The sequence below is a fragment of the Streptomyces hyaluromycini genome, from assembly GCF_002217755.1.
GTDB classification, from domain to species: Bacteria; Actinomycetota; Actinomycetes; order Streptomycetales; family Streptomycetaceae; genus Streptomyces; species Streptomyces hyaluromycini.
Map to the genome: position 1 here is coordinate 379,761 of NZ_BCFL01000024.1, position 49,991 is coordinate 429,751.

A 49,991-nucleotide genomic window follows, 5' to 3' on the forward strand; every position below is an offset into this window, starting at 1 on the left:
TCCCGGTCCGGTGATGTGCACGTCGGTCCCGAGGGCGCCACCGTGCCGCTCGGCAGCCTCCGGCTGGACGTCAGCACCGAGGTACCGGCCGCCCAGGGCGCCCCGGCGTCCGCCGCGGCCTCGGTCTCCGGCTTCGTCCAGGTCGCGCCGCAGGTCGACTTCGCCTACGGCGGCGCGGGCACCGGCACCGCGCCCGGCTCCGCCTACCTCGGCGTCTTTGGCGACTGGGACTCCGGCTGGGCGGTCAGGGGGCGGGCGGCGGCCACGGCCACCCCGCTGCGCATCCCGTTCGCCAAGCTGCACGCCGACCCGGTCCTCCAGGTCGGCGTGGTCCCCGTCGTCGTCAACCTCGACCTGACCTGCTACCTCCAGGTGAGCGGCGACGGAAAGATCTCCGTCGACGTGGAGCAGAACCTGAAGGGCGACTTCAAGGCGGGCGGCACCTTCGGCGCGGCCCAGGGCTGGACGCCGGTCAGCAGCTCGACCATGACGAGCACGCCGGTGCGCACCTCGGTGACCACCGCGGGCAGCGTCAGGACCACGCTCGGCGCCGAGGCCTCCGTCGGCCTCTACGGGAGCGTCGGCGTCACCGCCGACCTGGCGCCGTACCTGCGCGGCGAGGCGACCGGCACGGTCACCGCCACCTCCGCCACCCCGGGCGCGGACGTCCAGGGCGCCTGGAACCTGTACGGCGGTGTCGACCTCTCCGGCACCCTCCGTCTCCAGCTGTCGGTCTTCGGCACACCGGTGCTGGAACGGGGCATCCCGCTGGGCGCCCTGCACCGCGAGTGGAAGCTGGCGGGCGGCAGCCTCTGACCCCGGGTCAGGCCGCGCCGCCCGGTATCCAGCCCTGGCCGCGCAGCACCGCCGAGACGTCCGGTGCCCGGTAGTGCTCGCCCTTGAGCACCTTGCCGTCGGCCCGGCGGGCCACCTGCCCGTCGGGCCCCAGCTTGCTCATGTTGGACCGGTGGATCTCGGCGAGCACCGCGTCGAGGTCGATCCCGTGCACCAGCGCGGTGCCGTACGCCACGTAGACCACGTCCGCCAGTTCGTGTGCGAGCCGGTCGAGGGGCCCGGCCACCGCGACCTCGGCGACCTCCGCGGCCTCCTCGGCGAGCAGTTCCCCCCGGTGCGCGGCCAGTTCGGGTGACACCTCGGTCGGCGTGGTGCGGGCGTCCAGGCCGAAGGCGTGGTGGAACTCCCGGACGAGGCGGGCGGGGGAGGTACCGGTCGGGGCACCGGGGACGGAACTGGTCATGCGAACGACTCTAGCCGCCGCCACTGACAGTCCGGGGCCGCCGCCCTGCCCCCCGGCCCTGGTCAGGACCGTGCCCTGCTGGCAGGATCGCGCGCATGCCCAAGGTCTTCCCCCGTATCGGCAGGCGTCGCGCGCTCCAGGGCGCGGCCGCCTGTTTCGTCGCGTCCGGCCTGCTGCTGTGGTGGCTGCTGCCGCTGGGCGAGAAGCCGCCGACCGGGACGATCACCTTCAGCACCGGGACGCTGCGCGGCGTCTACCAGGAGTACGGCGAACGGCTGCGCACCGAGCTGGCCAAGGACATGCCGGGGCTGAAGGTGAAGCTGGTGCAGAGCAACGGGTCGTACGAGAACGTGCAGCGGGTGGCGACCGGCCGGGCCGACTTCACCATCGCGGCGGCCGACGCGGTGGAGACGTACGAACTGAACGGCGGGCAGGGCGCCGGAAAGCTGCGCGGGGTGGCCCGGCTCTACGACGACTACGTCCAGCTCGTCGTGCCCAGCGACTCGGGGATCACCAGCGTCGCGCAGCTGCGGCACAAGCGGGTGGCGATAGGGCTGCCCGACTCGGGGGTCCGGCTGATCGCCACCCGGGTGCTCAGGGCCGCCGGGGTGGACCCGGCGAAGGACATCACACCGGTGTCCGAGGGCATAGACACCGGCCCGGACCAGCTGCGGCGGGACCGGATCGACGCGTTCTTCTGGTCGGGCGGGCTGCCGACCAAGGGGCTGCTGGACCTGGCCAAGAAGTTCAGCTTCACGTTCGTGCCGATCGGCGGGAGCCTCGTCACCAAGCTGCACACCGAGGGCGAGGCCGCGCTCTACTACCGGGCGACCAACATGCCGGAGTCGGCGTACCCGTCGGTGCAGCAGGGCACGGCGGTGCCCACGATCGCCGTGTCCAACGTCCTCATGACCCGCAAGGACGTGGACCCGCGTCTCACCGAATGGGTGACCCGCACGGTCATCAAGAGCCGCGACGACATCGGCAACCACGTCCACTCGGCCCAGCTGGTGGATTTGCGCACGGCAATCTACACGGACCCGCTACCGCTACAGGAAGGGGCCAGGCGGTACTATCGCTCGGTGAAGCCATGACTGTGCAGCGCCCCTGATTGCAGCGCCCCGTCAGGGGCGCGGGGAACTGCGCGACAAGCCCCCACCGGCCCGCACCCGACCCACAACCGCACCCACCCCTCCGTCACCCACTCCGCGGCACCGAAACCGTCACCCGCAACCCCCGCGGCTCACTGTGCTCGTACGACAGCGACCCCCCGCCCGTCGCCAGCAACGCCCGGGTGATCGACAGCCCCAGCCCCGACCCCTTCACGTTCTGATGCCGCCCGCTCCGCCAGAACCGGTCCCCCACCCGCGCGAGTTCCTCGTCGGTCAGTCCCGGCCCCGTGTCGGTCACCACGACCGTCGACACGTCACCGGCGGCCGTGACGGTCACGGTCACCGTGCCCCCCTCCGGTGAGAACTTCACCGCGTTGTCGATCACCGCGTCCAGCGCGCTGGACAGCGTGACCGGGTCGGCCCACCCGGTGGTCGGCGTGCAGTCCCCCGTCAGCCGGACCCCCTTCGCCGCGGCGGCCGGTGCCCACGCGGCGATCCGCTCCTCGGCCAGCCGCCCGATGTCGGTCAGCATCAGCTCCGCCTCGGCGTGCTCGGCCAGCGCCAGGTCGAGCAGGTCGTCCAGGACCTGCGCGAGCCGCTTGCCCTCGGTGCGGACCGAGGCGATCTCCTCGTTGTCCTCGGGGAGTTCGAGGGCGAGCAGTTCGATGCGCAGCAGCAGCGCGGAGAGGGGGTTGCGCAGCTGGTGGGAGGCGTCGGCGACGAAGGCCCGCTGCTGCTCCAGCACGTCCTCGACGTTGTCCGCCATCTCGTTGAACGCCCGGGCGAGCCGCCTGAGTTCCGGCGGACCGCCGGCCGCCGCGACCCGGGACTTGAGCCGGCCGCTGGCGATCGCGTGCGTGGTGGCGTCGAGGACCCGTACCGGCCGGAGCACCCACCCGGTCAGCCGGAGCGCCGCGCCGACGGCGAGCAGCATCGCCGCGCTCTCGCCGGCGCCGATGAGCAGCCACTCGCGCAGGGTGCGGGAGCGCATCGGGCCGGTGGGCGAGTCGGTGACCACCACGGCGACGACGTCTCCGTCCCTGATCACCGGCGAGGCCACGACCAGCCGGCTGCGCTGCCAGGGCCACACCTGCTCGGGGTCGTGGCTGCGGCGGCTGAGCAGGGCCTCGTCGAAGGCCTCCCGGACCTCGCCGGCCGTCGGGAGCACCCAGTCGTCGGGCGCGTTGGCCATGGAGGAGGCGTTGCGGTAGAAGACACCCGCGCGGATGCCGTAGACGCCGTAGTAGCTGGCCAGTTCGCGGCGGAGGGTCTCCAGGCGGTCGTCCGTGCGCGTGGGGCGCGCGGTGGTGGGCGTGTCGGTCACGAACTGGGCGAGGGCCGCGAACCGCGCGGTGTCGTCGATGCGGTCGACGACGACCTTCTGCTGCTGCGCGTAGGCCGTGCTGACGGCGAGTGGCACGCCGAGCGCGAGCAGCACGGCCGCCATCAGGACGATGAGCAGCGGAAGGAGACGTGTGCGCACCCGTCCCCGCTACGCGGCCGGGGCGACGAGCCGGTAGCCGACGCCGCGTACGGTCTCGATGAGCGCGGGCAGGCGCAGCTTGGCGCGCAGGGAGGCGACATGCACCTCAAGGGTGCGGCCGGTCCCCTCCCAGCTGGTGCGCCAGACCTCGCTGATGATCTGTTCCCGGCGGAAGACCACGCCGGGCCGCTGGGCGAGCAGCGCCAGCAGGTCGAACTCCTTGCGGGTGAGCTGGACGACCTTGCCGTCCACGCTGACCTGACGGGTGGGCAGTTCGATGCGGACGGGGCCGAGCAGCAGCGCGCTGTCGCCGGCCGGGCCGTCCTCGTGGTGGGTGCGCCGGCTGACGGCGTGGATCCGGGCGAGCAGTTCCCCGGTGTCGTACGGCTTCACCACGTAGTCGTCGGCGCCGAGGTTGAGGCCGTGGATGCGGGAGCGGACGTCGGAGCGGGCCGTCACCATGATCACCGGGGTGCTGGTGCGCTTGCGGATCTTGCCGCAGACCTCGTAGCCGTCCTGGTCGGGCAGGCCGAGGTCGAGGAGGACGACGTCATAGCCGTCGCTGTCGGGGACGAGGGCCCGGAGGGCCTCCTCGCCGCTGCGGGCGTGGGTGACGGAGAACCCGTGCCGGGCCAGGACCGCGGAGAGTGCGGCGGCGACGTGGTTGTCGTCCTCGACGAGCAGCAGTCTCATTCCGGCCCCCTCCGGTTCAGCGGTCGTACGGTCGTGGTTCGTCGTCGGCTTGTCTGCGGAAAACCCGCGCATTGTAGAAAACGCGCGCACGCGCGTGTGCACAGGGCAGTCACGCTGATGGACGCGGACGGCGTCAAGTGGGTTCCGCCGACGCGCGGTTTCCGTTACCCGGCCGATACGCGGACAGCCGGCGGCGCTACGACATGTGTCCGGCTGCTATCGGATCGTGATGCTCAGATCTCGCTCAGATGTGATGACGCTGGTCATCTGCGAAAACTAAATTCCTCCGCAACCGAGGAGGACGGAGCCCGAAAGCGATGACCGAAGTATCGGTGGCCAAGGAGGACTTGGCCGCGATCGACGAACTGGTCGCCCTGAAGAGCGTCAACAAGCACTTCGGCGCCCTGCACGTGCTCCAGGACATCGACCTGACGATCGCCCGCGGCGAGGTCGTCGTGGTGATCGGACCCTCCGGGTCCGGCAAGTCCACCCTGTGCCGCACCATCAACCGCCTGGAGACCATCGACTCCGGCACGATCACGATCGACGGCAGGGCGCTGCCCCAGGAGGGCAAGGAGCTGGCCCGGCTGCGCGCCGACGTCGGCATGGTCTTCCAGTCCTTCAACCTCTTCGCGCACAAGACGGTGCTCGAGAACGTGATGCTCGGGCAGGTCAAGGTCCGCAAGGCGGACAAGAAGCAGGCCGAGGAGAAGGCCCGTGCCCTGCTCGACCGGGTCGGCGTGGGCAGCCAGGCCGACAAGTACCCCGCACAGCTCTCCGGCGGCCAGCAGCAGCGTGTCGCCATCGCGCGGGCGCTGGCGATGGACCCGAAGGTGATGCTCTTCGACGAGCCGACCTCGGCCCTCGACCCCGAGATGATCAACGAGGTCCTGGAGGTCATGCAGCAGCTGGCCAGGGACGGCATGACGATGATCGTCGTCACCCATGAGATGGGCTTCGCGCGCTCGGCCGCGAACCGGGTGGTCTTCATGGCCGACGGCCGGATCGTCGAACAGGCCACGCCGGACCAGTTCTTCAGCAACCCGAGCAGCGACCGGGCCAAGGACTTCCTGTCGAAGATCCTGCACCACTGATCCGCTGATCCGCTGATCCGCACGGCGATCCGCGTCACGTCACCCGTCCCGCACGGACCTCGTCTTTCCCCACGCAAAGGATGTTCATCATGCAGCTCCGCAAGGTCACCGCCGCCTCTGCCGCCGTGCTCGCGCTCGCCCTGTCCGCCACGGCGTGCGGCAGCGGCGACAAGGACGACAGCGGTTCCTCGGGCGGCGGCAAGATCAAGGTCGGCATCAAGTTCGACCAGCCCGGCCTCGGCCTCCAGGAGCCCGACGGTTCCTTCTCGGGCTTCGACGTGGACGTGGCCACCTATGTCGCGGGACAGCTCGGTTACAAGCCGAACCAGATCGAGTTCGTGCAGACCAAGAGCGCCGACCGGGAGAACGCCCTCGCGCGCGGTGACGTGAAGTTCATCGCGGCCACCTACTCGATCACCGACGAGCGCAAGGCGAAGGTCGACTTCGCCGGCCCGTATCTGCTGGCCCACCAGGACCTGCTGGTCAAGAAGGACTCGACCATCGCCAAGGGCGCGGACCTCAACGGCAAGAAGCTGTGTTCCGTGACGGGTTCGACCTCGGCGCAGAACATCCAGCAGACGATCGCCCCGAAGGCCAACCTCAAGGAGGTCAGCACCTATTCGGAGTGCATCGCCGGCCTCCAGAGCGGCTCCGTCGACGCGGTGACCACGGACGACTCGATCCTCGCGGGCTTCGCCGCACAGGACAAGTACAAGGGCCAGTTCAAGCTCGCCGGCCTGAAGCTGAGCAACGAGAACTACGGCATCGGCGTCAAGAAGGGCGACACCGCGACCGCCGACAAGATCAACACGGCGCTGGAGAAGATGGTCAGCGACGGATCCTGGCAGAAGGCCGTCGACAAGAACTTCGGCCCGGCGAACTACAAGAACGAGCCGGCCCCGAAGATCGGCGTGATCGTCAAGTAAGGCATCAGGTAAGGCGGAACCCGCGCGTATCGCACGCAGCGGGGAATCCCGCCGACGCAGGAATCCGGCAGGTTCACCCACGGTTCCTCGGGCGCGCCGCCCGTCACCGCTTCCCCGGCGGCGGCGCGCCATGCCCTTCACGTACGCCACACACCCGGAAGCGCGGGAAATCGTGTTCGACTTTCTTCAAGGCTACGACGTCCTAGGGGCGTTCTGGACGACGGTGAAACTGGCCGTCTTCTCCGCCGTCGGCTCCCTGGTCTGGGGCACCCTGCTGGCCGCGATGCGGGTCAGCCCGGTCCCGCTGATGCGCGGATTCGGCACCGCCTACGTCAACATCGTCCGGAACATCCCCCTGACGGTCATCATCATCTTCACCTCGCTCGGTCTCGCCGACATCTTCGGCGTGACGCTCGGTGCCTCCGACTTCAAGGTGCAGGGCTTCCGCCTCGCGATACTCGGCCTGACCGCCTACACCGCGGCCTTCATCTGCGAGGCGATCCGCTCTGGCATCAACACCGTGCCCGTCGGACAGGCCGAGGCGGCCCGCGCGATCGGGCTGAACTTCTCGCAGACCCTCCGGCTGATCGTGCTGCCGCAGGCCTTCCGCGCGGTGATCGGCCCGCTGGCCAACGTCCTGATCGCGCTGACCAAGAACACCACGGTGGCGGCCGCGATCAGCGTCGCCGAGGCCGCCGCCCTGATGAAGACGATGATCGAGAACGAGGCCCAGACGCTGGCCATCGGCGCGGTCTTCGCCTTCGGCTTCGTGGTCCTGACCCTCCCGACCGGCCTGTTCCTGGGCTGGCTCGCCAAGCGCCTGGCGGTGAAGCGATGAGCTCCGTCCTGTACGACACCCCAGGGCCCCGCGCCAAGCGGCGCAACCTGCTGCTCTCCGTCGTCTTCTTCCTGCTCCTCGCCCTGCTGGCCTGGTGGGTCTGGCAGAAGCTGGACGACAAGGGCCAGCTGAAGTGGGACCTGTGGCAGCCGTTCACCACCTCGGAGGCGTGGACCACGTATCTGCTGCCGGGCCTCGGCAACACCCTCAAGGCCGCGGCCCTCGCCATGGTGATCGCCCTTCCGCTGGGCGCGGTCTTCGGCATAGCCCGGATGTCCGACCACGCCTGGGTGCGGATCTCGGCGGGCTGGGTCGTGGAGTTCTTCCGCTCGATCCCGGTCCTGCTGCTGATGCTGTTCGCCCAGGAGTTCTACGTCCGTTCCACCGACGTCGGCAGCGACGAACGGCCGCTGTACGCGGTCGTCACCGGCCTGGTGCTCTACAACGCCTCGGTGCTCGCCGAGGTGGTACGGGCCGGCGTCCTCGCGCTTCCCAAGGGGCAGACGGAGGCGGCGTACGCCATCGGGCTGCGCAAGGGGCAGACGATGACCGGCATCCTGCTGCCGCAGGCGGTCACCGTGATGCTGCCGGCCATCGTCAGCCAGCTCGTGGTGGTCGTGAAGGACACCGCGCTGGGCGGTGTGATGCTGCAGTTCACGGAGCTGCTCACGGCACGCGGCACGCTGGCCGCCAACTACGCCAACGTCATCCCCAGCTTCGTCGTCGTCGCGGTCGTCTTCATCCTGCTGAACCTCGCGCTCACCACGTTCGCGTCCTGGCTGGAGCGCCGGCTGCGGCGCAGCAAGCGGGGCACGGGCGCGGTCCTCGGCGCCGAGGACGTCCAGGACCTGAACGCGGCCGAGGTGGCCGGTGCCTTCGGCTCGGGAGCGTCCGCCTGACCCGGAGTCAACCCTCGCACCAGGTAGGGAGGCGGCGGCCGCACGGTCGCCGCCTCCGCCGCGTTCCGGCGGCCTGACGGACTCCGCGCGCCCGCCATGCTGACGTGTCCCCGGGTGCGCCGCTTGACCGGGTGGCGCCCAGTCTGTTGCATACGTTCTGTGATCGTGCACCCTGCTCCACCCACCTGTTCACCCATCTCCGCCGGGACTTGCGTACGGGCAGGGGGCGCCGCGCCGTGGACCCGGTGATCATCGTCGGAGCGGGGCCCGTCGGGCTCACGCTCGCCCTGGCACTGGCCCGCCAGGAGGTGCCGTCCGTCGTCCTGGACGAGGGCCCGGGCAAGGACGAGCCGCGCCCCGCGCGCACGGTGGTGCTCCGCGAGGACACCGCCGCCCTGGTGACGCGCCTGTCCGGCGCCCCGCTGGACGACCTGGGCGCCCGCTGGACCGGCTGGCGGTCGATGCGGCGCCGGCAGGTGATGCGCGAGGTCGTCTTCGACGACGCCGGCGAGCCGCCCCCGCTGCACATCGCACAGCACGTGCTGACCAACGCCCTGCGCGCCGCGATCGCCGACGAACCGCTGGTCAGGCTCGTCAGCGACAGCCGCCTTGACACCGTCGAACAGGAGCGCTCCGGAGTCACCGCGCACACCCGGGGCCCCAAGGCCACCTGGTGGCGCGGCAGCTACCTGGTGGGCTGCGACGGCCCCCGCTCGACCGTGCGCAAGCTCCTGGACATCCGCTTCCCGGGCCGTACGGCGGTGGAACGGCACGCGGTCGCCGCACTGCGCACGGAACTTCCGTGGCCGGGTCGGGCGTTGCTCCATCGGACACCGCCGTGGCGGATGTCCGGGCCCTCGGCCGGGGAGGTGACCGCCCGCCCCCTCCCGGACGGCGTGTGGCGCCTGGACTGGCTGCTGCCGCCCGGCAAGGACCTGGTCACGCCCGAGCTGCTCGTGACCCGGATCCGCGAGACCCTGGCGGGCTGGACGGACGGCACCACCCCGCCGTACGAGCTGCTCGACACCGGAGTCCACACCGTGCACCACCGCCTCGCCCGCCGGTGGCGGGTGGGCCGGGTGTTCGTCGCCGGGGACGCGGCGCACCTGCTCGGCGCGCTCGGGACGCACGGCCTCGACGAGGGGCTGCGGGACGTCGACAACCTCGCCTGGAAGCTGGCACCGGCCTGGCACCACGGCCCGCACGAGGCGCTCCTTGACAGCTACCAGACCGAGCGGCGCGCGGTGGTCGCCGGCCGGCTGCGCGCCGCCGACCAGGTGCTGCCGGTGCTGCGCGGCGGTGGCGGGCTGCGCGGGTTCGTGCCCGGCGCGTCCCGGGGGCACGACACGCTCCTCACGGACGGTCACCTGGGGCACGGCTCGCTCGGTGCGCCGGGGGCGTACGCCGACTCGCCCCTCGCACCCCGGCACCTGGAGCACGAGATCCCGGTCGACACCCCGCCGGGGGCACCGGTCACCGATGTCCGGGTCACCGCGGAGGACGGCACCTTCGTACAGCTCCGCTCACGGCTCGGCCGCTGCGCGCTGCTCGTCGTCCTCATCGCGCCCGGTACGGGCGTATGGGACCGCAAGCACTGGGTCTCCGCCGGGATCATGCCCCGGCTCGCGGCGGCCGTGACCGCGCTGCCGCACCCCGCCGAACTGCTGGTCGCCGAGGCCTACCCCGGCGCACCGGCGCACACCGTGCTGCTCGTGCGCCCCGACGGCCATCTGGTCACCGCTCTCAACGGGGTCCGCCCGGCCGACCTGTACGCGGCGGCCGAGGCGACGCTGGGCGGCAAGGACCAGGAGACGACCGAGCAGACGGAGCAGAGGGCGGAGGCGGAGGCGGAGGCCGGTTCCCCCGCACGGTGACCGAGCTGTCCACATTCTGACGGTGAGTTGACCGGCCCGCACCGGCGTGGTGTACTCCGCATCGTGAACGACACCACTGTGCGCCTGTGGCGGAAGGTCCATGTGGACCTGGTCCGCTATGCGGGCTGCGTGTGTCTTCCGTCCTGCTGATTTCGCATTCCTCTTCTCTCCGGGCGCCGTCTGCGCCCGCTTCTGCGAACCCTCATCAGGATCGGTGCACGTGTCTGCCTCCCTCTCTTCGTCCTCCGTTTCCCCGTCCGCCGCTGCGCCCGGCGCCACGCCCACCCAGGCGGACCTCCTCGACTTCGTCCGGCGTACGGCCGCCGACGCCGAGCTGATCGCCTCGCTCCCGCTCGACCCCGAGGGCCGCACCTGGGTACGGCTCGACGGCCCCGCCGGCAGCGAGGCCTGGCTGATCGGCTGGCCGCCCGGCTCCGGCACCGGCTGGCACGACCACGCCGAGTCGGTCGGCGCCTTCCTCACCGCCACCGGCGAGCTGAAGGAGTACTCACTGGCCACCCGTCTGCCCACCGACGGCTGGAAGACCCTGGAACTCTCCGAGGGCGTCGACCGCGAGCGCCGGCTGCCGGCCGGGAAGGGCAGGTCCTTCGGCCGCGATCACGTCCACGTGGTGCTCAACGAGTCCGCCGAGCACCACGCGGTCTCCGTCCACGCCTACTACCCGCCGCTGCCGCGGATCCGCCGCTACAGCCGCACCGGGCAGGTGCTGCGCCTGGAGCAGGTCGAGCGCCCGGAGGACTGGCAGTGAGCGGCGCGGAACCGGTGGAGCCGCGCCCGGTGGGCATCGACGAGCTGCTGGAGCGGGTGCGCGCGGGCTACCGGCGCATCGAGGCGCAGGAGGCGTACGACGCGGCGCAGGCCGACGAGGCCCTGCTCGTCGACATCCGGTACGCGGCACTGCGCGAGCGGGACGGGGTGATACCCGGTGCCCTCGTCATAGAGCGCAACGAACTGGAGTGGCGGCTGGATCCCCAGGGCAGCCACAAGACCCCCGAGGCCACCGGCCATGACCTCCAGGTGGTCGTGATCTGCAACGAGGGCTACGCCTCCAGCCTGGCCGCCGCCTCCCTGCACCAGCTGGGCCTGCACCGGGCGACGGACCTGGTCGGCGGCTTCCAGGCGTGGAAGGCGGCGGGCCTGCCGGTCACGCCCTGAGGCGAAGGCCCTGCCTGTCGCCTGTCCGGCGGTTTCGCCGTCCGTGGGCCTAGTCGTCCGTGGGGCAGTACACCGGGGCGATGTCCGCGTCGTCCTTGGTGACCAGCTTGATCCGCACCTTGGCGATCTTGTCCACCTTCTCGTCACGCAGCAGAGCGATGGTGTTCTCCACGGCCAACTGCCCCATGTCGGCAGCCGAGTTGGAGACCGTCGCGGCGAACCGCCCGTCCTTGAGGGCCGCCAGCCCCTCGTCCGTGCCGTTGACGGTGACGATCTTCACGCCCGTGGCCCCGGCCGCGTCGAACGCCTTGCGCACGCCGAAGGCCATCTCCTCGTTGGCGACGAACGCGTAGTCCAGGTCGGGATGCGCCTTGATCATGCCGGCGGCGACGCTCTTCGCCCTGGCCGCGTCGAACATGCCCGGCTGGTCGGCGACCACCTTCGCGTTGGCCGGCAGCGCCTTGGTGAAGCCGCCGACGAGCAGGTCGGAGGCGGCGCCGGGCGCCCCGGCGACCACCCCGACCCGCACCTGCCGTCCGGCCGCGGCGTCGGCGACCCACTCGGCGTCCAGCTCGCCCACCTCCTTCAGGTCCACCACGACCGCCCCGAGGATGTCGGAGGGGTCGGCGTCGACCGAGGTCAGGAAGACGGGGATGTGCGCGCTCCGGGCCTTCGCGATGTCCTTCTCCAGGGCGTCGGTGCTGACCGTCTGGATGATGATCACGCCCACCTTGCGCGCGATCATGTCCTCGATGTTGGACAGCTCCCGTGCCGCGTCCTGATGCGAGTCGACCGTGATGATCTTGGCGAAGTTGTCCTTGGCCGTCCGCACCACGGCCCGCTGCAGACAGGTGTGGAACTGGGTGGACCCTCCGTTCACGAACCCGATCACCAGCGGGCCGTCGTCGCCGCTCGCCGGGGTCGACTCGAACCCGCAGCCGCCCAGCCCCAGCCCGGCCACAAGCCCGAACACGGCCAGGGCGCTTCGGGTGCGAGCAGTTCCGGGCATGGCGGGGCCGCCTTTCGGGCGCGCGAACTCGCCGGCGCATCAGGGGAGTTGCCGACGTACGGAGGTCCCGGCGGGTGGCGGGACCGGGCGAAGCTACCGCCACCCCAAACAGAACGAACCCGCCTGCGCGCGCACGCTAAGAGTGCGCACGCCGTAGCCACCGCCGGGGACGCGGACCCGGTCCTTCGAAGGTCGGGGACTTTCAAAAAGCGTGCCGGCCCCGCTCGTCCCGGCAGACCCTCGTCGAAGCCACATCCGAATCGCGGCAAGGGTGACCATGAAGCTTCTGCTTACCGACTCCGGCGTCAGGAATGCGAGCATTCTGGCGGCGCTGGTCGACCTCCTGGGCAAACCGATCGCCGAGGCCGACGCCCTCTGCATCCCCACCGCGGGGTACGGGGGCCCGTTCGGGGATCCGGGCGGGCCATGGCGTTTCATCAGCGGGCGGTCCCCCAGTCCCATGACCGAGCTGGGGTGGAAGTCGGTGGGCGTGCTGGAGCTCACCGCGCTGCCCGGCATCGACAAGGAACGCTGGGTCTCCTGGGTCCGGGAGGCAGACGCCCTGCTGGTGAACGGCGGCGACGCGCTGTACCTGTGCCACTGGATGCGGGAGTCCGGACTGGCCGACCTCTTCCCGTCGCTGCGCGACACGGTCTATGTGGGGCTCAGTGCCGGGAGCATGGTGCTGACTCCCCGCATCGGGGAGCACTTCGTCGGCTGGAAGCCGCCCACCGGTGACGACAGCACGCTGGGAGTCGTCGATTTCTCCGTCTTCCCCCACCTCGACAGCCCGGACTGCCCGGAGAACACCATGGCCGAGGCGGAACGGTGGGCCGCCGGGACAAGGGGTCCGGCGTACGCCATCGACGCTCAGACCGCCATCAAGGTGACCGACGGCGACGTCGAGGTCGTCTCCGAGGGCCACTGGAAGCTGTTCAACCCGGCATCATGAACGCCGACGATCTCGCCGTCCTCGAACTCGAGCCACTGCCCCACACGCTCCGAGGCTGTCGCCCCGTCAGAAGCCCCCGTCCTCCAGGAACTCCGTGTCCTCGCCCTCCTCCTCCAGGGCTCGCCGGACGACCCGGAGGGCCATGCCCTCGGCGTACCCCTTGCGGGCGAGCATGCCGGCGAGACGGCGGATGCGCTTGTCGCGGTCGAGGCCCCGGGTGGAGCGGAGCTTGCGGGCGACGAGTTCGCGGGCCGTGTCCTCCTCCTGCTCGGAGTCGAGCTGGGCGACGGCCTCGTCGATGAGCGCCGGCTCGACGCCCTTGGTGCGCAGTTCCTGGACGAGTGCGCGCCGGGCCAGTCCCCGGCCGTGGTGCCGGGACTCCACCCAGGCGTCCGCGAACGCGCTGTCGTTGATCAGTCCGACCTCCTCGAACCGCGACAGCACCTCCTCGGCGACGTGTTCCGGGATCTCCCGCTTGTGCAGGGCGTCCGCGAGCTGTTTCCGGGTGCGCGGGGTCCCGGTGAGCAGGCGCAGACAGATCGCCCGCGCCCGCTCAGCCGGGTCCGCTGGAGGTTCCCCCCGCTCGGCCCTCGACGAGGAGGAGGAACCCCCGTCCTCACCGGACGGCTCTCCGAAGCCACGCCGACGGCGCGTCCCGGGCTTCCGCGAGCCACGGCCGGGTGACCCGTGCCCGCGGGGGCCGCCCGGGCCGTCGTACGAACCGTCGTCGTACGAACCGCCGTCCCGGTACGTGCCGCCCTCGTCTGTGCCGCCCCCGTAGTTGCCACCGCCCGTGCCGTAGGCCTCGTCGCCGTCCCCTGCGGAGCCCGGGTCGCCCCCGGTGCCCCTCCCCCGTGGGGCACCGGGGGACGTGTACTCGTGGTCGGCCCAGTCGGTTCGTCGTGTCACGGCGTCAGCTCTTGGCGGTCGCAGCCTTGGGCTTGGTGACCTTGGCGGCGGCCGGGGCGGGCACCGTCTTCGCCGCGTCGTCCGTGGCCGCGGTGGTGACCGCCGCGTCCGCGCCCGGCTCGGCGGCGGGCTGCTCCGGACGGACGCCGACGCCCAGCTTCTCCTTGATCTTCTTCTCGATCTCGTTGGCCAGGTCGGGGTTGTCCTTGAGGAAGTTGCGCGCGTTCTCCTTGCCCTGGCCGAGCTGGTCGCCCTCGTACGTGTACCAGGCGCCGGCCTTGCGGACGAAGCCGTTCTCCACGCCCATGTCGATCAGGCCGCCCTCGCGGCTGATGCCATGGCCGTAGAGGATGTCGAACTCGGCCTGCTTGAAGGGCGGTGCGACCTTGTTCTTGACGACCTTGACCCGGGTGCGGTTGCCGACCGCCTCGGTGCCGTCCTTCAGGGTCTCGATGCGGCGGATGTCGAGTCGCACCGAGGCGTAGAACTTCAGCGCGCGGCCACCGGTCGTGGTCTCCGGGGAGCCGAACATCACGCCGATCTTCTCGCGGAGCTGGTTGATGAAGATCGCGGTGGTCTTGGACTGGTTGAGCGCGCTGGTGATCTTCCGCAGCGCCTGGCTCATCAGGCGGGCCTGGAGACCGACGTGGCTGTCGCCCATCTCGCCCTCGATCTCCGCGCGCGGCACGAGCGCGGCGACGGAGTCGATGACGATGAGGTCGAGGGCGCCGGAGCGGACCAGCATGTCCACGATCTCCAGGGCCTGCTCGCCGTTGTCCGGCTGGGAGAGGATCAGGTTGTCGATGTCGACGCCGAGCTTCTGCGCGTACTCGGGGTCGAGGGCGTGCTCCGCGTCCACGAACGCGACCTGGCCGCCCGCCTTCTGTGCGTTGGCCACGGCGTGCAGGGTCAGGGTCGTCTTGCCGGAGGACTCCGGTCCGTAGATCTCCACGACCCGGCCGCGCGGCAGGCCACCGACGCCCAGGGCGACGTCGAGCGCGGTCGACCCGGTCGAAATGACCTCGATGGGCTCCTTCGTCCGGTCGCCCATGCGCATGACCGCGCCCTTGCCGAATTGCCGTTCAATCTGTGCGAGCGCGGCGTCGAGCGCCTTCTCGCGGTCGGTTCCTGCCATGGGTTCCACCCGGTTTGCTTGAGTCGATCGCTTCACGTCAAAGACGCTAACGCCTGCCACTGACAATGCGCCCCGACGCCGGTTCGGCCTGTGGACAACTCGGGGACTTCTCCACCGAAAACGTGTCGAACTGCCGCTGGAATCCCCACCGGGAGCCTCACCGGAACCTCCATGAGAATGGATGTTCGATTTTCGTGTCAAGCGCACCACGCGGTACTCCCGCCACTTCCCCACAGGGTGCTCACCCACCGCTTGAGACACGGAGACGGGGCGCGGGGCGCACGCATGGCGCGCGAGGCAAGGACGGGCGACGCTCCGGAATCGGGCGTACGCGGCACACGGGCGGGAGCGCGCGGCGGGCCGGGGGCGGCAGCGGAACACCGGACCGCGGCGCGGGGATCCGCACCACCCGGCGGGGCGTTCACCCGATCGTGAGTTTCCGCATGCCCGCGCCCGTCGTGCCGCGATGCTCGAAGAGGCGGCCGGGGAGCGGCGCCGCCCTGTGTGCCGTGGGTGGGAGAGCGCATGACACGTGAGACGGGACGACGCGGTCTGGACGAGCAGGCCGTGCTGCTGGCGGCGGGGCTGGCCGATCTGGCGGTGAGCACGGTGGGCACCGCCTTCGGGACGTTACGGGGGCTGCTGCGGCGCTCGGACGCCGGCGCGCTGGCGGCGGAGGCCGAGCACGACCTCGCCGCGCGGGGCCGCCTGGTCCTGGACCGGTACGCGACCATGCCCCCGGCCCATCTGGAGATCCTCGCCCGGCACGCCCTCGTCCGCCGGACCGCCGGCGATGACTGACCGGTGGGATCCGAGCGCCTTCAAGAACCGCGTCGACGAGGTGCTGCGCCGGTTCGTCGCCCAGGAGGCCGACCTGTTCGCGGCGGTCGATCCGCTCCTGGGCCCGGTGGCCGAGCAGCTGGAGGCGGCGGTCACGGACGGCAAACGGCTGCGCGCGGCGTTCTGCTACTGGGGCTGGCGTGCGGTGGGCCAGCCGGACAGCGACGCGCTGGTGCGGGCGGCGGCCTCCATGGAGCTCGTGCACGCCGCCGCCGTCGTACACGACGACCTCATCGACGACAGCCCGCTGCGGCACGGGCGCCCCACCCCGCACCTCGCCCTGCGTGCTGCCGTACGGGACCGTCCGCACGCCGACGACACCGCGCGGTGGCTGGCGATGCTCGTGGGCGATCTGCTGATGTCGCTGGCCGGGCAGCTGTTCGCGACCTGCGGGCTGCCCGCCGCCTACCTCGCCCGGGCCCGTCCCCTGTGGTCGGTGCTGGCGCGGGAGCTGATCGCGGGCGAGTGCCTGGAGATCCTGCGCACCGGAGCCGGTCCGGACACCACGGCCTCGCTGAAGGTGATCCGCTACAAGACCGCCAAGTACACCGTCGAGCAGCCCCTGCTGATCGGCGGCGCCCTGGCCGGGGCCGGCGAGCGGCTGCGCGAGGGATACTCCGGGTACGGGCTGCCGCTGGGCGAGGCCTTCCAGCTGCGCGACGACCTGCTCGGCCTGTTCGGGGCGCCGGAGCACACCGGCAAGGCCAACGCCGACGACGTACGCGGCCACCGGCCCACCGCCCTGCTCGCGGAGACCTGGCGCCTCGCCCGTGACGACGACCGGGAGCGGCTGGGCGCGTTGCTCGGCAGCCGTGATCTGGACGCGGACGGCCTGGACGCGGTCCGCGAGGTGATGTGCCGGCTCGGGGCGCCCGACCGGATCGAGCACATGATCGACGCACGGGTCGCGGAAGCGCTCGGCGCCCTCCACGAACTGGACGTACCGGCCCCCGCGGCCGGGGCCCTGACCGCGCTGGCCCACTCGGCGGCGGTCCGCCTGTCCTGACAACTCCCCGGCTGTCCTGACACCCACCGGTGGCCCGGACGACACCCGCGATGACAAGGAGCCCTGCCGTGACCCACTCCGAGGCCTCGATGGACACCCTGCGGCACGCCGGTGACGAACTCGCCGACGCCACGGTCGCCGCGCTCTTCGAGCGTGGGGAGGTGGGCACGTTCAACACCCTGATGCGCCATGTCTCCACCGCCGGCGCGCCCCTGCCGGACGGGCTGCCCGACGTCGCGCGGGAGTACCTGGAGGCCACTCGGGTGCCGCCGTCCTGGGTGGACTGGGGCGAGATGGAGAAGGCCCGGCTGTTCTTCATCGACAACAACGTGCACATCTCGACCGCGCTGTCCTTCGCCTCCATGCCCGCCTGTTACGTCGTCCCGCGCGTGGCGAAGCTGCTGTCCGCCACCCACGGGCTGAGGTACCCGTCCAAGCGCATGGCGGAGACCGGTCAGTTCACCGTCTACCTCATGCAGCCCGACGCGTTCGAGGCCGGCAGCCGCTTCATCCCGGCCGCCCAGAAGGTGCGCCTGCTGCACGCCTCCATCCGGCACCACCTCAAGCGCGAGAACCGCTGGGACACCGAGGCGCTCGGCACGCCGATCTGCCAGGAGGACATGATCGGCGGGCAGATGTTCTTCTCCATGCTGGTCCTCGACAGCCTGCACCGGCTGGGCATCCATCTGTCCACGGAGGGCGCGGAGGCGTACTACTACGCGTGGCGGGTGGTGGGCGCCATGCTCGGCGTCGACCAGGAGGCCGTCCCGAAGACCCTCGACGAGGCGCGCGCCTTCCTCGATCTGTACATGGTCAGGTACATGGGCCCCTCCGAGGAGGGCGCGGTCCTGACCCGGCAGCTCATCGACCTCTACGAGGAGGTCGTCCCCGGCACCTTCTTCGATCCGGTCGTCTCGGCCCTGATCCGCCACCTGGTCGGCGACACCTGCGCCGACTGGCTGGAGGTGCCGCGCACCCCGTGGGACACCGTCGTCAAGGCCGTACCGCACCTCCTCGGCGTCCTGGAGACCATCGAGGACCGCTCCCCGCTGGGTGCCTGGGCCCTGGACCGCCTCGGCCACCTCACCACCGTCCTCGAACTGTCCTCGCTCACCCGTGGCCGTGTCATGCACTACGCCATCCCCGAACACCTCAGGAAGGACTACGGCGTCCCGGGCGCCGTACCCCGGACCCGGCGGTGGACCCCGCCGGCCGCCACGGTCTCCTGACCCGCCTGCATCCCCCTACTCCTCAAGGCGTACGGCGGGTGTCTTCGGCCGGGCGACGACCACGCGGACGGGCCCCGGGAGGCTGGGCGCATGTCCTCCTCCCTGAAGAGTCCGCCCCGAAGGCCACCGGCGAACCCCCTGAGCGGGGTGCGCCCCGCCGAGCGTCTCTGTCACACGACCGGTGCGCTCCTCGTCCTCTCCGGCCTGGTGCATCTGGTGGTGTTCGCGGTGGACGGCGGCCCCTGGTACGGCCCGGTCTCCTGGCGCAAGCCCGGCACGTTCGGGCTCTCCTTCGGGCTGACGCTGATCGCGGTCACCTGGGTCACGTCGTATCTGAGGATCGGGGAGCGGCTGCGGACCGTACTGCTCCTCGTGTTCGCCGCCGACTGTGTGGTGGAGGTCGGCGGGATCACTCTGCAGGCGTGGCGCCGGGTGCCTTCGCACCTCGACATGGAGACGCCCTTCGACACGGCGGTGTCGATGACGCTCGCGGTGGGCGGCGGGGTGCTGGTGGTGCTGCTCACCGTCTTCGCGGTGGCGTCCTTCCGGCGGCGGCCGGCCGGTCCCGTGGGCATGGCGCTCGCGGTGCGCTCCGGGTTCGCGGTCCTGCTCGTGGCGCTGGTCTCGGGGGCCGCGATGATCGCGCGCGGGGTGGTGCTCGTCCGGACCGGCCACCAGGAGGCGGCGTACGAATCGACGGCCCCGCTCAAGCCGCTGCACGGGGTGAGCCTGCACGCGGTGCTGGTCCTGCCGGCGCTGGCCTGGCTGCTGTCCCGCACCTCCTGGAGCGAGCAGGTCAGGTGGCGGACCGTGGCGGTGGCGGTGGGCTGCTACGCGGCCGCGGTGGCCGCGGCCGGGGTGTGGGCTGTGCTCACCTACCGATAGCCGCGACCGCCTCGACCATGGCGGCCGTCAGGCCGAGCTCCCCTCGGACTCCGGCTCCTCGGCCGGTCGCTGCCATATCAGCCGCCGCGCGCGTGTGAGCAGCCCCGGGGCGCCCGTGCCGCGCCGGGGGTGCCCGTGCACCCGCGGGTCGTCCGTGACGTCGTAGCGCTTCACATAGGCGCTCAGGAACGCCTGGAGCGTGGCGACCGCCGGGATGGCGATCAGCGCGCCGACCGCGCCGAGGAGCGCCGTGCCCGCGATGACCGAGCCGAAGGCGACCGCCGGGTGGATGTCCACCGACTTGGAGGTCAGCTTGGGCTGGAGCATGTAGTTCTCGAACTGCTGGTAGATCACGACGAACACCAGCACCCACACCGCGTACAGGGGGTCGACGGTGAACGCGATCAGCATCGGCAGCGCACCCGCGAGATAGGTGCCGATGGTGGGGATGAACTGCGAGACCAGCCCCACCCAGACGCCCAGCACGGGCGCGTACGGCACCCCCAGGGCCTCCAGCAGGATGTAGTGGGCGATGCCGGAGATCAGCGCCATCACACCGCGCGAGTACAGATAGCCGCCGGTCTTGTCGACGGCGATCTCCCAGGCGCGCAGCACCTCGGCCTGGCGGGCGGGCGGCAGCACGGAGCACAGGGTGCGGCGCAGCCGGGGGCCGTCGGCGGCGAAGTAGAAGGCGAACAGGGTGATCGTCAGCAGCTGGAACAGGCCGCCGAGCACCTGCCCGGAGACGTCGAGCACGCCGGCGGCGCTGTTCTGCGCGTACTTGCGCAGCCAGTCGGAGTGCAGCAGGCCCTCCTGGACGTCGACCCGTCTCACGTGGCTGTGGAAGGTCTCGTTGACCCAGTTGATGACCGAGTCCAGGTAGTCCGGGAAGTCTTCGACGATCTTGTTGATCTGTCCGGCCAGCATCGAGCCGAGCAGCGTGACGAAGCCCGCGACGGCGATCGCCAGGCCGAGGAAGACCAGGAAGGTCGCGAAGCCGCGGCGCATGCCGCGGGAGGCCATCCAGCCCACCGCGGGCTCGATGGCCAGCGCCAGGAAGAACGCGATGAGGATGTTGATCAGCAGGCCGGTGAGCTGGTGGAAGGCCCAGCTGCCCAGCTGGAAGGCGGCGACGAGGGCGAGCGCCAGCACCATGGCGCGCGGCAGCCAGCGCGGCATGCGGGCACCCGGTACCGCGGCGCCGGCGGCCGGGGATCCGGCGCGCGGCGTCGTGTCGGCCGGGGATACGTCCTGGGCGGTCCGCCCGTCGTCGTCAGTGAGTGCCACGGTGCAAGTCTCGCCCACGCCACTGACAACGCGTGGCCCGTATCGGATCTCCGTGCACGGTCAGCGCTTCTCCCCCGGAACGTTCATCACCGTGCAGACCACGTGCCACACGTCCTTGGCCGCCCAACCCGCGTCCAGCGCCCCGTGCACGGTCAGGCCGCCGAGCTCCGTCATCACATGATCGCGCGCGAAGGTGTCGGCGTACCCGGAACCGAAGTGATCCGCCATCCGCTGCCAGAAGACCGTCAACCGCATGAAACCAGTATCCCGCCCCTGAGAGTGGGCCCTGCCCGGGAGCGCTTGCCGAGACCGCTTTCCGCCCTACGGTCTTTCGCATGGCCGAAACCGGAGCTTCCCCACTCCCCCCTACGCCCCCGGCGCACCCCCCGCTCGTCCGCGCCGAACAGTTCATGTGGCTCACCGCGCGCGTGCTGGAACAGCGTCTCTTCTCGTACCACTTCCTGAACGGCGGCCCCGATCCGGTGGAGACGGCACTGGACGCCTACCGCAACGAGGACGGCGGCTACGGACACGCGCTGGAGCCCGATCTGCGCGGCCCGGCGAGCCAGCCGCTGCACACCGGGCGGGCGCTGCGGGTCCTGGACGCCATCGAGCGGTGCGGCGGGCAGCGGGCGGAGCGCGTGTGCCGCTATCTGACGGCCGCCTCCACCGCGGACGGGGCACTGCCGGCGGTCCGTCCGAGCCAGCGCGGCTATCCGGCGGCGCCGTTCGTCCCGGTCGTCGACAACCCTCCCAGCGAGCTCCTCGCCACCGGTCCGGTGGTGGGTCTGCTGCACCGCAACGAGGTCTGGCACGCGTGGCTGTTCCGGGCCACCGACTTCTGCTGGCAGGCGATCGACTACCTGGAGAAGTCGCACCCCTACGAGATCGAGGCCGCGGTCGCCTTCCTGGACACGGTGCCCGACCGCTCGCGCGCCGAGGCGACCGCCGACCGGCTCGGCCGCCTGGTGCGCGAGCAGCGCCTGGCCGCGCTGGACCCGGAGCACCTCGCCGCGTACCCGGTCGCGCCCGGCTACGCCCCGCGCGAGCACCACTTCCCGCACGACTTCGCGAAGTCCCCGGACTCGCTCGCGCGCGCGTGGTTCACCGACGAGGAGATGACCCGCTCGCTCGACTTCCTCGCCGCCGAACAGGAGGCGGACGGCGGGTGGCCCATCCGCTGGCGCCAGTGGGCACCGGCCGCCGCCCTGGAGGCCCGCCCCGTGGTGACGATCGAGGCCCTGCACACGCTCCGGGCGTACGGCCGCCTCGTGGGGTGACGGAGACCGGATGACGGAGACCGGATGACGGAGACCGGGTGCCGGAAGTCTCAACTGCGCAAGCCGGATGCCGGAAACCGGGTGACGGAAGTCTCAGCCGGTGACGGCGCGCAGTCCCGCCGTGACCAGCACGGCGACTCCGACGACGACCAGGAAGGGCGCGCGCAGCACCAGCGCCACGGCGGCCGCCCCGAGCCCCGCGGCCCGGGCGTCCAGCACGAGCGCATGCCCGTCGGCAAACGTCTGCTGGGCCGTGAGGGCCGCGAGCAGGGCCACGGGCAGCAGGGCGGCCAGCCGTCGCACCATCGGCCGCTCCAGCACACCCGCGGGCACCAGCAGTCCGGCGAGCTTGACGGCGTAGCAGCCGAGGGCGGTCGCGCCGATCGCGATCCAGAAGTTCACCGGGTCTCCTCGGGTGCCTCGTCGCGGGTACGGTCGCGGCCGGACCGGCTGCCGGAGACGAACAGGGCGGCCGGTGCCGCCAGCGCGGCCACCAGGACCGGCACCCCGGCCGGCAGCACGGGCAGCAGGCCGAGCCCCAGCAGCACCGCGAGGGCGGCGACCGCGCGATCGGTCGTGGTCTTCAGCATGGGGGCGAGCAGAGCCAGGAAAACGGCGGGTCCGGCCGCGTCCAGGCCCCAGGCGTCGGTGTTCCCGACGGCCTTGGCGCCGAGCGCGCCGAGCAGGGTGGTGAGGTTCCACAGCACGTACAGGCTGAGCCCGGTGACGGTGAAGCCGATCCGGGCGGCGCGCCGCGTCGGCTGGGCCAGCGTGACCGCGGTGGTCTCGTCGATCACCCACTGCGCGGCGAACGGCCGCACCGCGCGCGGGAGGGCGAGTACCTGCGAGAGACGCAGCCCGTAGAACGCGTTGCGCACCCCCAGGAAGAAGGCCCCGGCCGCCGCGGTCAGCGGGTTGCCGCCGGCCGCGAGCGCGCCCACCAGGGCGAACTGGGAGGCGCCGGTGAACACCAGGAGGCTGAGCGCGCAGGTCTGGAGCAGGCCGAGCCCGCTGCCGGCCGAGGTCACCCCGAAGGCGAACCCGGACAGTCCCACGGCGACCCCGACCCCGAGGGCGTCCCGGACGACGGCGGAGTCGGGCTTCGGCCCGCCTTCGTCGTGTATGTCTGCGAGTGCTGTCTGTTGTGCCACGCCCAGGACGTTACGGGCGGCCGTCCGTGGCGTCTTGTACGTTCTTGCGCTCGCGCTGGTAGGCGCCCGGCGGGACGCCGACGATCCGGGCGAAGTGCCGGTTGAGGTGCGGCTGGTCGGTGAAGCCCACCGCGACGGCCGCCTCGGCGGGCGTCGTGCCCGCGTCCAGCAGCAGCCGGGCGCGGCGCACCCGGGCGTCGGTCAGCCAGGTGTGCGGCGGCATGCCGTAGGCGTCACGGAACGCCCGCAGCAGCGCGAAGGGACTGGTGCCGAGGTCGGTGGCGAGCCGCTCCAGGGCCGGCGGCTCGGCCATCCGCTCCTCCAGCACGGCACGCGCGCGTGCGGCGAGCCGGGCACCGGCGGTGCGGACCTGCCGCTGCGGCAGCGAGCCGCCGTTCAGTCGCAGCAGCCGGGTGACCGCGACACGCAGCAGGGTGTCGGCGGCGAGTGCGTTGCCCTCGTCGGCGGCGCGCAGCACCCGGTGCACGAGGGCGACGCTGTACGGGTCGTCGAGCACCGGGCTGACGAAGCCGGGGGTGCCCCGGATCCCGGTGGTCTCGGCGGCGATCCCCGCCACGAGGCCCGGCGCCGGGTAGACCGCCCCGTACCGCCAGCCCTCGGGCACGCCGGCCCGGCCGGTGTGCGCGGTGTCGGGGTTGACGAGCGCCAGCGCCCCCGCGCCGACGGTCACGTCGGAGCCATGGTGCCGGAAGACCTCGACCCCGTCCGCGATCCCGGCGATCACGAAGTGCTCGTGGGTGTGCCGGACGAACGTCTTGCGGACGTACCGGGCGCGCAGCAGATCGACACCGGGCAACGCCTCGTACCGCCAGTGCCGCGCCCGCTCGTCCGATCCCGTCATACGACCATTGTCGACCGCTCCGGCCCCACCCGACCGCCCCCGGCCACGTCCCCCGCTCCCGCCGGCCGCCTACAACCACGTCCCGCCACTCCCACATCACACCCGGCCGCCCCCAGCCGCCACCCCGCGTCCACTTCCCGCCCGGCTACCCCGCTTCCACTCCCCGCCCGGCCACCCCGCTTCCACTCCCCGCCCGGCCACCCCGCTTCCACTCCCCGCCCGGCCACCCCGCTTCCACTCCCCACCCGGCCGCCAGGCACAGCCACCATCCCCGTCCGGCCCTCCCGAGCCGCTGCCCCCCGTCCGGCCCTCCTGAGCCACTGCCCCCGCCCAGCCCCTTCGCCCAGCCCCTGCGCGCAGCCGCCGACGGCGAATCCGCCCCACGGGGGCCACCCGCACCCGACGACGAAACCGTCATGGGTGGTGCGGGTGGGAACACAACGGCCGAAGGCGAAGCCGAGGCCTCGCGGCCCACCCACATCTCCGCAGGTCAGACCCGCTTGTCAGTGGCCGGGTGCAGGATGGACGCATGGCGAAATCCGCACACCGGGCCCTCGACGGCTTCTCCCCCGCGACCCGCGGCTGGTTCACGGGGGCGTTTTCCGCGCCCACCGCGGCCCAGGCGGGCGCGTGGCAGGCCATCGGCGCGGGCTCGGACGTGCTGGTGGTCGCCCCGACCGGCTCCGGCAAGACGCTGGCCGCCTTCCTCGCCGCCCTGGACCAGCTGGCCTCCACCCCGCCCCCGGCCGACCCGAGGAAGCGCTGCCGGGTGCTGTATGTGTCACCGCTCAAGGCCCTCGCGGTCGACGTCGAGCGGAACCTGCGCAGCCCGCTGACCGGCATCCGCCAGGAGTCCGTACGCCTCGGCCTGCCCGAGCCGGAGGTCAAGGTCGGCATCCGCTCCGGCGACACCCCGGCCGCCGAGCGCCGCGCCCTGTCCACCCGCCCGCCGGACATCCTGATCACCACCCCGGAGTCCCTGTTCCTGATGCTGACGTCGGCCACCCGCGACGCGCTGACCGGCATCGAGACGGTGATCCTGGACGAGGTGCACGCGGTCGCCGGCACCAAGCGCGGCGCGCACCTCGCGCTCTCCCTGGAGCGGCTGGACGAGCTGCTGCCGAAGCCGGCCCGCCGGATCGGCCTGTCGGCGACCGTCCGCCCGGTCGACGAGGTGGCCCGCTATCTCTCGCCGCAGCGCAAGGTGGAGATCGTCCAGCCCAGGTCCGGCAAGGAGTTCGACCTCTCCGTCGTCGTCCCGGTGGAGGACATGGGGGAACTCGGTGGCTCCCCGGCCACCGACGGCGCCGAGGGGGCGGAGAAGCCGTCGATCTGGCCGCATGTGGAGGAGCGGATCGCCGACCTGGTGCAGGCCCACCGCTCGACGATCGTGTTCGCGAACTCCCGCCGCCTGGCGGAGCGGCTGTGCAACCGGCTCAACGAGATCGCCTACGAGCGCGCGACCGGCGAGCCCCTGGACGAGCACCACTCCCCGGCCGAACTGATGGGCGGCTCGGGCGCGGCCCAGGGCGCCCCGCCGGTCCTCGCCCGCGCGCACCACGGCTCGGTCTCCAAGGAGCAGCGCGCCCTGGTCGAGGAGGACCTGAAGGCCGGCCGGCTGCCCGCCGTGGTGGCCACCTCCAGTCTCGAACTGGGCATCGACATGGGCGCGGTGGACCTGGTCGTGCAGGTCGAGTCCCCGCCGTCGGTGGCCTCCGGTCTGCAGCGCGTCGGCCGCGCGGGACACCAGGTCGGCGCGGTCTCCACCGGCGTGGTCTTCCCCAAGTACCGGGGCGACCTGGTGCAGGCGGCCGTGGTCACCGAGCGGATGCGCACCGGCTCCATCGAGTCCCTGAAGGTCCCGGCCAACCCCCTCGACGTGCTCGCCCAGCAGCTGGTCGCGATGACCTCGCTGGACACCTGGCAGGTCGACGACCTGCTCGCCACCGTCCGCCGCGCGGCCCCCTTCGCCTCGCTCCCGGAGTCGGCGTTCACCGCGGTCCTCGACATGCTCGCGGGCCGCTACCCGTCGGACGCGTTCGCGGAGCTGCGCCCGCGCGTGGTCTGGGACCGGGTCGCAGGGACCATCACCGGCCGCCCGGGCGCCCAGCGGCTCGCCGTCACCTCCGGCGGCACCATCCCCGACCGCGGCCTCTTCGGCGTCTTCCTGGCCGGCGCCGACCCCAAGAAGGGCGGCGGCCGGGTCGGCGAGCTGGACGAGGAGATGGTGTACGAGTCCCGGGTGGGCGATGTCTTCACCCTGGGCACCAGCTCCTGGCGCATCGAGGACATCACGCGCGACCGCGTCCTGGTCTCCCCCGCCCCCGGCGTCCCGGGCCGCCTGCCCTTCTGGAAGGGCGACCAGCTGGGCCGCCCGCTCGAACTGGGCCGCGCGGTCGGCGCGTTCCTGCGCGAGGTCGGTTCGCTCCCCAAGGACGACGCCCGGCTGCGCCTGCTGGCGGCGGGCCTGGACGCCTGGGCGGTGGACAACGTGCTGTCGTACCTGGACGAACAGCGCGAGGCGTGCGGCCATGTCCCGGACGACCGGACGATCGTCGTGGAGCGCTTCCGCGACGAGCTGGGCGACTGGCGGGTCGTCGTGCACTCTCCCTTCGGCGCCCAGGTGCACGCCCCCTGGGCGCTCGCCCTCGGTGCCCGGCTCTCCGAGCGGTACGGCATGGACGCCCAGGTCATGCACGCCGACGACGGCATCGTGCTGCGGCTGCCCGACGCCGACCTGATGGGCCTCGACCTGCTCGACCAGGCGCCCATGAAGGCCGGTACGGAATACGACGCCGAACAGGCCCCCGTGGGCGCGGCCGACGTCGCCTTCGACAAGGGCGAGGTCGACCAGATCGTCACCGACCAGGTCGGCGGCTCGGCCCTGTTCGCCGCCCGCTTCCGCGAATGCGCCGCCCGCGCGCTGCTGCTGCCGCGCCGCAACCCCGGCAAGCGCACCCCGCTGTGGCAGCAGCGCCAGCGCGCCGCCCAGCTGCTCCAGGTGGCGAGCGAGTTCGGTTCGTTCCCGATCGTCCTGGAGGCGGTCCGCGAGTGCCTCCAGGACGTCTTCGACGTGCCCGGCCTGGTCGAGCTGATGGGCGACCTCGAATCGCGCAAGGTCCGTCTGGTCGAGGTCACCACCCCGGAGCCGTCGCCGTTCGCCCGCTCCCTTCTCTTCGGGTACGTCGCCCAGTTCCTGTACGAGGGCGACTCCCCGCTCGCCGAGCGCCGCGCGGCCGCGCTCTCGCTGGACTCCCGGCTGCTGGCCGAGCTGCTGGGCCAGGCGGAGCTGCGCGAACTGCTCGACGCGGAGGTGCTGACCGAGCTGGAGCGCGAGCTCCAGTGGCTGGCCGAGGACCGCCGGATCAAGGATCCCGAGGGCGTGGCCGACGTGCTGCGGCTGCTCGGGCCGCTCACGGACGCCGAGTTGGCGGAGCGGGGCGCCGAGCCGCAGTGGGCCGCGGAGCTGGCGGGCGCCCGGCGGGCCATCAAGGTGCGGATCGCCGCTGCCGACCACTGGGCCGCGGTCGAGGACGCGGGCCGGCTGCGCGACGCCCTCGGTACGGCCCTGCCCGTCGGCGTCCCCGAGGCCTTCACCGAGCCGGTGAAGGACCCGCTCGGCGACCTCCTCGCGCGATACGCGCGCACCCACGGCCCGTTCACGTCGACCACCGCGGCCGCCCGCTTCGGGCTCGGGGTGGCGGTCACGGACGGCGCGTTGCAGCGGCTCGCCGCGAGCGGGCGGGTCGTACAGGGCGAGTTCCATCCTGCGGGCATCGGCCAGGAGTGGTGCGACGCGGCGGTGCTGCGCAGGCTCCGCCGCCGTTCCCTGGCCGCGCTCCGGCACGAGCTGGAGCCGGTGGCACCGGCCGCGCTCGCCCAGTTCCTGCCGCAGTGGCAGCACATCGGCAAAGGGCACGGGCTGCGCGGCGTCGACGGACTGGTGCGCGCCGTCGAGCAGTTGCAGGGCGCGTCGGTGCCGGCCTCGGCCCTGGAGAAGCTGGTCCTGCCGTCCCGCGTGGCGAACTACTCGCCCGCGATGCTCGACGAACTCACCGCGGCCGGTGAGATCGTGTGGGCCGGCGCGGGCGCCCTGCCCGGCAAGGACGGCTGGGTCTCGCTGTATCTGGCGGACGCGGCCCCCGTGCTCCTCCCGCCGCCGCACCCGCTGGAGCTGACCGCCCTCCACCAGTCCGTCCTCGACGCCCTCTCCGGGGGCTACGGCCTGTTCTTCCGTCAGATCGCCGACCAGGTCCGCGCCACCACCCACCCCGACGCCACCGATCCCCAACTGGCCGACGCCGTCTGGGACCTGGCCTGGTCCGGCCGCCTCACCAACGACACGCTGGCCCCGATGCGCTCCCTGCTGGGCTCGGGCCGTACCGCGGGTTCCACCGCCCACCGCGCCAAGCGGGCCGTACCGCGCGGCCGCTACGGCTCCCTGACGGCCGCCGCCCGCCCCGCCTCCCGTACCGGCCCGCCGACCGTGGCCGGGCGCTGGTCCCTGCTGCCGCAGCGCGAGCCGGACACCACCGTGCGCGCCCACGCCCTGGCCCGTACCCTCCTCGACCGGCACGGCGTGGTGACCCGGGGCGCGGTCGCGGCGGAGGGTGTCGAGGGCGGCTTCTCTGCGGTGTACCGGATCCTGTCGGCGTTCGAGGAGAGCGGCCAGGCGCGCCGGGGTTACGTCGTGGAGGGCCTGGGCGCGGCCCAGTTCGCGATGGACGGCGCGGTCGACCGGCTGCGCGCGGTGTCCAACGCCCGCGAGCGGGGCGAGGGCCTGCCGGGCACCGGCTTCAGCAGCACCGGCGCCGCCCCCGCGTTCACCGGCCCCAACGGCGGCCACAGCGCCGCCGCCCCCGGCGACCCCTTCGGTCCCTCGGCCCCGGTCGACCCCCTCGGCCCCTTCGACGCGGCCGAATTCCCCGACCTGGACGGCGACTTCACCTGGCCGCCCGAGCCGCCCACCGCCCCGGGCGACTACGTCTCCCCCAAGGACCTCGCCCCCGCCGACCCGTTCGCCGCCCCCGGCTACGGCGGCCCCCGAGGCGGCAGCCCCGCGAACCCCTACGGCCCGAACCCCTACACCTACGGCAACCACCACGCCCGCACCCCCGCCGCCCCCGACCCCAGAGCCGTGGTCCTCGCCGCCGCCGACCCGGCGAACGCCTACGGTGCCGCCCTGACCTGGCCCGAGCCCCCCACCGGCGCCGGGCACAAACCCGGCCGCAAGGCGGGTTCGCTGGTGGTCCTGGTCGACGGCGAGCTGACGCTCTACATGGAGCGCGGCGGCAAGACCCTGCTGGCCTGGCCCTCCGCCCCGGACATAGCCGCCACCGACGACACCCGGCTCCGCACGGCGGCCGAGGCCCTCGCGGCGGCCGCCCGCGCGGGCACCCTCGGCACGGTGACGGTGGAGCGCGTCAACGGCGCCTCGGCCCTGACCTCCCCGCTGGGCACCGTCCTGGAGGGAGCGGGCTTCATCGCGACGCCGCGCGGCCTGCGCCTACGGGCGTGAGCCCCTGTGCGAGCCTCATCTCTCGTCCCCTCGTGCCACCCTTGACCCATGCCCGAGGGTGACACGGTCTGGCAGGCCGCGAGGCGCCTGCACGACGCGCTCGCCGGCCAGGTGCTGACCCGCAGCGACTTCCGGGTGCCCAAGTACGCCACGGTCGACCTCACCGGCCGCACGGTCCTCGGCACCACCCCGCGCGGCAAGCACCTGCTCACCCGCTTCGAGGGCGGTCTCACCCTGCACACGCACCTGCGGATGGAGGGCGCGTGGAAGGTCTACGGCAGTGCCGAGCGCTGGAAGGGCGGTCCCGCGCACCAGATCCGGGCGATCCTCGGCACCGTCGACCGCACGGCCGTCGGGTACCGCCTCCAGGTCCTGGAGTTCCTGCGCACCGGCGAGGAGGAACGCGCCGTGGGCCACCTCGGCCCCGACCTGCTGGGCCCCGACTGGAACCCCGACCGCGCCCTCGCCAACCTTCTCGCGGACCCGGCCCGCCCGCTCGGCGAGGCCCTGCTCGACCAGCGCAACCTCGCCGGGATCGGCAACATCTACAAGAGCGAGCTCTGCTTCCTGATCGGCGCGACCCCCTGGCTCCCGGTCGGCGCGCTCCCCGCCGACCGCGCCGCGATCCTCCCCGGCCTCGCCCGGCGCCTCCTGGAGGCCAACCGCGACCGCCCGGTGCGCCGGACCACCGGCCTGCGTGACCACGACCTCTTCGTCTACGGCCGCGCGCCCCGCCCCTGCCTGCGCTGCCAGACCCCGATCCTCGTCGCCGACCAGGGCGACGGCTCCCGGGAGCGCCCCACCTACTGGTGCCCGGCCTGCCAGACCGGCCCGGCTCCCGGTCCGGGTTCCCGGCGCGTCCGCGAAACCCGCCCCCGCCCGAGTAATTGACGACTCGTCAGAAACGCTCGTACCGTCCCTTCATGCCCCTCAAGGCGTACGACCTCACCGGACGCACCGCATTCGTCACCGGCGCCGCCGGCGGTATCGGCCGGGCGTCCGCCGTGCTGCTCGCCGAGGCGGGCGCGACCGTGCACTGTGCCGACCGGGACGCGGACGGCCTGCACGAGACGGCGACGTTCATCAAGGACCGGGGCGGCACCGCCCGCACCCACACCCTCGACGTCACCGACCGGGCGCGGCTCGGGGAGGCCGTGCGGTCCTGCGACCGGCTGGACGTCATGGCGGCGATCGCCGGGATCATGCACCGCAGCCCGGTCCTGGAGACCCGGGACGAGGATCTCGACCGGGTCCTCGGCGTCAACTTCAAGGGTGTGCTGTACGCCTGCCAGGAGGCGGCGCGGCTGATGCTGGCGAGGCGGGCCGGGGGCAGCATCATCACCATGGCCTCCGGCGCGATCGACACCGGCGGCCCCGGCCTGCTCTGCTACGGCGCGGCCAAGGCCGCCGTGGTCCAGCTGACCAAGACGCTCGCCAACGAGGTCGGCCCACAGGGCATCCGCGTCAACGCGGTCGCCCCGGGCTGGACCCGCACCCCGATGACCGACCGCGACGACCGTGCGGAGCAGCAGCGGACGGAGGCCCGGATGGCCCGGATGTCGCCGCTGGGCCGGGTCGGCGAGGCGGCGGACGTCGCGCACGCCGTGCTCTATCTGGCGTCCGACGCCTCCTCGTTCACGACGGGCCAGATCCTGCGCCCGAACGGAGGGGTGGCGATGCCCTGGTAGTCCCCGGTGCCCGCCAGGCCGTCCGCCAGCGCGCCGGCCCCAGGGCCCCCGCCGCCCGGGCCCTCGGCACACAGTTCACCGGCAGCAGGCTCAGCCCCCACCCGCCGGCGGCCACGGTCCCTTCCAGCGCCCCGGCGCCGTCGGTGAACGCGATCCGCAGTACCGCCCACCACCACACCGCCGCGAATCCCAGGGCAACCCCCCAGCGCACTATCCGCCCCACCATGGCCGCCACCTCCAGCCGGACGCTAGAACGCCACCCGGCCCGCCGGGGAGGCGCACCGAGGGCTCACCGATGCAACGGCCGTCGACCGGCATCGGCCTCTGCTACGCGTTCTCCGCCTGGAACATCCAGTGATGTTTCTCCAGATCGGCCGTGATCCCGATGAAGATGTCCTGGGACACCGGATCGGCCTCAGCGGTCTCCGTGACCCGCTCCCGCATCCGGGTGATCACCGCGCCCAGCCCGTCCACCAGGGCCGCCACCGCGTCCGAGTCCTTGACCCAGCCGCCGGGGACCGACCCGATGCCGCTGCCGGCGGCCACGGTGGCCGCGCGCCCGTCCGGTGAGACGCCCAGCGCCGACGCCCGCTCCGCGACCGTGTCGGAGTGCACCCGGGCCGTGTCCACGACCTCGTCGAGCTGGAGGTGGACCGTTCGGAAGCGGGGCCCGACCACGTTCCAGTGGATCTGTTTGGCGGCCAGCGCCAGATCCACCAGGTCGACGAGGGCGCCCTGCAGCGCCTCTGCCACGGTCTTCAGGTCCGCGTCGGACAGCGGGCTCTTGACGACGTACATGCGCTCTCTCCGGTCGTTCGCCCCCTGTCACGTCCCTCCACCATGACCGGACCACCGGACACCGGCAAATGGACGCACGCAGTCCGCGGACGCACGAAAGCCCCGGCCGCACCTCCCCGGGTCTCCCTGGGAAGGCCCCGACCGGGGCCTCGCACACTTCTTCGACGCCAGGTCGGCGCCGCGTCGGTCTACACCCGCGCAGGCGTCACGCGGCGACCACGTCCACCGCCTCGGCGGGCGCCTTGATGGTCACCCGTTCCGGTGGCACGCCGGTCACCGAGACGGTACCCAGCATCGGGCGAACCGGCGTGGGCACGGGCTCGGTGGCCCGGGCGGACTGGGCCAGCTCGGCGAGGGCGAGCTCGTCGCTCACTTCTCGCATGAGCTCGGACATCCGTACGTCCAGCGCGTCGCAGATGGCGGCGAGCAGCTCGGAGGAAGCCTCCTTCTGCCCCCGCTCCACCTCGGAGAGATAGCCGAGTGAGACTCGGGCGGACGAGGAGACTTCGCGCAGAGTACGGCCCTGGCGCTGGCGCTGCCGACGCAGCACGTCACCCAGCAGGCGACGGAGCAGAATCATCGGTGGCTCCCTCCTCGGACCGCGTAGCCGCATCCTTCACGCCCCACCGTACCGCCTTGCGCCGCGGCCGTGCGGGGAGCGATGTCGTGTTCACTCAGGGCTGCAAACATCAAAACCCCCCGTTCTGTTCCGTATCCTGTGTCCGCTCATTCCCGGTCTGTTCGCTCGCAAGCTCCCTCAGAAGCAGTGCGAGTACGCTCCGTACACTCTCTCTACGAATTTCCGCGCGGTCGCCGTTCAACCGCAGGGCCTCCACTTTTCCGCCAGCGGCAGAACCGGAACCAGGGCCGAACGGCCCGTCCACGGCCACGAAAACCGTGCCGACCGGCCGGCCGTCCTGCGGTTCCGGGCCGGCGACTCCGGTGGTCGCGAGGCCCCAGTCGGCGCCCAGCGCCTTGCGCACTCCGGCGGCCATCTGGGCCGCGACCTGCGGATCCACCGCTCCATGCTGGGCCAGCAGGGTGGCGTCGACGTCCAGCAGGTCGTGCTTCAGCTCGGTGGCGTAGGCGGTGACCGAGCCCCGGAACGCCTTGGACGCCCCCGGGACCGTGGTGATCTCCGCCGCAACCAGGCCGCCGGTCAGCGACTCGGCGACGGCGAGGGTCTGCCCTCTCACCGTCAGTAGTCGCACCAGTTCGGCGGCCATGGAATTCACGCTTCCGTCTCCTCCAACGCTGCTGCGCGCTCGGCGATTCCCTGCCGCCGCAGCACAATGGCTTGTCTCACATAGTCGAGGCCGGTGACGACGGTCAGGACGACGGCCGCAGCCATCACCCAGAACCTCAGGGTGGCCAGCCACCCCGTCAGTGCCAGCACGTACATCCCCACGGCCACGCCCTGGGTGAGCGTCTTGAGCTTGCCTCCGCGGCTGGCCGGGATCACGCCGTAGCGGATGACCACGAAACGCATCAGCGTGATGCCGAGTTCCCGGGCGAGGATCACGATCGTCACCCACCAGGGCAGATCGCCCAGCCCGGAGAGACAGATCAGCGCCGCCCCCATGATCGCCTTGTCGGCGATGGGGTCGGCGATCTTCCCGAAGTCGGTGACCAGGTTGTAGGTGCGTGCCAGATGCCCGTCGAACAGGTCGGTGATCATGGCGATGGCGAAGGCCGCCCAGGCGAGCGAGCGCCACGCCGGGTCGTATCCGCCGCCGGCCAGCATCAGGGCGACGAAGCCGGGCACCAGGACCAGCCGGAGCATGGTCAGCAGATTGGCGACGTTCCACAGGCTCGCCTGGTTGACGGCGGCAGCGGCGATCTTCCCGCCGCGCGCGGGCCGCTCGCCGTCGGGGGAACCGGAGTCGTGGGAACCGGAATCCGGGGCAGCACCGGAGGTGGCGGCGGAGCCCGGGGCGCCGTGCGCGCCGGAGGAGCCGCCCGCGGCGGACGCCGGGACTCCGGTCATCTGGCCGCCTCCTCACTCCACGCGGGCGAGCCCTGCAGCGGCTCGGCCACCAGGTCGACACCTTCCGTACCGACCACCTTCGCCTCGACCATACGGCCGACGCGCAGTTCCGCGCCGCTGGTGAGCAGCACCTGTCCGTCCGTCTCGGGCGCCTGGTGGGCCGCCCGGCCGTAGACGCCGTCCTCGTCGTCCACGGACTCCACGAGGACGTGCACGGTCTCGCCGACGCGCTCCTCGGCCCGCTGCGAGACGAGCTCCTCGGCGAGCCGGGAGATGTGCGCGAGGCGGTCGGCGACGACCTCCTCGGCGAGCTTGTTCTCGTACGTCGCCGCCTCGGTGCCCTCCTCGTCGGAGTACCCGAAGACGCCGATGGCGTCCAGCCGGGCGCCGTTCAGGAAGCGCTCCAGCTCGGCCAGGTCGGACTCGGACTCGCCGGGGAAGCCGACGATGAAGTTGGAGCGGACGCCGGCCTGCGGGGCCTTGCTCCGGATGGTGTCGAGCAGCTCCAGGAAGCGGTCGGTGTCGCCGAAGCGGCGCATCGCGCGCAGCACGCCCGGGGCGGAGTGCTGGAAGGACAGGTCGAAGTACGGGACGACCTTCGGGGTGGAGGTCAGTACGTCGATCAGGCCGGGGCGCATCTCTGCGGGCTGGAGGTAGCTGACGCGCACCCGCTCGATGCCGTCCACCTCGGCCAGCTCCGGCAGCAGGGACTCCAGGAGACGGATGTCACCCAGGTCCTTGCCGTAGGAGGTGTTGTTCTCGGAGACCAGCATGATCTCCGTCACGCCCTGTTCGGCCAGCCATCGGGTCTCGTTCAGCACGTCGCTGGGCCGGCGTGAGATGAAGGAGCCGCGGAAGGACGGGATGGCGCAGAAGGAGCAGCGCCGGTCGCAGCCGGAGGCGAGCTTGACCGAGGCCACCGGGGAGCCGTCCAGGCGGCGGCGCAGGGGCGCACGCGGGCCGGAGGCCGGCGCGACGCCCTCCGGGAGGTCGGCGGGGCCGTGGCCCGGGAGAGCCACCTCGGCGGCCGAGTCCTGCCGGTCTGCGGGGCTGATGGGCAGCAGCTTGCGCCGGTCGCGCGGGGTGTGCGAGGCGTGGATGCCGCCGTTGAGGATGGTCTGCAGCCGGTCGGAGATGTCGGCGTAGTCGTCGAAGCCGAGCACGCCGTCCGCCTCGGGCAGCGCCTCGGCGAGTTCCTTGCCGTACCGCTCGGCCATGCAGCCCACCGCCACGACGGCCTGGGTTCTGCCGTGCCCCTTGAGATCGTTGGCCTCGAGGAGGGCGTCGACGGAGTCCTTCTTGGCGGCCTCGACGAATCCACAGGTGTTGACCACGGCGACATCGGCGGCCGAGGCGTCCTCGACGAGATGCCAGCCGTCCGCCTCCAAACGGCCTGCGAGCTCCTCCGAGTCCACCTCGTTACGGGCGCAGCCGAGAGTGACAAGTGCGACGGTACGGCGTTCAGGCATGGGCTCAAGACTACTTTGTCTCACTGACAGCCCACGTCGAAGGGGCTGGCCGATCATGGCCAACCCCTTGTGTACGTGCATGATCCGAACGGTTATCCGACTTCCGGGTCGCCCTTGGTGTACGTCAGACGCTCCACCGCACCGGGCTGGAACTGGTCCTCGATCTTCTTGCCGTTGACGTAGAGCTGGATCGCTCCGGCGTCGCCGAGGATCAGGTTGATCTTGGAGCTGTCCTGGAAGGTCTTGGAGTCGCCCTTCTTCAGGAGCCCGTCGAAGAGCATCCGGCCGTTGTGGTCCTTGGCCGAGATCCAGCTGCGTCCGTTGACCGCGCTGACCTGGACGGTGACCTTGTCCTGGGGCGCGGCGGCGATCGCGCTGTCGGAGGGCTCGGGGGTCTTGCCGGGCTTGCTCTCCTTCGGGGTCGGCGAGACCGGCTTGCTGGTCGTCGGGGCGGGGCCCTCGGCGACCGACTGCTTGGCGTCGTCACCGCCGCCGCCCTTGAGGGCGGTGAAGCCGACGAAACCGATCACGACGACGATCGCGGCGACCATGGCCGCCGTCCAGTTCGGACCGCGCCGCTCGGGGCGGATACGTTCCGCCTCGAACAGCGGTGCGGCGGGCGTCGGCGCGGGCCGCCCACCACCGTGCTCCGCCGCGAACTGCGCGAGCAGCGGCTCCGGGTCGAGGCCGACGGCCTTGGCCAGGGTCCGGATGTGCCCGCGGGCGTAGACGTCGCCGCCGCAGGGGGCGAAGTCGTCGGCCTCGATGGCGTGCACGATGGCGATACGGACCCGGGTGCTCCCGCTGATGTCGTCGACGGTCAGGCCGGCGGCGATGCGGGCCTGTTTGAGGGCTCGGCCTACGGAGGGGCGGTTTTCCTCGGACACGTCTGGGAACGGACGCTCGTCTTCAGGGGAGTTGCTGCCGATGGACACGGGGGCGCCTTTCGAGCGTGTAGCCACCTGTGCTGGAGGTTCAGTCTAGGGGGGGGTACGAAAGGGTGAGGCAACCGGGCGGTACGACTTTGTACGCCATCGGTATGGCCGGACATCCCGATGACGGGTCAGGTGTGCGCCCCAGGATGGAGTACACACCTTTCCTCTCGCTCAACTTGACGTGCGTCAAAGGGAAACGGTTGCCCGACGATCCCTAACGGGTGGATCACGACAATGACTCCTCCCGGTCTACAGACGCCCGTAGCCCTGAGACAGACCTACCCCTCGGACTCCCCACGGATCACAGCAAGCACTCCATCCAGCTCATCAGGTTTCACCAGAACGTCGCGCGCCTTGGACCCCTCGCTCGGCCCGACCACGCCGCGCGACTCCATGAGGTCCATGAGCCGGCCGGCCTTGGCGAAGCCGACGCGCAGCTTGCGCTGGAGCATGGACGTGGAGCCGAACTGCGTGGAGACGACCAGTTCGGCCGCCTGGCACAGCAGGTCGAGGTCGTCGCCGATGTCCTCGTCGATCTCCTTCTTCTGCTTGGTGCCCACCACGACGTCGTCCCGGAAGACCGGCGTCATCTGGTCCTTGCAGTGCTGGACGATCACCGCGACCTCCTCCTCGGTGACGAACGCGCCCTGCATACGGGTCGGCTTGTTCGCCCCCATCGGCAGGAAGAGGCCGTCGCCCTTGCCGATGAGCTTCTCGGCGCCGGGCTGGTCGAGGATGACGCGGCTGTCGGCGAGCGAGGAGGTGGCGAAGGCGAGCCGGGAGGGCACGTTCGCCTTGATGAGACCGGTGACCACGTCGACCGAGGGGCGCTGGGTGGCGAGCACCAGGTGGATGCCGGCCGCGCGCGCGAGCTGCGTGATGCGCACGATCGAGTCCTCGACGTCGCGCGGGGCGACCATCATCAGGTCCGCGAGCTCGTCGACGATCACCAGCAGGTACGGGTACGCCTGGAGCTCGCGCTCACTGCCCTCGGGCGTCTTGAGCTTGCCGTCGCGGATGGCCTTGTTGAAGTCGTCGATGTGCCGGTAGCCGAACGCGGCCAGGTCGTCGTAGCGCAGGTCCATCTCGCGTACGACCCACTGGAGCGCCTCGGCGGCCCGCTTCGGGTTGGTGATGATCGGCGTGATGAGGTGCGGGATGCCCTCGTAGGCGGTCAGCTCGACCCGCTTGGGGTCGACCAGGACCATCCGCACGTCCTCCGGGGTCGCCCGCATCATCACCGAGGTGATCAGACAGTTGATGCAGGACGACTTGCCGGAGCCGGTGGCGCCGGCGACGAGCATGTGCGGCATCTTCGCCAGCGAGTGCATGACGTAGCCGCCCTCGACGTCCTTGCCGAACGCGACCAGCATCGGGTCGTCGTCCTCGGCGGACTCGGCGAGCCGCAGCACGTCTCCGAGGTTGACCATCTCGCGGTCGGTGTTGGGGATCTCGATGCCGACCGCGGACTTGCCGGGGATCGGGCTGATGATCCGTACGTCCGGGCTGGCGACGGCGTACGCGATGTTCTTGGTGAGCGCGGTGATCCGCTCGACCTTCACGGCCGGGCCGAGCTCGACCTCGTAGCGGGTGACCGTCGGGCCGCGGGTGAAACCGGTGACGGCCGCGTCGACCTTGAACTCCGAGAAGACGTTGGTGAGCGAGGCGACCACCCGGTCGTTGGCCTCGCTGCGCGCCTTGCCGGGGCCGCCGCGGGTGAGGAGGTCGAGCGACGGCAGCGAGTAGGTGATGTCGCCGGAGAGCTGGAGCTGCTCGGCGCGCGGGGGCAGGTCGCGGGGCTCCTCGGGCGCCGGTTTGGTCAGGTCCGCGACGACCGGCTCGACCTTGAGCCGCTCCTGCTTGGGCCGCGCGGCCGGGACGGGACTCGGGCTCGGCACCGGCACGGGCGTCGGCGTGGTGTCCTCGCGGTCGCCGACGCTGACGCCCTGGGTGAGGTCGGCGACGAGCGGGGAGGGCGGCATGCCGTGCAGGACGGCGCCGTCGAGCGCGGCCGCGGCGGCCGCCGCGACGTCCACGGCGTCCATCTGGCGGCCCAGCTCGGGCTGCGGCACGGCGGAACGCCGCGGGCGGCCCCGGCGCTTGGCGAGTGCCTCCTGCTCGGCGCCGTCGGGGTCGTAGTCCTGGGGGGTGCCGGGGCGCCTGCGGGAGCGCGCGGGCAGCGCCTGGCGCCACTGCTCGTCGTAGCGCTCGTCGTCCTCGCCGTGCTCCGGGTACTCGTCGGGCTCGGGGTCGTGCAGCAGCCCCAGGCGCACGCCGAGCGCCCGCAGCCGCTGCGGGACGGCGTTCACCGGGGTCGCGGTGACGACGAGCAGCCCGAAGATCGTGAGCAGCACCAGCAGGGGTACGGCGAGGACCTCGGTCATGGTGTACGTCAGCGGGGTCGCCGCCGCCCAGCCGATGAGGCCGCCGGCGTCCCTTATGCCCTGCATGCCGTCGCTGCGCGCGGGCGAGCCGCAGGCGATGTGGACCTGGCCGAGCACTCCGATGACCAGCGAGGACAGGCCGATCACGATCCGGCCGTTGGCCTCCGTCTGCTCGGGGTGGCGCATGAACCGTACGGCGATCATCGCGAGCAGTATCGGCACCAGCAGGTCGAGACGGCCGAAGGCGCCGGTGACGAGGATCTCGACGAGGTCGCCGACCGGACCGCGCAGGTCGGCCCAGGTACCGGCGGCGACGATCAGGGCGGTGCCGAGCAGCAGGAGGGCGACGCCGTCCTTGCGGTGCGCGGGGTCCAGGTTCTTGGCTCCCTGTCCTATGCCGCGGAAGACGGCGCCGACGGCGTGCGCCACACCCAGCCAGAGGGCGCGCACCAGGCGGTAGACGCCCCCGGTGGGGCTGGGCGCCGGCCTGGGTGCCGGCGCGGACTTCTTCGCCGCGCTCCTCTTGGCGGGCGCCTTCTTGGCCGGGGCCTTCTTCGCGGCGGCCTTCTTCACCGGAGCCTTCGAGGGAGCGGCCTTCTTCGCGGGCTGCTTCTTGGCTGCCGAGGGACGTGAGGCCATGGGTGTGAGGTTACCGGTGGAGACGGCAGGGGACACGTGTGCCCGCTGCTTCACCCGTTCGTGTCGCCTTTGCCGAGGCACGAAACTGACGCGCGGTCATGGGCAACTGGCCGCCGTCGCGGTCAGTTCTGCGACGGCAGCGCTGCCGCGCCGCCGCCCGTGCCCGGTTCGAGGGCATCGAGCGCCCGGCGCAGACCGGTGAGTTTGCGCTCCAGATGAGCCGCCGTGGCCACCGCGGCCGCGTCCGCGGACTCGTCGTCCAGCTGCTTGGAGAGCGCCTCGGCCTGCTCCTCGACGGCCGCGAGCCGGGCGGACAGCTCGGCGAGCAGCCCCGCGGACTCCTTGCCGGCGACCGCGCCCTTGCCGCCGCCCTCCAACTGGAGCCGCAGCAGCGCCGCCTGCTCGCGCAGCTGGCAGTTCTTCATGTACAGCTCGACGAAGACCGAGACCTTGGCGCGCAGCACCCACGGGTCGAAGGGCTTGGAGATGTAGTCGACCGCGCCCGCGGCGTAGCCCCGGAAGGTGTGGTGCGGGCCGTGGTTGATGGCCGTGAGGAAGATGATCGGGATGTCCCGGGTCCGTTCCCGCCGCTTGATGTGCGCCGCGGTTTCGAAACCGTCCATGCCCGGCATCTGGACGTCCAGCAGAATGACCGCGAAGTCGTCCGTGAGCAGTGCCTTGAGCGCTTCCTCCCCGGACGATGCCCGCACCAGTGTCTGATCGAGCGCAGAGAGGATGGCCTCCAGCGCCAGCAGATTCTCCGGCCGGTCATCGACCAGGAGGATCTTGGCCTTCTGCACCATGGCCCGCCCTCCTCGCCCCGGATGTGCACCGGGCGCCGCCCCAGGGGACGACTCCCTTTCGCCGCCCGTCCTTGTGCCGGTCATGGTAGCCGCACCCCGCCTGTCGCCACACCCTGTCACCGCGATGTCACTGTGCACGTAGCAGAAACGCAGCCGGGGACCAGAAGGTTCCCCCAATCCCGCACTTCTACACGGGTTCCGCCACCGTGAGTCAGCAACTCCCCGTGCACACGGAAGGTTCCCGAAACGTTCACATCACACCTGACCGTTCCGGTCACTCCTCGCGCATCCACTGCTCCATCACCGCCAGAAGGTGATCGGGGTCGACCGGCTTGGTGACGTAGTCGGAGGCGCCCGACTCGATGGCCTTCTCCCGGTCGCCCTTCATCGCCTTCGCGGTGAGCGCGATGATCGGCAGCCCGGCGAACTGCGGCATCCTGCGGATTGCACTGGTCGTCGCGTAGCCGTCCATCTCGGGCATCATGATGTCCATCAGGACGACCGCGACATCGTCGTGCTGTTCCAGGACCTCGATGCCCTCCCGGCCGTTCTCGGCGTACAGCACCGACAGGCCGTGCTGCTCCAGGACGCTGGTGAGCGCGAAGACGTTGCGGATGTCGTCGTCGACGATCAGCACCTTCTCGCCGCCGAACCGCATGCCCCGGCGCGGCTGCGGCGAGATCGCCTCCTGCTCGGCCAGCACCGGCCAAGCCTCGGCCATCGGAGCTCCCCGGCGCCGGCGCCGGAAGAGCGCGGCGGCGCCGTTCTGGGTCTCCTGGTACGACTTCACCTCGGCCGGCGTCTCGATCTCCACGCCGGACAGCTCCGAGGCGTGGTTCTGCGAGGCGACCAGGTCCCCGGCCTCCAGCTGGGACACGGTCTGCTGATAGCCCTGCGGCGGCAGCTCACTGGGGTGCAACGGCAGGTACAGCGTGAACGTGGAGCCGCGGCCCGGCTCGCTCTGCGCGTGGATCTCACCGCCGAGCAACTGCGCGATCTCCCGCGAGATCGACAGCCCGAGGCCCGTACCGCCGTACTTGCGGCTGGTCGTGCCGTCGGCCTGCTTGAACGCCTCGAAGATCACCCGCATCTTGCTGGCCGCGATACCGATGCCGGTGTCGGTCACCGAGAACGCGATCAGCGGCGCGTCCGGATCACTGAGCGAACCGGCCTCTAGCAGCTGTTCCCTGATCGCCACCGGCACCGCGCTGCCGGCCGGACGGATCACCAGCTCCACCGAACCGGAGTCGGTGAACTTCACCGCGTTCGACAGCAGGTTGCGCAGCACCTGAAGGAGCCGCTGTTCGTCGGTGTGCAGGGTGGCGGGCAGCTCCGGCGAGACCCGTACCGACAGGTCGAGGCCCTTCTCCGCGGTCAGCGGCCGGAAGGTGGCCTCCACGTAGTCCACGAGCTGGACGAGCGCGATACGCGTCGGGGAGACGTCCATCTTGCCCGCCTCGACCTTCGACAGGTCGAGGATGTCGTTGATCAGCTGGAGCAGGTCGGAACCGGCACCGTGGATGGTCTCGGCGAACTCCACCTGCTTCGGCGAGAGGTTGCCCTCCGCGTTGTCGGCCAGCAGCTTGGCCAGGATCAGCAGCGAGTTGAGCGGGGTGCGCAGCTCGTGCGACATGTTGGCGAGGAACTCGCTCTTGTAGCGCATGGAGACGGCGAGTTGCTCGGCGCGCTCCTCCAGGACCTGCCGGGCCTCCTCGATCTCGGTGTTCTTCACCTCGATGTCCCGGTTCTGCTGGGCCAGCAGCTCGGCCTTCTCCTCCAGTTCGGCGTTGGACGCCTGGAGGGCCTTCTGCCGGTTCTCCAGCTCGGCCGACCGCTCCTGGAGCTGCTCGGTCAGCTCCTGCGACTGCTTCAGCAGCACCTCCGTCTTGGTGTTGACGGAGATGGTGTTGACGCTGGTCGCGATCATCTCGGCGATCTGGTTGAGGAAGTCCTTCTGGATCTGCGTGAACGGCGTGAAGGACGCCAGCTCGATCACGCCGAGCACCTTGCCCTCGAACAGCACCGGAAGCACGATCACCTGCGCCGGCGGAGCCTCGCCGAGCCCGGAGGAGATCTTCAGGTAGCCGGTGGGCGCCTTGTCCACCAGGATCGTGCGTTTCTCCTTGGCCGCCGTGCCGATCAGAGCCTCACCGGGCCGGAACGACGTCGGCATGGAGCCCATCGAGTAGCCGTACGACCCGAGCATGCGCAGCTCGTACGCCTCCTCGGCCTCGGCGCTCGCCTCCTTGCCGTCGACCAGGGGCATCCCGAAGAAGAACGCACCGTGCTGCGCGGAGACCACCGGCGTCAGCTCGCTCATGATCAGCGAGGCCACGTCCGCCAGGTCGCGGCGGCCCTGCATCAGCGCGGAGATACGCGCCAGGTTGCCCTTGAGCCAGTCCTGCTCCTGGTTGGCGACCGTGGTGTCACGCAGATTGGCGATCATCTTGTTGATGTAGTCCTGGAGTTCCTGGATCTCGCCGGCCGCGTCCACGTCGATCTTCAGGTTCAGGTCGCCGCGGGTCACCGCGGTCGCCACGCGCGCGATGGCACGCACCTGCCGGGTCAGGTTCCCGGCCATCTCGTTCACGGACTCGGTGAGGTCCCGCCAGGTGCCGTCGACGTCACGCACGCGCGCCTGGCCGCCCAGCTGTCCCTCGGTGCCCACCTCGCGGGCGACCCGGGTGACCTCCTCGGCGAAACTCGACAGCTGATCGACCATCGTGTTGATCGTCGTCTTGAGTTCGAGGATCTCACCACGGGCGTCGATGTCGATCTTCTTGGTCAGGTCGCCCTTGGCGATGGCCGTGGTGACCATCGCGATGTTGCGCACCTGGCCGGTCAGGTTGGACGCCATCTGGTTCACCGACTCGGTGAGGTCCTTCCAGGTACCCGCCACACCCGGCACGTGCGCCTGGCCGCCCAGGATGCCGTCCGTACCCACCTCACGGGCCACCTTGGTGACCTGGTCGGCGAACGAACTCAGCGTCTTCACCATCGTGTTGATGTTGTCGGCGAGCTGGGCCACCTCGCCGCTCGCCTCGATGGTGACCTGCCGGGTCAGGTCGCCGTTGGCGACCGCCGCCGAGACCTGGGAGATGTTCCGCACCTGCGTGGTCAGGTTGTTGGCCATCAGGTTCACATTGTCGGTGAGGTCCTTCCAGATGCCCGTGACACCCGAAGCATGCGCCTGGCCGCCCAGGATGCCCTCGGTACCCACCTCACGGGCCACCCGGGTCACCTGCTCGGCGAAGGACGACAGCTGATCAACCATGGTGTTGACCGTCGTGACGAGCTCAAGGATCTCGCCCTTCGCGTCAACGGTGATCTTCTTAGACAGATCGCCCTTGGCGACTGCCGTCGTGACCTCGGCGATGTTGCGCACCTGGATGGTCAGGTTGTTCGCCATGAAGTTCACGGACTGGGTGAGGTCCTTCCAGGTGCCCGCGACCCCCTGCACCTCGGCCTGGCCGCCGAGGATGCCCTCGGTACCCACCTCGCGCGCCACGCGCGTGACCTCCTGGGCGAACGACGACAGCTGGTCGACCATCGTGTTCAGGGTGTTCTTCAGCTCCTGGATCTCACCGCGCGCGTCCACGGTGATCTTCTGGGAGAGGTCACCGCGGGCCACCGCGGTGGCGACCTGCGCGATGTTGCGCACCTGGGCCGTCAGGTTGCCGGCCATGCCGTTCACGGAGTCCGTCAGGTCCCGCCACACACCGGCCACACCGGGCACCTGCGCCTGGCCGCCCAGCCGTCCTTCCGTACCCACCTCACGGGCCACCTTGGTGACCTGGTCGGCGAAGGCGGACAGTTGATCGACCATCGTGTTGATCGTGTTCTTCAGCTCGAGGATCTCGCCGCGCGCGTCGACGTCGATCTTCTGGGACAGGTCGCCCCGCGCCACCGCCGTCGTCACCTGGGCGATCTGCCGCACCTGCGAGGTCAGGTTGCCGGCCATGAAGTTGACGGAATCCGTCAGCTCCTTCCAGGTGCCCGAGACGCCGTCCACGCGGGCCTGACCGCCCAGCCGGCCCTCGGTGCCCACGTCCCTGGCCATCCGCGTCACCTGGTCGGCGAAGCTGGAGAGCTGGTCCACCATCGTGTTCACGGTGTTCTTCAGCTTCAGCATCTCGCCGGAGACGTCGACCGTGACCTTCTGCGACAGATCGCCGTTGGCCACCGCCGTCGTCACCTGGGCGATGTTGCGGACCTGGCCGGTGAGGTTGCGGAATGCAGTGTTGACGGAGTCCGTCAAGTCCTTCCAGGTACCGGCGGCTCCTGGCACCTGCGCCTGGCCGCCCAGCTCACCCTCGACACCGATCTCCCGGGCCACGCGGGTGACCTCGGCACCGAACGACGACAGTTGATCAACCATGCCGTTGACGGTGTTCTTCAGCTCCAGCATCTCGCCGGCCACGTCGACCGTGACCTTCTGCGACAGATCGCCGTTGGCCACCGCCGTCGTCACGGCGGCGATATCGCGCACCTGGGTGGTCAGGTTCCGGAAGACCGTGTTGACCGAGTCCGTCAGGTCCTTCCAGGTACCCGCCGCGCCCGGCACGTTCGCCTGCCCGCCGAGCCGCCCCTCGCCGCCGACCTCGTTGGCCACGCGGGTGACCTCGTCCGCGAAGATCCGCAGCGTCTCGGTCATCTGGTTGATCGTCTCGGCGAGCTGCGCGACCTCACCCCGGGCCGGGACGGTCACCTTGCGGGACAGGTCACCGTTGGCGACCGCGGTGGTCACCTCGGAGATCCCACGGACCTGGGCCGTCAGGTTGCCGGCCATGGTGTTGACCGAGTCGGTGAGTTCCTTCCACGTACCGGCCACACCGGGCACGTTCGCCTGGCCGCCCAGGATGCCGTCGGTGCCCACCTCACGGGCGACCCGGGTCACCTCGGAGGAGAACGCCGACAGCTGGTCCACCATCGTGTTGACGGTTTCCTTCAGCTCCAGCATCTCGCCGGCGACCTGAACCGTGACCTTCCGCGACAGATCACCCTTGGCGACCGCCGTCGTCACCAACGCGATGTCACGCACCTGTGCAGTCAGCCGGTACGCCATCGTGTTCACCGAGTCCGTGAGGTCTCGCCACGAACCGGACATACCTCGCACCCGGGCCTGCCCGCCCAACTTGCCCTCGGTGCCCACCTCGCTGGCCACGCGCGTGACCTCGTCGGTGAACGTCGACAACTGGTCGACCAGGTTGTTGACGGTCCGGCCGACCTTCAGGAACTCACCGCGCAGCGGATGCCCGGCCCCGTCCGCCGACGGCGACCGCAGCTCCATGCGCGGCGACAGATCGCCCTCGGCCACCGCCGTGAGCACCCGGCCCACTTCGGAGACCGGCCGCACCAGGTCGTCGACGAGAGCGTTGGAGTTGTCGATGGCGGCCGCCCAGGAGCCCTCGCAGGCGCCCGTCTCCAGCCGCTCCGTGAGCTTTCCCTCACGTCCGACGACCCGCCGCACCCGAGACAGCTCACCCGTGAGGTGGAGATTGCGGTCGGCCACCTCGTTGAAGACCGCCGCGATCTCCGACATCACGCCGTCCCCGGACACCGTGAGCCGCTTGCGGAAGTTGCCGTCCCGCATCGCCACGAGCGCCACCAGCAAGCGGTTCAGGGAAGCCGTGTCCACCGCGGTGGTCCCGTCACCGCCCCGCTGCCTGCTCAGGGACGGTCCGCCTTTCGCGCGCGCCTTAGTGCCCCGCGCCGCTGCGCCAGACTCCACTGTGTCCCTCCCGCAGGGGTCGACCGTTACTGCTGTGCTCGGACACCGCCATACTCGGCGTACCGCTTACTTCGGCGTACCAGTTACTGCTGCGTAGTTCTGCCAGATGAGATCCGGCCACACCAGGGGCTGTTGCCCGCCATACACGCAATGCACTCAGGCTGACCGGACCTTCATCAGAAGCTTGCCCAGTGTTTCACCCTGGCCGAACCAGGCCATAACAGTTCGGCAGCTTCGCACATCGTCCGCACACCCTGGGGGCGTAAACACTGGCGACCGGCATCCGCTCGGACGGCGAAGGTAAGTAACCTTGCATGCGGCTGTCCAGCCGCACCGGTCCGTCCGGCCTGGGCGGTGGCACGAGAACGAGCGGGCATTCGGAGGGGCGGCCGCAGACCATGACCACCGGAGTGATCCCCGGGGGACACAACCCGGAGCCACGGCCCACAGGCGAGCGCATGCCGCAGCAGCGGCACCAGCCGACCGGCCAGGGAAGCCCGCATGTCGAGACCCGGTCGAGGAGTTCTGTGATCACCGCGCGCGCGGCCGCCAGCTTCGAGCCCGTAGGGCGATCGGTCGCGACCGCCCGGTCCTTCGTCCGCGACACCCTCCAGGGCTGGGGCTTCGCGGACGTCGTCGACGACGCCGTGGTCCTCACCAGCGAACTGGTGACCAACGCGGTGGTGCACGCCGGCACCCACGCCGACGTGCTGTGCCTGCGCACGGACGACGGAGTGCGCATCGAGGTCTCCGACCGCTACCCGGAACGCGAGGTCCCGCTCCAGGGCTCCGCCGTCAACATGGGCAGCCCCGACCGCGAGGGCGGCCGCGGACTCCAGCTCTGCGCGGCCCTCGCCGCCCGCTGGGGCGTCGAATACACGTCCACGCACAAGAATGTCTGGTTCCAGCTCGACCTCCCCGAGCGCCCGGTGGGCACCCGCGCCGCCGGACCGTCCCTCCCGGCCGACCTGCTGCCCCTCGCCGACGGCCGGGTCAGGGTCGCGGTCATCCAGATCGACCGCAAGGGCTCCATCTCTGCCTGGAACGAGGACGCCGAGGAGATCTTCGGCCACACCGCGGGCGAGGTCACCGGCAAGCCCCTCACCGACCTCGCCGCCTGGCCGCACACCCCCGGCACCGGCACCGGCATCGCCGAGGCCCTCCAGCTCTCCCGCTGGGAGGGCAGCTACGGCATCCGCGGCGCCGACGGCCGGGTGACCTCCGTGTACGCCTCGCACCTGAGAGTCCGTGACACCGGCGGCGAGCCCTCCACGGTCTGCCTGCTCGTCCGCGACCACGAACGGGCCGTCCTGCAGACCCCGTTGCGCGTCCCCGCCTCCGATACCGGCGGCGCCTCCGACGGCCAGAGCAGCGACCCCTTCGAGGTGTTCATCGGCTCCCCGGCCCCGGACGACCTCGACGGCCTCCTCCAGCGCACGGTCGAGCGCGCCCGGGACATGCTCGACGGCGACTCCGCGTTCCTGCTCCTCGCCACCGACGACGAGACCGAGCTGGAGGTCCGCGCCTCCACCGGGCTCCCGTCCGCCCGTCAGCGCTTCGCCCGGGTGCCCGTGGAAGCCGGCCCCGGCCGCTACGGCTCGGCCCGTATGCCGGCCGTACACGACGATCTGGCGGCCGTTCCGGGCGCGGTCCCCCTCCTGGCAGGCACCGGCATGCGATCGGTCGTCACAGTGCCGCTGAAGGTCGAGGGCCGCCTGACCGGCTCCCTGGGCGTCGCGGCCGAGGCACCGGGCAGATACTCCAACGAGGAGGCGCTGCGCCTCCAGTTCGCCGCCGACCGCATCGCCCTGGCCGTCGAGTCGGCCCGCCTGGGCGAGCTGGAACGGCTGCGCCGCGGCTCGCTCAGCTTCCTCGTCGAGGCCTCCGACCTGCTCGCCGGCACCCTGGACCGCGACCAGACCCTCGCCCTGATGGCCCAGATGACGGTCCCGACCCTCGCCACCTGGTGCGCCGTCTACACCATCGCCGACCAGGCCTCCGAGCCGTATCTGTCGTACGTCCTGCACGAGGACGAGGAACTCATCGACGGCATCAAGTCGTTGCTCTCCAAGGTGCCCCCGCCGGACCCGGTGCCCACACCCGGCGCCCGCGTCTGGACGGCCCCCGGCGAACACGCCCACCAGGCCGCCCTGCGCAGCTCCATGCGCAGCCTCGGGCTGACCGGCGGCCCCACCCGCCAGGTCTCCTCCGGTATCGGCCCGACGCTCGCCACGGCCTCCGCCGTGGGCGGCGAGACAGTGGTCCTCCCCCTGGTCGCCCGCAACCGCGTCATCGGCATGCTCACCCTCGGCAAGCCCACCGACGAGCACTTCCGCCAGGAGATCCTGGAACTGGCCGAGGACCTGTCCCGCCGGGCCGCCCTGGCCCTGGACAACGCCCGCCTGTACTCGGAGCGCACGGCCATCAGCCAGGCCCTCCAGCGCAGCCTCCTGCCTCCGGGCACCCCGCACATCGAGGGCATGGAGGTCGAGGTCATCTACCGCGCGGCCGGCGAGGGCAACGAGGTCGGCGGCGACTTCTACGACGTCTTCCCCATCGCCGACAACGCGTACGGCTTCGCCATCGGCGACGTCTGCGGTACGGGCCCCAACGCGGCCGCCGTGACCGGCCTCGCCCGGCACGCGCTCCGCCTCCTGGCCCGCGAGGGCCTCAGCGGTCCGGCCGTCCTGAAGCGCCTCAACTCCGCCATCCTGGACGAGGGTGCCCGCAGCCGCTTCCTGACCCTCCTGTACGGCGAGATGCGTCCCCAGGAGGACGGCAGCGCGGAGATGAAGGTGGTCTGCGCCGGCCACCCGCTCCCGTTGCGCCTGCGCCAGGACGGCACCGTGGAGGCGGCCGCCGAGCCACAGCCCCTCCTCGGCGTCATCGAGGACCTGGAGCTGTACGAGCAGACGGTCACCCTCGACCCGGGCGACGTCCTCCTCTGCGTCACGGACGGCGTGACGGAACGCCGGGAGGGCACGCGCATGCTGGGCGACGACGGCCTCGCGGACGTTCTCACGACCTGCACGGGCCTCACTGCGGGCGCGGTCGCCGCACGCATCATGCGCGCGGTCGAGCGCTTCGCGTCGGACGCCCCGTCGGACGACATGGCGATCCTCGCGATGCGGGTCCCCGGCCTCCAGAAGGACTGAGGGGGCGGGGAAAGAGGGCATGAAAAAGGCCCCGCCCTTACGGGCGAGGCCTTTTGACTGGAGCCCCCAAACGGAATCGAACCGTTGACCTTCTCCTTACCATGGAGACGCTCTGCCGACTGAGCTATGGGGGCCTGTTGCCTTTTCGAGGTTTCCCCCGCCGCAACGGAATAGATCATACCCCGAACAGGCCCGAGTTCCCAAACTCGTTCAGAAGGCGGCCTGAAGCAGTCCGCCGAGGGCATTGCACGCGGACACGATCCGCTGCATCTCGCGCTTCGTCAACGAGGCGTCCACGGGCAGCGCCAGCGTCTCGTCCGCGGCCGTCTCCGTCTGCGGCAGCGAGACACAGCGCCGGAATTCCGGCAGTCGGTGCACCGGCGTCTTCACCGGCACCCGGCAGTCAACTCCCTTGCCCCGCAGGGCCCGAGCGAAAGCGTCCCGGTCGGGCCGGCCGTTCCCCGGCACCCGCACCACGTACTGCTGGTAGGTGTGCCCGTCACCGCCGTCGGGCGTCCGCACACCGCGCAGCTTCGCATCGAGGTAGGCGGCCCGCTGCCGCCGCTGCGCGATCTCGTCGTACGGGGCCTCGGACTCCCCCTGCTCCAGCACCAGCAGTCCGTGCCGCTGCCCCAGCTCACGCAACTGCCTGATGCCGGCCCACCGCCCAAACCGGTGTACGACAACCACCGCCGCGGAACGGGCGGTTACGGCCGCCTCCACCGCCGTCACGTCGAGGCAGTAGGTCACCGGATCTATGTCGGCGAACACCGGAAGCGCACCGGCCAGTGTCACGGCCTCGGCGACCTCGACGTTCCCGAAGGCCGGCACGATGACCTCGTCGCCCACTCCGACACCGGCGGCCCTGAGCATTGCAGCAGTACCCATGCTGGGATGCTCGGCGCGGAACGTGAACGACACGTTACGCAAAACAAAAAAGGGTTGGACCCGGAACCGAAGTTCCAGATCCAACCCTTTCAATATTT

Annotated in this window: 41 protein-coding genes and 1 tRNA gene (1 of these 42 only partly in view); 20 read left to right on the top strand and 22 right to left on the bottom strand. The window is 71.4% G+C overall.

What is annotated here, in order from left to right:
• Positions 1–816 carry the 3' portion of a hypothetical protein gene (locus SSP29_RS32395; protein ID WP_089104404.1) on the top strand. The gene continues 630 nt to the left of window position 1, outside the view, so only the last 816 of its 1,446 coding nucleotides appear in the window; the start codon falls outside the window, past its left edge; its stop codon occupies positions 814–816.
• Positions 817–823: 7 nt separating this feature from the next.
• Here the strand turns inward: SSP29_RS32395 and SSP29_RS32400 are convergent, their stop codons facing one another.
• Positions 824–1,258, bottom strand: a complete 435-nt coding sequence (locus SSP29_RS32400; protein ID WP_089104405.1) for a pyrophosphohydrolase domain-containing protein — start codon at positions 1,256–1,258, stop codon at positions 824–826.
• A gap of 95 nt (positions 1,259–1,353) precedes the next feature.
• On the opposite strand from SSP29_RS32400, the gene SSP29_RS32405 reads away from it, so the two are divergent.
• Positions 1,354–2,352, top strand: coding sequence for a TAXI family TRAP transporter solute-binding subunit (locus tag SSP29_RS32405; protein ID WP_089104406.1), 999 nt, complete (start codon positions 1,354–1,356; stop codon positions 2,350–2,352).
• Positions 2,353–2,455: 103 nt separating this feature from the next.
• Here the strand turns inward: SSP29_RS32405 and SSP29_RS32410 are convergent, their stop codons facing one another.
• Positions 2,456–3,853: a sensor histidine kinase gene (locus SSP29_RS32410; RefSeq protein ID WP_089104407.1), complete on the bottom strand. Its 1,398-nt coding sequence runs from the start codon at positions 3,851–3,853 to the stop codon at positions 2,456–2,458.
• 9 nt (positions 3,854–3,862) lie between these two features.
• Complete coding sequence (locus tag SSP29_RS32415) at positions 3,863–4,546, bottom strand: response regulator transcription factor (RefSeq protein ID WP_089104408.1); 684 nt, start codon at positions 4,544–4,546, stop codon at positions 3,863–3,865.
• Between the two features lie 317 nt (positions 4,547–4,863).
• Here SSP29_RS32415 and SSP29_RS32420 point away from each other — a divergent pair, with 317 nt between their 5' ends.
• The 8 genes from SSP29_RS32420 (at position 4,864) to SSP29_RS32450 (ending at position 11,353) form a co-directional block, all read left to right on the top strand.
• The gene (locus SSP29_RS32420; protein ID WP_089104409.1) at positions 4,864–5,640 is read left to right on the top strand and encodes an amino acid ABC transporter ATP-binding protein; all 777 of its coding nucleotides are present in this window, start codon (positions 4,864–4,866) and stop codon (positions 5,638–5,640) included.
• An 89-nt stretch (positions 5,641–5,729) separates the two neighbouring features.
• Positions 5,730–6,566 carry a glutamate ABC transporter substrate-binding protein gene (locus SSP29_RS32425; RefSeq protein WP_089104468.1) on the top strand — a complete coding sequence of 279 codons (837 nt, stop codon included), beginning with the start codon at positions 5,730–5,732 and terminating at the stop codon, positions 6,564–6,566.
• 172 nt (positions 6,567–6,738) lie between these two features.
• On the top strand, positions 6,739–7,404 hold the full coding sequence (locus SSP29_RS32430) for an amino acid ABC transporter permease (RefSeq protein WP_089104410.1): 666 nt from the start codon (positions 6,739–6,741) through the stop codon (positions 7,402–7,404).
• The gene (locus tag SSP29_RS32435) at positions 7,401–8,303 is read left to right on the top strand and encodes an amino acid ABC transporter permease (RefSeq protein WP_089104411.1); all 903 of its coding nucleotides are present in this window, start codon (positions 7,401–7,403) and stop codon (positions 8,301–8,303) included. Before SSP29_RS32430 ends, SSP29_RS32435 begins: the two co-directional genes overlap by 4 nt.
• Positions 8,304–8,539: 236 nt before the next feature.
• On the top strand, positions 8,540–10,177 hold the full coding sequence (locus SSP29_RS32440) for an FAD-dependent monooxygenase (RefSeq protein WP_089104412.1): 1,638 nt from the start codon (positions 8,540–8,542) through the stop codon (positions 10,175–10,177).
• A 78-nt stretch (positions 10,178–10,255) separates the two neighbouring features.
• Positions 10,256–10,327: a putative leader peptide gene (locus tag SSP29_RS61345; RefSeq protein WP_311737274.1), complete on the top strand. Its 72-nt coding sequence runs from the start codon at positions 10,256–10,258 to the stop codon at positions 10,325–10,327.
• A 70-nt stretch (positions 10,328–10,397) separates the two neighbouring features.
• Positions 10,398–10,946, top strand: coding sequence for a cupin domain-containing protein (locus SSP29_RS32445; RefSeq protein ID WP_245883323.1), 549 nt, complete (start codon positions 10,398–10,400; stop codon positions 10,944–10,946).
• Positions 10,937–11,353: a rhodanese-like domain-containing protein gene (locus SSP29_RS32450; RefSeq protein WP_150135331.1), complete on the top strand. Its 417-nt coding sequence runs from the start codon at positions 10,937–10,939 to the stop codon at positions 11,351–11,353. The genes SSP29_RS32445 and SSP29_RS32450 overlap by 10 nt, the downstream gene beginning before the upstream one ends.
• A 49-nt stretch (positions 11,354–11,402) precedes the next feature.
• Here the strand turns inward: SSP29_RS32450 and SSP29_RS32455 are convergent, their stop codons facing one another.
• The gene (locus tag SSP29_RS32455; protein WP_089104415.1) at positions 11,403–12,362 is read right to left on the bottom strand and encodes a sugar ABC transporter substrate-binding protein; all 960 of its coding nucleotides are present in this window, start codon (positions 12,360–12,362) and stop codon (positions 11,403–11,405) included.
• A 277-nt stretch (positions 12,363–12,639) separates the two neighbouring features.
• Here SSP29_RS32455 and SSP29_RS32460 point away from each other — a divergent pair, with 277 nt between their 5' ends.
• The gene (locus tag SSP29_RS32460) at positions 12,640–13,314 is read left to right on the top strand and encodes a Type 1 glutamine amidotransferase-like domain-containing protein (protein WP_089104416.1); all 675 of its coding nucleotides are present in this window, start codon (positions 12,640–12,642) and stop codon (positions 13,312–13,314) included.
• Positions 13,315–13,380: 66 nt separating this feature from the next.
• On the opposite strand, the gene recX is transcribed toward SSP29_RS32460, so the two are convergent.
• Together recX and recA are read right to left on the bottom strand one after the other, a co-directional pair.
• The gene (recX, locus tag SSP29_RS32465) at positions 13,381–14,223 is read right to left on the bottom strand and encodes a recombination regulator RecX (protein ID WP_089104417.1); all 843 of its coding nucleotides are present in this window, start codon (positions 14,221–14,223) and stop codon (positions 13,381–13,383) included.
• 4 nt (positions 14,224–14,227) lie between these two features.
• Positions 14,228–15,358 (bottom strand): recombinase RecA, encoded by a 1,131-nt coding sequence (gene recA / locus SSP29_RS32470; protein ID WP_089104418.1) that lies wholly within the window; start codon positions 15,356–15,358, stop codon positions 14,228–14,230.
• Between the two features lie 525 nt (positions 15,359–15,883).
• Here recA and SSP29_RS32475 point away from each other — a divergent pair.
• The 4 genes from SSP29_RS32475 to SSP29_RS32490 all read left to right on the top strand — a co-directional run bounded on the left by SSP29_RS32475 (position 15,884) and on the right by SSP29_RS32490 (position 19,318).
• On the top strand, positions 15,884–16,159 hold the full coding sequence (locus SSP29_RS32475) for a polyprenyl synthetase (protein WP_089104419.1): 276 nt from the start codon (positions 15,884–15,886) through the stop codon (positions 16,157–16,159).
• Complete coding sequence (locus SSP29_RS32480; RefSeq protein ID WP_089104420.1) at positions 16,152–17,204, top strand: polyprenyl synthetase family protein; 1,053 nt, start codon at positions 16,152–16,154, stop codon at positions 17,202–17,204. The genes SSP29_RS32475 and SSP29_RS32480 overlap by 8 nt, the downstream gene beginning before the upstream one ends.
• A gap of 68 nt (positions 17,205–17,272) precedes the next feature.
• The gene (locus SSP29_RS32485) at positions 17,273–18,433 is read left to right on the top strand and encodes an oxygenase MpaB family protein (RefSeq protein ID WP_089104421.1); all 1,161 of its coding nucleotides are present in this window, start codon (positions 17,273–17,275) and stop codon (positions 18,431–18,433) included.
• A gap of 90 nt (positions 18,434–18,523) precedes the next feature.
• On the top strand, positions 18,524–19,318 hold the full coding sequence (locus SSP29_RS32490) for a hypothetical protein (RefSeq protein WP_150135334.1): 795 nt from the start codon (positions 18,524–18,526) through the stop codon (positions 19,316–19,318).
• A gap of 27 nt (positions 19,319–19,345) precedes the next feature.
• Here SSP29_RS32490 and SSP29_RS32495 read toward each other — a convergent pair whose 3' ends face one another.
• Entirely contained in the window at positions 19,346–20,605 is a 1,260-nt protein-coding gene (locus tag SSP29_RS32495; RefSeq protein WP_089104470.1) for an AI-2E family transporter, read from the bottom strand.
• A gap of 60 nt (positions 20,606–20,665) precedes the next feature.
• Complete coding sequence (locus tag SSP29_RS32500; protein WP_089104422.1) at positions 20,666–20,860, bottom strand: DUF3046 domain-containing protein; 195 nt, start codon at positions 20,858–20,860, stop codon at positions 20,666–20,668.
• A gap of 80 nt (positions 20,861–20,940) precedes the next feature.
• Between SSP29_RS32500 and SSP29_RS32505 the strand changes: the two genes are divergently transcribed.
• Positions 20,941–21,885 carry a hypothetical protein gene (locus SSP29_RS32505; RefSeq protein WP_089104423.1) on the top strand — a complete coding sequence of 315 codons (945 nt, stop codon included), beginning with the start codon at positions 20,941–20,943 and terminating at the stop codon, positions 21,883–21,885.
• Between the two features lie 93 nt (positions 21,886–21,978).
• On the opposite strand, the gene SSP29_RS56805 is transcribed toward SSP29_RS32505, so the two are convergent.
• From SSP29_RS56805 to SSP29_RS32520, 3 genes are read right to left on the bottom strand one after another with little or no spacing between them, the layout of a single operon-like run.
• On the bottom strand, positions 21,979–22,287 hold the full coding sequence (locus tag SSP29_RS56805; RefSeq protein ID WP_089104424.1) for an AzlD domain-containing protein: 309 nt from the start codon (positions 22,285–22,287) through the stop codon (positions 21,979–21,981).
• Positions 22,284–23,036, bottom strand: coding sequence for an AzlC family ABC transporter permease (locus SSP29_RS32515; protein WP_089104425.1), 753 nt, complete (start codon positions 23,034–23,036; stop codon positions 22,284–22,286). Before SSP29_RS32515 ends, SSP29_RS56805 begins: the two co-directional genes overlap by 4 nt.
• 10 nt (positions 23,037–23,046) lie before the next feature.
• The gene (locus SSP29_RS32520; protein ID WP_089104426.1) at positions 23,047–23,898 is read right to left on the bottom strand and encodes a helix-turn-helix transcriptional regulator; all 852 of its coding nucleotides are present in this window, start codon (positions 23,896–23,898) and stop codon (positions 23,047–23,049) included.
• 529 nt (positions 23,899–24,427) lie between these two features.
• Here SSP29_RS32520 and SSP29_RS32525 point away from each other — a divergent pair.
• From SSP29_RS32525 to SSP29_RS32535, 3 genes are read left to right on the top strand one after another with little or no spacing between them, the layout of a single operon-like run.
• Entirely contained in the window at positions 24,428–29,416 is a 4,989-nt protein-coding gene (locus SSP29_RS32525; protein WP_089104427.1) for an ATP-dependent helicase, read from the top strand.
• A 48-nt stretch (positions 29,417–29,464) separates the two neighbouring features.
• A complete protein-coding gene (locus SSP29_RS32530; RefSeq protein ID WP_089104428.1) occupies positions 29,465–30,307 on the top strand; it encodes an Fpg/Nei family DNA glycosylase in 843 nt (280 codons plus the stop codon).
• Between the two features lie 32 nt (positions 30,308–30,339).
• A complete protein-coding gene (locus SSP29_RS32535) occupies positions 30,340–31,104 on the top strand; it encodes an SDR family NAD(P)-dependent oxidoreductase (protein WP_089104429.1) in 765 nt (254 codons plus the stop codon).
• Between the two features lie 327 nt (positions 31,105–31,431).
• On the opposite strand, the gene SSP29_RS32545 is transcribed toward SSP29_RS32535, so the two are convergent.
• The 9 genes from SSP29_RS32545 to SSP29_RS32585 form a co-directional block, all read right to left on the bottom strand.
• Entirely contained in the window at positions 31,432–31,902 is a 471-nt protein-coding gene (locus SSP29_RS32545) for a Dps family protein (protein WP_089104431.1), read from the bottom strand.
• Between the two features lie 205 nt (positions 31,903–32,107).
• Positions 32,108–32,482, bottom strand: coding sequence for a helix-turn-helix domain-containing protein (locus SSP29_RS32550; RefSeq protein ID WP_089104432.1), 375 nt, complete (start codon positions 32,480–32,482; stop codon positions 32,108–32,110).
• 109 nt (positions 32,483–32,591) lie between these two features.
• Complete coding sequence (locus SSP29_RS32555; protein WP_089104433.1) at positions 32,592–33,137, bottom strand: CinA family protein; 546 nt, start codon at positions 33,135–33,137, stop codon at positions 32,592–32,594.
• Entirely contained in the window at positions 33,134–33,889 is a 756-nt protein-coding gene (pgsA, locus tag SSP29_RS32560; RefSeq protein WP_089104434.1) for a CDP-diacylglycerol--glycerol-3-phosphate 3-phosphatidyltransferase, read from the bottom strand. The genes SSP29_RS32555 and pgsA overlap by 4 nt, the downstream gene beginning before the upstream one ends.
• Positions 33,886–35,358: a 30S ribosomal protein S12 methylthiotransferase RimO gene (rimO, locus tag SSP29_RS32565; RefSeq protein WP_089104435.1), complete on the bottom strand. Its 1,473-nt coding sequence runs from the start codon at positions 35,356–35,358 to the stop codon at positions 33,886–33,888. The genes pgsA and rimO overlap by 4 nt, the downstream gene beginning before the upstream one ends.
• A gap of 92 nt (positions 35,359–35,450) precedes the next feature.
• On the bottom strand, positions 35,451–36,293 hold the full coding sequence (locus SSP29_RS32570) for a helix-turn-helix domain-containing protein (protein ID WP_089104436.1): 843 nt from the start codon (positions 36,291–36,293) through the stop codon (positions 35,451–35,453).
• Between the two features lie 278 nt (positions 36,294–36,571).
• Positions 36,572–39,316 carry a DNA translocase FtsK gene (locus tag SSP29_RS32575; RefSeq protein ID WP_150135341.1) on the bottom strand — a complete coding sequence of 915 codons (2,745 nt, stop codon included), beginning with the start codon at positions 39,314–39,316 and terminating at the stop codon, positions 36,572–36,574.
• A gap of 122 nt (positions 39,317–39,438) precedes the next feature.
• Entirely contained in the window at positions 39,439–40,119 is a 681-nt protein-coding gene (locus SSP29_RS32580; RefSeq protein ID WP_089104437.1) for a response regulator, read from the bottom strand.
• Between the two features lie 274 nt (positions 40,120–40,393).
• Entirely contained in the window at positions 40,394–45,850 is a 5,457-nt protein-coding gene (locus tag SSP29_RS32585) for a HAMP domain-containing protein (protein WP_089104438.1), read from the bottom strand.
• A 398-nt stretch (positions 45,851–46,248) separates the two neighbouring features.
• Between SSP29_RS32585 and SSP29_RS32595 the strand changes: the two genes are divergently transcribed.
• Positions 46,249–49,005, top strand: a complete 2,757-nt coding sequence (locus tag SSP29_RS32595; RefSeq protein ID WP_089104439.1) for a SpoIIE family protein phosphatase — start codon at positions 46,249–46,251, stop codon at positions 49,003–49,005.
• A 58-nt stretch (positions 49,006–49,063) separates the two neighbouring features.
• Here SSP29_RS32595 and SSP29_RS32600 read toward each other — a convergent pair.
• Both SSP29_RS32600 and SSP29_RS32605 read right to left on the bottom strand, forming a co-directional pair.
• Positions 49,064–49,139: transfer RNA gene (locus SSP29_RS32600), tRNA-Thr, on the bottom strand.
• 76 nt (positions 49,140–49,215) lie between these two features.
• Positions 49,216–49,878 carry a DegT/DnrJ/EryC1/StrS family aminotransferase gene (locus tag SSP29_RS32605; RefSeq protein ID WP_089104440.1) on the bottom strand — a complete coding sequence of 221 codons (663 nt, stop codon included), beginning with the start codon at positions 49,876–49,878 and terminating at the stop codon, positions 49,216–49,218.
• Positions 49,879–49,991 lie beyond the last annotated feature (113 nt).

What these genes read in the sequence shown, in the direction of transcription:
- SSP29_RS32400 (WP_089104405.1), bottom strand. Translation starts at nt 1,258, where the DNA reads ATGACCAGTTCCGTCCCCGGTGCCCCGACCGGTACCTCCCCCGCCCGC.
- SSP29_RS32405 (WP_089104406.1), top strand. Translation starts at nt 1,354, where the DNA reads ATGCCCAAGGTCTTCCCCCGTATCGGCAGGCGTCGCGCGCTCCAGGGC.
- SSP29_RS32415 (WP_089104408.1), bottom strand. Translation starts at nt 4,546, where the DNA reads ATGAGACTGCTGCTCGTCGAGGACGACAACCACGTCGCCGCCGCACTC.
- SSP29_RS32420 (WP_089104409.1), top strand. Translation starts at nt 4,864, where the DNA reads ATGACCGAAGTATCGGTGGCCAAGGAGGACTTGGCCGCGATCGACGAA.
- SSP29_RS32425 (WP_089104468.1), top strand. Translation starts at nt 5,730, where the DNA reads ATGCAGCTCCGCAAGGTCACCGCCGCCTCTGCCGCCGTGCTCGCGCTC.
- SSP29_RS32435 (WP_089104411.1), top strand. Translation starts at nt 7,401, where the DNA reads ATGAGCTCCGTCCTGTACGACACCCCAGGGCCCCGCGCCAAGCGGCGC.
- SSP29_RS32455 (WP_089104415.1), bottom strand. Translation starts at nt 12,362, where the DNA reads ATGCCCGGAACTGCTCGCACCCGAAGCGCCCTGGCCGTGTTCGGGCTT.
- SSP29_RS32460 (WP_089104416.1), top strand. Translation starts at nt 12,640, where the DNA reads ATGAAGCTTCTGCTTACCGACTCCGGCGTCAGGAATGCGAGCATTCTG.
- recA (WP_089104418.1), bottom strand. Translation starts at nt 15,358, where the DNA reads ATGGCAGGAACCGACCGCGAGAAGGCGCTCGACGCCGCGCTCGCACAG.
- SSP29_RS32475 (WP_089104419.1), top strand. Translation starts at nt 15,884, where the DNA reads ATGACACGTGAGACGGGACGACGCGGTCTGGACGAGCAGGCCGTGCTG.
- SSP29_RS32480 (WP_089104420.1), top strand. Translation starts at nt 16,152, where the DNA reads ATGACTGACCGGTGGGATCCGAGCGCCTTCAAGAACCGCGTCGACGAG.
- SSP29_RS32490 (WP_150135334.1), top strand. Translation starts at nt 18,524, where the DNA reads ATGTCCTCCTCCCTGAAGAGTCCGCCCCGAAGGCCACCGGCGAACCCC.
- SSP29_RS32500 (WP_089104422.1), bottom strand. Translation starts at nt 20,860, where the DNA reads ATGCGGTTGACGGTCTTCTGGCAGCGGATGGCGGATCACTTCGGTTCC.
- SSP29_RS32505 (WP_089104423.1), top strand. Translation starts at nt 20,941, where the DNA reads ATGGCCGAAACCGGAGCTTCCCCACTCCCCCCTACGCCCCCGGCGCAC.
- SSP29_RS32520 (WP_089104426.1), bottom strand. Translation starts at nt 23,898, where the DNA reads ATGACGGGATCGGACGAGCGGGCGCGGCACTGGCGGTACGAGGCGTTG.
- SSP29_RS32525 (WP_089104427.1), top strand. Translation starts at nt 24,428, where the DNA reads ATGGCGAAATCCGCACACCGGGCCCTCGACGGCTTCTCCCCCGCGACC.
- SSP29_RS32530 (WP_089104428.1), top strand. Translation starts at nt 29,465, where the DNA reads ATGCCCGAGGGTGACACGGTCTGGCAGGCCGCGAGGCGCCTGCACGAC.
- SSP29_RS32535 (WP_089104429.1), top strand. Translation starts at nt 30,340, where the DNA reads ATGCCCCTCAAGGCGTACGACCTCACCGGACGCACCGCATTCGTCACC.
- SSP29_RS32545 (WP_089104431.1), bottom strand. Translation starts at nt 31,902, where the DNA reads ATGTACGTCGTCAAGAGCCCGCTGTCCGACGCGGACCTGAAGACCGTG.
- SSP29_RS32550 (WP_089104432.1), bottom strand. Translation starts at nt 32,482, where the DNA reads ATGATTCTGCTCCGTCGCCTGCTGGGTGACGTGCTGCGTCGGCAGCGC.
- pgsA (WP_089104434.1), bottom strand. Translation starts at nt 33,889, where the DNA reads ATGACCGGAGTCCCGGCGTCCGCCGCGGGCGGCTCCTCCGGCGCGCAC.
- rimO (WP_089104435.1), bottom strand. Translation starts at nt 35,358, where the DNA reads ATGCCTGAACGCCGTACCGTCGCACTTGTCACTCTCGGCTGCGCCCGT.
- SSP29_RS32575 (WP_150135341.1), bottom strand. Translation starts at nt 39,316, where the DNA reads ATGGCCTCACGTCCCTCGGCAGCCAAGAAGCAGCCCGCGAAGAAGGCC.
- SSP29_RS32580 (WP_089104437.1), bottom strand. Translation starts at nt 40,119, where the DNA reads ATGGTGCAGAAGGCCAAGATCCTCCTGGTCGATGACCGGCCGGAGAAT.
- SSP29_RS32595 (WP_089104439.1), top strand. Translation starts at nt 46,249, where the DNA reads ATGACCACCGGAGTGATCCCCGGGGGACACAACCCGGAGCCACGGCCC.
- SSP29_RS32605 (WP_089104440.1), bottom strand. Translation starts at nt 49,878, where the DNA reads ATGCTCAGGGCCGCCGGTGTCGGAGTGGGCGACGAGGTCATCGTGCCG.